Source organism: Amycolatopsis sp. NPDC031561 (assembly GCF_055580625.1).
This window is the reverse complement of record NZ_JBVILA010000039.1, coordinates 1-56,372: the sequence shown is the minus strand read 5'-3', so window position 1 is coordinate 56,372 and position 56,372 is coordinate 1. Positions and strand designations below refer to the sequence as shown.

At 64.9% G+C, this 56,372-nt stretch carries 55 protein-coding genes and 4 pseudogenes (1 of these 59 running past the window's edge); 35 read left to right on the top strand and 24 right to left on the bottom strand.

Translation table 11 applies throughout. The features are described 5' to 3' along the window. Positions 1–573: the final stretch of a GmrSD restriction endonuclease domain-containing protein gene (locus tag ACZ5IK_RS42375; RefSeq protein WP_465492879.1), read on the top strand. 1,173 nt of this gene lie to the left of the window's left edge; 573 of the gene's 1,746 nt are visible here — the last part of the coding sequence; the start codon falls outside the window, past its left edge; it ends in the stop codon at positions 571–573. Between the two features lie 36 nt (positions 574–609). Here the strand turns inward: ACZ5IK_RS42375 and ACZ5IK_RS42370 are convergent, their stop codons facing one another. Beyond that, positions 610–1,311, bottom strand: a complete 702-nt coding sequence (locus ACZ5IK_RS42370) for an AfsR/SARP family transcriptional regulator (RefSeq protein WP_465492878.1) — start codon at positions 1,309–1,311, stop codon at positions 610–612. A 198-nt stretch (positions 1,312–1,509) separates the two neighbouring features. Here ACZ5IK_RS42370 and ACZ5IK_RS42365 point away from each other — a divergent pair, with 198 nt between their 5' ends. The 3 genes and pseudogenes from ACZ5IK_RS42365 (at position 1,510) to ACZ5IK_RS42355 (ending at position 4,342) form a co-directional block, all read left to right on the top strand. Then, complete coding sequence (locus tag ACZ5IK_RS42365) at positions 1,510–1,863, top strand: hypothetical protein (protein WP_465492877.1); 354 nt, start codon at positions 1,510–1,512, stop codon at positions 1,861–1,863. Between the two features lie 209 nt (positions 1,864–2,072). Next, on the top strand, positions 2,073–2,708 hold the full coding sequence (locus tag ACZ5IK_RS42360) for a hypothetical protein (protein ID WP_465492876.1): 636 nt from the start codon (positions 2,073–2,075) through the stop codon (positions 2,706–2,708). A 340-nt stretch (positions 2,709–3,048) separates the two neighbouring features. Beyond that, positions 3,049–4,342 (top strand): annotated as a pseudogene (locus ACZ5IK_RS42355) (IS256 family transposase). A 66-nt stretch (positions 4,343–4,408) separates the two neighbouring features. Here the strand turns inward: ACZ5IK_RS42355 and ACZ5IK_RS42350 are convergent. Beyond that, positions 4,409–5,029 carry a site-specific integrase gene (locus ACZ5IK_RS42350; RefSeq protein ID WP_465492883.1) on the bottom strand — a complete coding sequence of 207 codons (621 nt, stop codon included), beginning with the start codon at positions 5,027–5,029 and terminating at the stop codon, positions 4,409–4,411. A gap of 125 nt (positions 5,030–5,154) precedes the next feature. Between ACZ5IK_RS42350 and ACZ5IK_RS42345 the strand changes: the two genes are divergently transcribed. Together ACZ5IK_RS42345 and ACZ5IK_RS42340 are read left to right on the top strand one after the other, a co-directional pair. Beyond that, on the top strand, positions 5,155–5,313 hold the full coding sequence (locus tag ACZ5IK_RS42345; RefSeq protein ID WP_465492875.1) for a hypothetical protein: 159 nt from the start codon (positions 5,155–5,157) through the stop codon (positions 5,311–5,313). 400 nt (positions 5,314–5,713) lie between these two features. Further along, positions 5,714–5,917 (top strand): hypothetical protein, encoded by a 204-nt coding sequence (locus ACZ5IK_RS42340; protein WP_465492874.1) that lies wholly within the window; start codon positions 5,714–5,716, stop codon positions 5,915–5,917. On the opposite strand, the gene ACZ5IK_RS42335 is transcribed toward ACZ5IK_RS42340, so the two are convergent. After that, on the bottom strand, positions 5,889–7,169 hold the full coding sequence (locus ACZ5IK_RS42335) for a TNT domain-containing protein (protein ID WP_465492873.1): 1,281 nt from the start codon (positions 7,167–7,169) through the stop codon (positions 5,889–5,891). The genes ACZ5IK_RS42340 and ACZ5IK_RS42335 overlap by 29 nt on opposite strands. A 253-nt stretch (positions 7,170–7,422) precedes the next feature. On the opposite strand from ACZ5IK_RS42335, the gene ACZ5IK_RS42330 reads away from it, so the two are divergent. Continuing rightward, a complete protein-coding gene (locus ACZ5IK_RS42330) occupies positions 7,423–7,626 on the top strand; it encodes a hypothetical protein (RefSeq protein ID WP_465492872.1) in 204 nt (67 codons plus the stop codon). A 56-nt stretch (positions 7,627–7,682) separates the two neighbouring features. Here the strand turns inward: ACZ5IK_RS42330 and ACZ5IK_RS42325 are convergent, their stop codons facing one another. Beyond that, complete coding sequence (locus tag ACZ5IK_RS42325; RefSeq protein WP_465492871.1) at positions 7,683–7,847, bottom strand: hypothetical protein; 165 nt, start codon at positions 7,845–7,847, stop codon at positions 7,683–7,685. A gap of 268 nt (positions 7,848–8,115) precedes the next feature. On the opposite strand from ACZ5IK_RS42325, the gene ACZ5IK_RS42320 reads away from it, so the two are divergent. The 5 genes from ACZ5IK_RS42320 to ACZ5IK_RS42300 all read left to right on the top strand — a co-directional run bounded on the left by ACZ5IK_RS42320 (position 8,116) and on the right by ACZ5IK_RS42300 (position 11,203). After that, positions 8,116–8,421, top strand: coding sequence for a hypothetical protein (locus tag ACZ5IK_RS42320; RefSeq protein WP_465492870.1), 306 nt, complete (start codon positions 8,116–8,118; stop codon positions 8,419–8,421). Beyond that, positions 8,422–8,880, top strand: a complete 459-nt coding sequence (locus ACZ5IK_RS42315) for a hypothetical protein (RefSeq protein ID WP_465492869.1) — start codon at positions 8,422–8,424, stop codon at positions 8,878–8,880. It abuts the gene before it with no gap. Positions 8,881–8,964: 84 nt separating this feature from the next. Next, the gene (locus ACZ5IK_RS42310) at positions 8,965–9,891 is read left to right on the top strand and encodes an NYN domain-containing protein (RefSeq protein WP_465492868.1); all 927 of its coding nucleotides are present in this window, start codon (positions 8,965–8,967) and stop codon (positions 9,889–9,891) included. Between the two features lie 97 nt (positions 9,892–9,988). Further along, positions 9,989–10,525, top strand: coding sequence for a hypothetical protein (locus ACZ5IK_RS42305; protein ID WP_465492867.1), 537 nt, complete (start codon positions 9,989–9,991; stop codon positions 10,523–10,525). 21 nt (positions 10,526–10,546) lie between these two features. Next, positions 10,547–11,203: a hypothetical protein gene (locus ACZ5IK_RS42300; protein WP_465492866.1), complete on the top strand. Its 657-nt coding sequence runs from the start codon at positions 10,547–10,549 to the stop codon at positions 11,201–11,203. Positions 11,204–11,426: 223 nt separating this feature from the next. On the opposite strand, the gene ACZ5IK_RS42295 is transcribed toward ACZ5IK_RS42300, so the two are convergent. Next, entirely contained in the window at positions 11,427–12,551 is a 1,125-nt protein-coding gene (locus tag ACZ5IK_RS42295; RefSeq protein WP_465492865.1) for an ImmA/IrrE family metallo-endopeptidase, read from the bottom strand. A 22-nt stretch (positions 12,552–12,573) separates the two neighbouring features. After that, complete coding sequence (locus tag ACZ5IK_RS42290; protein WP_465492864.1) at positions 12,574–13,242, bottom strand: hypothetical protein; 669 nt, start codon at positions 13,240–13,242, stop codon at positions 12,574–12,576. A 174-nt stretch (positions 13,243–13,416) separates the two neighbouring features. Here ACZ5IK_RS42290 and ACZ5IK_RS42285 point away from each other — a divergent pair, with 174 nt between their 5' ends. From ACZ5IK_RS42285 to ACZ5IK_RS42275, 3 genes are all read left to right on the top strand, one after another. Next, entirely contained in the window at positions 13,417–14,403 is a 987-nt protein-coding gene (locus ACZ5IK_RS42285; protein WP_465492863.1) for an SRA domain-containing endonuclease, read from the top strand. After that, a complete protein-coding gene (locus ACZ5IK_RS42280; RefSeq protein ID WP_465492862.1) occupies positions 14,394–14,786 on the top strand; it encodes a hypothetical protein in 393 nt (130 codons plus the stop codon). Before ACZ5IK_RS42285 ends, ACZ5IK_RS42280 begins: the two co-directional genes overlap by 10 nt. A gap of 182 nt (positions 14,787–14,968) precedes the next feature. Further along, positions 14,969–15,532: a hypothetical protein gene (locus ACZ5IK_RS42275; RefSeq protein ID WP_465492861.1), complete on the top strand. Its 564-nt coding sequence runs from the start codon at positions 14,969–14,971 to the stop codon at positions 15,530–15,532. 93 nt (positions 15,533–15,625) lie between these two features. Here ACZ5IK_RS42275 and ACZ5IK_RS42270 read toward each other — a convergent pair whose 3' ends face one another. Both ACZ5IK_RS42270 and ACZ5IK_RS42265 read right to left on the bottom strand, forming a co-directional pair. Next, positions 15,626–15,808, bottom strand: a complete 183-nt coding sequence (locus ACZ5IK_RS42270) for a hypothetical protein (RefSeq protein ID WP_465492860.1) — start codon at positions 15,806–15,808, stop codon at positions 15,626–15,628. Between the two features lie 89 nt (positions 15,809–15,897). Beyond that, on the bottom strand, positions 15,898–16,137 hold the full coding sequence (locus tag ACZ5IK_RS42265) for a hypothetical protein (protein WP_465492859.1): 240 nt from the start codon (positions 16,135–16,137) through the stop codon (positions 15,898–15,900). Between the two features lie 77 nt (positions 16,138–16,214). On the opposite strand from ACZ5IK_RS42265, the gene ACZ5IK_RS42260 reads away from it, so the two are divergent. After that, positions 16,215–16,355: a DUF5131 family protein gene (locus ACZ5IK_RS42260; protein WP_465492858.1), complete on the top strand. Its 141-nt coding sequence runs from the start codon at positions 16,215–16,217 to the stop codon at positions 16,353–16,355. Between the two features lie 383 nt (positions 16,356–16,738). Here ACZ5IK_RS42260 and ACZ5IK_RS42255 read toward each other — a convergent pair whose 3' ends face one another. Genes ACZ5IK_RS42255 through ACZ5IK_RS42245 form a run of 3 tightly spaced genes read right to left on the bottom strand, consistent with a single transcriptional unit; the run spans position 16,739 to position 22,370 of the window. After that, a complete protein-coding gene (locus ACZ5IK_RS42255) occupies positions 16,739–17,248 on the bottom strand; it encodes a DUF2247 family protein (RefSeq protein ID WP_465492857.1) in 510 nt (169 codons plus the stop codon). After that, positions 17,245–21,243, bottom strand: a complete 3,999-nt coding sequence (locus tag ACZ5IK_RS42250) for a Hint domain-containing protein (RefSeq protein WP_465492856.1) — start codon at positions 21,241–21,243, stop codon at positions 17,245–17,247. The genes ACZ5IK_RS42255 and ACZ5IK_RS42250 overlap by 4 nt, the downstream gene beginning before the upstream one ends. Positions 21,244–21,293: 50 nt before the next feature. Beyond that, positions 21,294–22,370, bottom strand: a complete 1,077-nt coding sequence (locus ACZ5IK_RS42245; RefSeq protein WP_465492855.1) for a hypothetical protein — start codon at positions 22,368–22,370, stop codon at positions 21,294–21,296. Positions 22,371–22,739: 369 nt separating this feature from the next. On the opposite strand from ACZ5IK_RS42245, the gene ACZ5IK_RS42240 reads away from it, so the two are divergent. Beyond that, entirely contained in the window at positions 22,740–24,689 is a 1,950-nt protein-coding gene (locus ACZ5IK_RS42240) for an RICIN domain-containing protein (RefSeq protein WP_465492854.1), read from the top strand. Positions 24,690–25,814: 1,125 nt separating this feature from the next. After that, positions 25,815–26,072 (top strand): annotated as a pseudogene (locus ACZ5IK_RS42235) (ArsR/SmtB family transcription factor); the annotation flags it as partial. A gap of 64 nt (positions 26,073–26,136) precedes the next feature. Here the strand turns inward: ACZ5IK_RS42235 and ACZ5IK_RS42230 are convergent. The 3 genes from ACZ5IK_RS42230 to ACZ5IK_RS42220 all read right to left on the bottom strand — a co-directional run bounded on the left by ACZ5IK_RS42230 (position 26,137) and on the right by ACZ5IK_RS42220 (position 29,675). After that, the gene (locus ACZ5IK_RS42230; protein WP_465492853.1) at positions 26,137–27,402 is read right to left on the bottom strand and encodes a hypothetical protein; all 1,266 of its coding nucleotides are present in this window, start codon (positions 27,400–27,402) and stop codon (positions 26,137–26,139) included. Positions 27,403–27,612: 210 nt separating this feature from the next. Continuing rightward, positions 27,613–29,046 carry a pentapeptide repeat-containing protein gene (locus tag ACZ5IK_RS42225; RefSeq protein ID WP_465492852.1) on the bottom strand — a complete coding sequence of 478 codons (1,434 nt, stop codon included), beginning with the start codon at positions 29,044–29,046 and terminating at the stop codon, positions 27,613–27,615. 5 nt (positions 29,047–29,051) lie between these two features. Then, a complete protein-coding gene (locus ACZ5IK_RS42220; RefSeq protein WP_465492851.1) occupies positions 29,052–29,675 on the bottom strand; it encodes a pentapeptide repeat-containing protein in 624 nt (207 codons plus the stop codon). On the opposite strand from ACZ5IK_RS42220, the gene ACZ5IK_RS42215 reads away from it, so the two are divergent. From ACZ5IK_RS42215 to ACZ5IK_RS42205, 3 genes are all read left to right on the top strand, one after another. Further along, the gene (locus ACZ5IK_RS42215; protein ID WP_465492886.1) at positions 29,578–30,033 is read left to right on the top strand and encodes a hypothetical protein; all 456 of its coding nucleotides are present in this window, start codon (positions 29,578–29,580) and stop codon (positions 30,031–30,033) included. The two genes, ACZ5IK_RS42220 and ACZ5IK_RS42215, sit on opposite strands and share 98 nt — an antisense overlap. A 228-nt stretch (positions 30,034–30,261) precedes the next feature. Beyond that, positions 30,262–30,585, top strand: coding sequence for a hypothetical protein (locus tag ACZ5IK_RS42210; RefSeq protein WP_465492850.1), 324 nt, complete (start codon positions 30,262–30,264; stop codon positions 30,583–30,585). A gap of 478 nt (positions 30,586–31,063) precedes the next feature. Then, entirely contained in the window at positions 31,064–31,468 is a 405-nt protein-coding gene (locus ACZ5IK_RS42205; RefSeq protein WP_465492849.1) for a (d)CMP kinase, read from the top strand. Here the strand turns inward: ACZ5IK_RS42205 and ACZ5IK_RS42200 are convergent. After that, positions 31,427–34,357: an nSTAND1 domain-containing NTPase gene (locus ACZ5IK_RS42200; RefSeq protein ID WP_465492848.1), complete on the bottom strand. Its 2,931-nt coding sequence runs from the start codon at positions 34,355–34,357 to the stop codon at positions 31,427–31,429. The genes ACZ5IK_RS42205 and ACZ5IK_RS42200 overlap by 42 nt on opposite strands. Before the next feature lie 306 nt (positions 34,358–34,663). On the opposite strand from ACZ5IK_RS42200, the gene ACZ5IK_RS42195 reads away from it, so the two are divergent. Both ACZ5IK_RS42195 and ACZ5IK_RS42190 read left to right on the top strand, forming a co-directional pair. Continuing rightward, a complete protein-coding gene (locus tag ACZ5IK_RS42195; RefSeq protein WP_465492847.1) occupies positions 34,664–34,903 on the top strand; it encodes a DUF6355 family natural product biosynthesis protein in 240 nt (79 codons plus the stop codon). Positions 34,904–34,967: 64 nt separating this feature from the next. Continuing rightward, positions 34,968–35,147: pseudogene (locus ACZ5IK_RS42190) on the top strand (IS256 family transposase); the annotation flags it as partial. A 604-nt stretch (positions 35,148–35,751) separates the two neighbouring features. Here the strand turns inward: ACZ5IK_RS42190 and ACZ5IK_RS42185 are convergent. From ACZ5IK_RS42185 to ACZ5IK_RS42175, 3 genes are all read right to left on the bottom strand, one after another. Then, positions 35,752–36,960 (bottom strand): pentapeptide repeat-containing protein, encoded by a 1,209-nt coding sequence (locus ACZ5IK_RS42185; RefSeq protein WP_465492846.1) that lies wholly within the window; start codon positions 36,958–36,960, stop codon positions 35,752–35,754. A 125-nt stretch (positions 36,961–37,085) separates the two neighbouring features. Beyond that, positions 37,086–38,930, bottom strand: coding sequence for a pentapeptide repeat-containing protein (locus tag ACZ5IK_RS42180; RefSeq protein ID WP_465492845.1), 1,845 nt, complete (start codon positions 38,928–38,930; stop codon positions 37,086–37,088). A 252-nt stretch (positions 38,931–39,182) separates the two neighbouring features. Continuing rightward, the gene (locus ACZ5IK_RS42175) at positions 39,183–40,625 is read right to left on the bottom strand and encodes a helix-turn-helix domain-containing protein (RefSeq protein ID WP_465492844.1); all 1,443 of its coding nucleotides are present in this window, start codon (positions 40,623–40,625) and stop codon (positions 39,183–39,185) included. A 259-nt stretch (positions 40,626–40,884) separates the two neighbouring features. Here ACZ5IK_RS42175 and ACZ5IK_RS42170 point away from each other — a divergent pair, with 259 nt between their 5' ends. The 4 genes from ACZ5IK_RS42170 to ACZ5IK_RS42155 all read left to right on the top strand — a co-directional run bounded on the left by ACZ5IK_RS42170 (position 40,885) and on the right by ACZ5IK_RS42155 (position 43,875). Beyond that, positions 40,885–41,922: a hypothetical protein gene (locus ACZ5IK_RS42170; RefSeq protein WP_465492843.1), complete on the top strand. Its 1,038-nt coding sequence runs from the start codon at positions 40,885–40,887 to the stop codon at positions 41,920–41,922. Positions 41,923–42,460: 538 nt separating this feature from the next. Further along, on the top strand, positions 42,461–42,850 hold the full coding sequence (locus ACZ5IK_RS42165; RefSeq protein ID WP_465492842.1) for a peptidase inhibitor family I36 protein: 390 nt from the start codon (positions 42,461–42,463) through the stop codon (positions 42,848–42,850). Positions 42,851–42,866: 16 nt separating this feature from the next. Beyond that, the gene (locus tag ACZ5IK_RS42160; protein WP_465492841.1) at positions 42,867–43,238 is read left to right on the top strand and encodes a peptidase inhibitor family I36 protein; all 372 of its coding nucleotides are present in this window, start codon (positions 42,867–42,869) and stop codon (positions 43,236–43,238) included. A 238-nt stretch (positions 43,239–43,476) separates the two neighbouring features. Next, entirely contained in the window at positions 43,477–43,875 is a 399-nt protein-coding gene (locus tag ACZ5IK_RS42155) for a peptidase inhibitor family I36 protein (RefSeq protein ID WP_465492840.1), read from the top strand. Between the two features lie 802 nt (positions 43,876–44,677). Here ACZ5IK_RS42155 and ACZ5IK_RS42150 read toward each other — a convergent pair. Next, entirely contained in the window at positions 44,678–44,959 is a 282-nt protein-coding gene (locus ACZ5IK_RS42150; RefSeq protein ID WP_465492839.1) for a helix-turn-helix transcriptional regulator, read from the bottom strand. 209 nt (positions 44,960–45,168) lie between these two features. Here ACZ5IK_RS42150 and ACZ5IK_RS42145 point away from each other — a divergent pair, with 209 nt between their 5' ends. Both ACZ5IK_RS42145 and ACZ5IK_RS42140 read left to right on the top strand, forming a co-directional pair. Next, positions 45,169–46,113 carry a hypothetical protein gene (locus ACZ5IK_RS42145; RefSeq protein ID WP_465492838.1) on the top strand — a complete coding sequence of 315 codons (945 nt, stop codon included), beginning with the start codon at positions 45,169–45,171 and terminating at the stop codon, positions 46,111–46,113. 54 nt (positions 46,114–46,167) lie between these two features. Then, positions 46,168–46,578, top strand: coding sequence for a hypothetical protein (locus ACZ5IK_RS42140; RefSeq protein WP_465492837.1), 411 nt, complete (start codon positions 46,168–46,170; stop codon positions 46,576–46,578). A 117-nt stretch (positions 46,579–46,695) separates the two neighbouring features. Here the strand turns inward: ACZ5IK_RS42140 and ACZ5IK_RS42135 are convergent, their stop codons facing one another. Together ACZ5IK_RS42135 and ACZ5IK_RS42130 are read right to left on the bottom strand one after the other, a co-directional pair. After that, positions 46,696–48,144 carry a pentapeptide repeat-containing protein gene (locus ACZ5IK_RS42135; RefSeq protein ID WP_465492836.1) on the bottom strand — a complete coding sequence of 483 codons (1,449 nt, stop codon included), beginning with the start codon at positions 48,142–48,144 and terminating at the stop codon, positions 46,696–46,698. A gap of 316 nt (positions 48,145–48,460) precedes the next feature. After that, a complete protein-coding gene (locus ACZ5IK_RS42130) occupies positions 48,461–48,844 on the bottom strand; it encodes a hypothetical protein (RefSeq protein WP_465492835.1) in 384 nt (127 codons plus the stop codon). 607 nt (positions 48,845–49,451) lie between these two features. Here ACZ5IK_RS42130 and ACZ5IK_RS42125 point away from each other — a divergent pair. The 3 genes from ACZ5IK_RS42125 to ACZ5IK_RS42115 all read left to right on the top strand — a co-directional run bounded on the left by ACZ5IK_RS42125 (position 49,452) and on the right by ACZ5IK_RS42115 (position 52,592). Then, entirely contained in the window at positions 49,452–49,706 is a 255-nt protein-coding gene (locus tag ACZ5IK_RS42125; RefSeq protein ID WP_465492834.1) for a hypothetical protein, read from the top strand. Continuing rightward, positions 49,703–50,005, top strand: a complete 303-nt coding sequence (locus tag ACZ5IK_RS42120; protein WP_465492833.1) for a hypothetical protein — start codon at positions 49,703–49,705, stop codon at positions 50,003–50,005. The genes ACZ5IK_RS42125 and ACZ5IK_RS42120 overlap by 4 nt, the downstream gene beginning before the upstream one ends. 361 nt (positions 50,006–50,366) lie before the next feature. Then, entirely contained in the window at positions 50,367–52,592 is a 2,226-nt protein-coding gene (locus ACZ5IK_RS42115) for a hypothetical protein (protein ID WP_465492832.1), read from the top strand. Here ACZ5IK_RS42115 and ACZ5IK_RS42110 read toward each other — a convergent pair. Continuing rightward, positions 52,589–52,915 (bottom strand): annotated as a pseudogene (locus tag ACZ5IK_RS42110) (transposase); the annotation flags it as partial. The gene ACZ5IK_RS42115 and the pseudogene ACZ5IK_RS42110 sit on opposite strands and share 4 nt — an antisense overlap. Between ACZ5IK_RS42110 and ACZ5IK_RS42105 the strand changes: the two are divergent. Further along, positions 52,907–54,031 (top strand): hypothetical protein, encoded by a 1,125-nt coding sequence (locus ACZ5IK_RS42105; RefSeq protein ID WP_465492885.1) that lies wholly within the window; start codon positions 52,907–52,909, stop codon positions 54,029–54,031. The pseudogene ACZ5IK_RS42110 and the gene ACZ5IK_RS42105 overlap by 9 nt on opposite strands. A 103-nt stretch (positions 54,032–54,134) precedes the next feature. On the opposite strand, the gene ACZ5IK_RS42100 is transcribed toward ACZ5IK_RS42105, so the two are convergent. Together ACZ5IK_RS42100 and ACZ5IK_RS42095 are read right to left on the bottom strand one after the other, a co-directional pair. Then, positions 54,135–54,602: a hypothetical protein gene (locus tag ACZ5IK_RS42100; RefSeq protein ID WP_465492831.1), complete on the bottom strand. Its 468-nt coding sequence runs from the start codon at positions 54,600–54,602 to the stop codon at positions 54,135–54,137. Further along, a complete protein-coding gene (locus tag ACZ5IK_RS42095) occupies positions 54,599–55,402 on the bottom strand; it encodes an RHS repeat-associated core domain-containing protein (RefSeq protein ID WP_465492830.1) in 804 nt (267 codons plus the stop codon). Before ACZ5IK_RS42095 ends, ACZ5IK_RS42100 begins: the two co-directional genes overlap by 4 nt. 253 nt (positions 55,403–55,655) lie before the next feature. Between ACZ5IK_RS42095 and ACZ5IK_RS42090 the strand changes: the two genes are divergently transcribed. After that, positions 55,656–55,937: a hypothetical protein gene (locus tag ACZ5IK_RS42090; RefSeq protein WP_465492829.1), complete on the top strand. Its 282-nt coding sequence runs from the start codon at positions 55,656–55,658 to the stop codon at positions 55,935–55,937. Further along, entirely contained in the window at positions 55,934–56,188 is a 255-nt protein-coding gene (locus ACZ5IK_RS42085; protein WP_465492828.1) for a helix-turn-helix transcriptional regulator, read from the top strand. The genes ACZ5IK_RS42090 and ACZ5IK_RS42085 overlap by 4 nt, the downstream gene beginning before the upstream one ends. Positions 56,189–56,372 lie beyond the last annotated feature (184 nt).

Genomic DNA, 56,372 nt, shown 5'->3' with positions numbered 1-56,372 from the left:
ACGGTGGCTCGCGCCGGATTCCGGGAAAGTCGCCTGCTGTCCCTGAAGACCAGGAACAGTTCCGCCTACAAGGGCCTCTACGCGCTGATGATGCGCGGCGGCGCGACCGACTGGAAGTACCGGAAGGTCATCGGACATGCCACCTTCGTGCCCCTCAAGATCGATGTCCACCACATCTTCCCGAAAGCGTGGTGTTCGAAGAACGGCGTCGACGACGCACATCGCGAAAGCATCGTCAACAAGACACCCATCTCGTATGAGACCAACCGGTCGATCGGCGGACGATCCCCCCGCGACTACCTCGCCAAACTGGAGAGGGACACCGGCCTGAGCGCGGAGGCGCTGGACACGATCGTGGCCACCCACCACATCGATCCCGCGCTCCTCCGAGCCGCTGACTTCGACAAGTTCTTCGAAGTCCGCACCGCCGCCCTGGTCAAGGTCGCGGCCGAGGCGATGGGCAAGCCAGTCGTGCTGGACCTCAGCGACCAGGCCGTCGCACAGTACGGCGACGACGAACGACCCGAGGAGTTCGAACCCGAACCGGACGACCAGGAAGCCGACGACGTCTGATCTGGTGTCACGCCACCCAGGCTCAAAGGATTGCCCCTAAAGGTTGTCGCGCAGTTCCGACCCCGGATCGGCGCCCACCTCGTCGGCCAGCCGTGCACGGATGCTGTCGAACCGCAGGAGTGCCTCCGCCTGGCGGCCGTTGCGGTACAAAGCGAGCATCAGCTGCCCGACGACCCGTTCGTCCAGTGGATGCGCATTCGCTCGCTCGGCCAGCTCGGCGCACAACTCCGCGTGCCTGCCGTGCGCGAGCGCCAGGTCAGTGCGATCGACGTCGACGGCGAACCGCTCTTGTGCCAGGCCTTCACGGACAGCGGCGATCCACGGAGTGTCGAGCCCCTCGAACGCCTCGCCACGCCACAGCCCTGCCGCCTCCTCCAGCAGCGTCAGCGCCCGCGCGTCGACTGCACTGCGAGCCTGTTGTACGAGGTGGCGAAATCGGAGCAGGTCCACCGCTTCCGGATCCACCTCCAGCACGTACCCGCCGCCCCGCCGCACGACCGCGATCTCACCCGCCAGCACCCGTCGTAGCCGCGACACGTAATTGCTGGCCACCGCGCGGGCCTTATAGGGCAACCGGTCCGCCCACACGCGCTCCAGCAGCTGCTCCATCGTGACGACCCGGTTCGCCTCCACCAGCAGAACCGCCAACACACACCGCTGCCGCGCGTGACCAACCTCCACCAACCGGCCATCAACCCGCAGCTCGACCTGCCCGAGCACACGCAGTTCTGTCGCCACGACGCCCTCCTCCCCAGGCCCCTTCCTACTCTGTCCGCACACCGTCGTACGACCGCTGACCAGGCGATTGCCAAAACGTGGTGAGGTCACGGCGAATCGGGAGTCCACCATCTTCACGAGTTCAGGCCGGTCGCGGCGCACGCCGCACGCGAGGGATACAGAACCACCGGACCGGCCCGACACAACCGAGGAGGACCGATGAGGAAATCGATCAAGGCAGCGGTGACCGGTACGGTGGCCGCAGGCGCGATGCTGGTAGCCACGCCGGGGCCGGCGCTCGCGGCGGACGATCACTACTGCACTGTGCCGGCCAAGACCTGCACCGCCGGTAGCACGCCAGCCAATGCGCAGCACCAGGTGTTCGTCTCCACCGGCAACATCAGGACGAACTACCGGATCAACGTCCGCGACGTGAACAACGGCAAGATCGTCTACAGCGGCTACTTCAATTCGGCGCTGTGGAAGGGCCTGTCCAACGTGTACTCCACGTACGACGCGACGATCATTTGCGACACAGGCTGCGCCGGCGCCACGGTACACATTTGGAAGTGACGCGAACCGGCCGGGTGCTGAAACACCGCAGTAAGGACGCATCGGGGCGGCTCGAGAAAGACGTTAGACGCAGGCCGCCTCGCCAATTGGCCTAGGCGTTGCCGACGCACCTGCAGGTCGGCAGAGTTGCAGGTGATGCGGTGATCAGTTCACTACTGGCGCCTAGGTGAGAAACCCGACCCGCTCGCTAATTCTGGAATCGAGGAAATATGCGTTCATTACCTTCCATCTTCACGACACTATCTGCATTGTTGCTTCTGGCGATGTCTCCCCTTTCAGCGGATGCAGAGCCGCCAGCAGCCGCCACCGGCGATCTCCAGGATGGCCTATGGGCAGTCGGCTTTGACCGAGCAGTTGCCGAGGCCAACGGTTACGAGGTGATCACTCGTCCAGGCGGCTATCAAGACTCTGTGCCGAAGTCACAGGCCGATGCGGCACGCGCAGGCTTGGGCGAGCCCTCCGGCGCGCTAGTGACGACCGATTCCGGCGAGGTGAGCACGAACGCGACGAACTACAAGTACGGCAACTGCGGATGGTCCATGGTGAGCATGTCCGCTCTCGGCAACTCTCGAGCCACCATGGACACCGGCGCCCACGTGCGCACCGACTGGTCTGGGATATGGGACGTGAACTGGCGTGTCATCATCACGGACAACGGCGGAACATCCACGCAGGGCGGCTATTCGGCTGCCCGAGGGAGCCACGACTTCAACCCGCCTGCTCGTACGCTCACACTGACCCGCGGCCCCGCCGCAGCCGGCGTGCCGGTCCACTCCTACGTCTTGCTCCTCGATGGAACGCTCTGCGTCTCCTTCGCCCCATCGGTCACGATCACCGTCACCTGATATACCCCCGTGTGATCAGCTCGCGATCACATCGCGAGTGATCGACGCCATCAGGGTCGAGGCCCGTGTCGGAGTTATGCCCGACGGGCCTCGCCTCTCTTGTTGTCGGCCAGCACCGCTGTACGCCGGTCTACCGAGCACGAGTGCGACGTTCTGGGCGGATACTCGATGACGCGGCTTCGCGTCTACAACGATCGGCGCATCCGAAGCCGGTCACGGTCTGAAAGTCACCGGGCTCCGCCGGCGCCAAGGCCGGGTGTTCGCGTTGGGACTGTTCCAAGATCGGTGTTTTCGGCCCGACACGCTGGGCTGAGGTCCGGCGGGATGGGCACTGTGAGTGATGACATCGGACCTTGTGAGTCCACGCAAGAGTGAGTCCAAGGCTGCGCGGGAGCTGTCGCTGGAGCAGGCCGCTGCGGCGGCGATGGTGGCCGAGGCGAAGGCGCGGGGGTTGGCCTTGACCGGCCCGGATGGCCTGCTGAAGCTGTTCACCAAGAATGTGCTGGAAACCGCATTGAACGAGGAGATGACCGAGCACCTCGGGCATGAGAAGAACCAGGCCGAGCCGGACCGCGAGTCGACGAATGTCCGGAACGGCACTCGGTCTAAAACGGTGGTTTCGGATGCTGCGGGCGAGGTCGGCATCGATGTGCCACCGGATCGGGAAACACGTTCGAGCCGCAGATCGTGAAGAAGCGGCAGCGCCGCCTTACCGAGGTGGATGAGATCGTGTTGTCGTTGTATGCGAAGGGAATGACGACGGGGGATATTTCGGCACATTTTGCCGAGATCTACGGGACTTCGGTCAGCAAGGAAACGATCTCACGGATCACCGATAAGGTCGTCGCCGAGATGCAAGACTGGGCCAGCCGACCGCTCGACGCGGTATACGTGACCGTGTTCATCGACGCGATCCACGTCAAGGTCCGCGACGGGCAGGTCGCCAACCGGCCTGTCTACGCCGCTATCGGCGTCACCGTGGACGGGCGGAAGGACGTGTTCGGGCTGTGGATGGGCACCGGCGGTGAAGGTGCGAAGTTCTGGATGAGCGTGCTGATCGATCTGAAGAACCGCGGCGTCCGGGACGTGTTCTTCCTCGTCTGCGACGGCCTCAAAGGCCTTCCGGAGGCCGTGACAAACGTGTGGCCGCACACCGTCGTCCAAACGTGCATCGTCCATTTGATCCGCAACACCTTCCGGCTCGCTTCTCGCCGGGACTGGGACACGGTGAAACGAGACATCAAACCCATCTACACCGCACCCAACCCCGACGCCGCGATGGCCGCACTGGACGAACTCGACGAGAAATGGGGAGCGAAATACCGGGCGATGAACCGGCTGTGGCGTAACGCCTGGAACGAGTTCGTGCCGTTCCTCGACTATGACATCGAGATCCGGACGATGATCTGCTCCACCAACGCGATCGAATCACTGAACGCCCGTTACCGGCGGGCGATCCGCGCACGCGGGCATTTCCCGACCGAGCAGGCCGCGATGAAGTGCCTGTACCTTGTGACCCGCAGCCTGGACCCGACCGGAGCAGGCCGCCCCGATGGACGATGCGCTGGAAGCCCGTACTCAACGCCTTCGCCATCACATTCGGTGACCGCTGGCCGGGAGCCGAAACCTACTGATCAACAACGCCGGAAACACCGATCACGGGACAGACCCCCTCATGGCCGGTCGGATGGACCGTCGAACTACCGGACGACGCGGAGCAAGAGTGGACGCGACTGGTTGCTGTACCGGTCGTCCTTGCCTCGACAGAGGAAGCCTCTAGTACCCGAGTCGCAGGGCGCATCGCTGCCACATGACAGGCTACTTCGCTCGCCTGGCATGGCGGGCGCGAGCTTCTTCGGTGGTGCGCTGGGCAGCGTCGGCGGGGGGCAAGTGTCGCGGATGTCCTGGTGGCCAGATTTGACCATGAGGTGGGTGACGTCCTGGCCGTCTTCGGCGTTGTGCGTCAAACCGGAATGCCGCAAATCGTGCGGCGTCCAGCCGCCGGTGGCCTTCTTCAGCGCTTTGAGGGCGGCGTCGTAGCCGTACCGGCCGCGGCCGGTGTCCGGGTCGAGGTCGCCCGGGCGGACGGTGCCCTTCGCGGAGCCTTTCGCCGCGCGGACGGTGAGGAACAGCGGGCCCCGGGCGCGAGCGCCGAGGTAGCGGGCGAGCAGCCGAGCGGCCAGGCCGCCGCGGTCCCAGGTGACGATGTCCGGCGCGCTGCCCTTGCGGGCGACGGCGGCGCGGGAGTTGCGCAGGTCGAGGTCCTCGACGTCGAGGGCGAGGATCTCTTCGGCGCGCGCGGTGGTCTCGTACAGCAGCACCCACAGCACCCGGTCGCGCAGCGGGTGGCTGGTGTCGCGCAGGAGCCGGTCGACCTCGGCGCGCGGCCGGGCGCGCGGGAGCGGTTTCGGCTGCAGGGCGCGAGCGAGCGGCAAGCGGGTTAGCGGTGGTCCAGCCGCGATCGCGGCAGAACGCGGTGGAGACGGCGATCGCGGCGCGCTTGGCGTTGAAAGTCGCCGGCGCCGCGCTCCCCCACCGGCCGGTGACCGCGGTCCGGAGCGCGGCGGCGGCCGGGTCGATGACGGCGTCGGCGGCGGACAGGTAGGCGCGGGTCGTGTCCGGCGCGGTGAGGTAACCGGAGCGGCCGCGCACGGTCGGCAGGTGCGCGGCCCACACGGCGATCGCGGTAGCCCGTCCGGCGCGGTCCGGATCGCGGCCACGGCCCCATCGCACTCCGTGTTCCGGATAACACGTCGGTTCACCGCGCGCGGCGCGCGGCGTCCGCCCAGGTCGGTTTCCTGCCAGGGATGGCTTGTTCCGAATAATAGGGCATTATCCGGAACAGGTCTAAGACATCTCCTTTGCCGCCCCAAGCTCGGCGACCCCGCGAGGGGGAGCAATTTCCGGCGCACCCAGGACGCAGCTTGCACTTGTCGTTTCGCGCGAATATAAAGCGAAGCGGGCCCCGAAGGTTCTCTCCCGATCTTTAAGGAGAGGACTACGCGATGTGGCTCTGGGTCTTCGTCGGCGGCTACGCCGTCTTCGTCGCCGCACTGGCCGCCTGCTGCCTTCGCGTCGCACTGAGCAGGCACTCGACCAAACCCCGGCGGGACATGGCCTACAAGATGTTCCGGCTCATCTGGGGCGTCAACCTGCTCGGCGGGCTGGCCACCGCGGTCGTCAAGCTCCACCAGGCCGGCCTGATGTGAGGTCACCCAGGGCGCTGGCCCGGCGGTCGCGTAGCGGTGAGTGGAAGGCGTCGTCGACGGAGCGGATCTCGCTGAGGCGTCCAGAGTTGAGCAGGGTGTTGATCGTGCGCGGGAGCAAGTACATCCGTCCGCCGCCGGGCTGACTGGCCCAGGGGGAGGCGCGGCCGGTGAGGACATCGATCGGTTCTTCGACCCGGTAGAGGTGGTAGTCGCGTTCCCGCCAGTGAGGTGGGAGGGAACGCTCGGGAAACGGTGTCCCGGCGGCGTAGGTCAGGTTTCCCCGCCCAAGTCCGAAGCGGTCGATCTCGGAGCCGGGTTCGAGCAGGTGCATCTTCTTGTCAATGAACAGGGTCAGCGGCGGCTCGCCGGCGGCGGGCTGGATGAGCCCTGATGCGGTCTCGACGGCAGGCATGCCAGTGATCTGGATCTGTTCCCGGTTGATCTTGCCGATCAGCTCTCCTACGGTCATCACCTCACCCGGTCCCGTATGCGGTTTCCAAAGCACGGGCTGGGTATAAGGGCGTGCTCGCGGTGCCTCCCCCGGGAGCGGCCAGTTCACACCCTGCCGGGCTTCGTTTAGTACCCGAGTCAGTTCGTCCCATTCGAGCTGTTGCGAGTCCTGGTCGCCGGGCACCACATGATCCTGCAGCACCACCAGTGAGACCGGCTCGATGGGCTCGGCCTGCGGCCACAGCCTCTCTTCAGCAGCCTCGTCCGGGGCCTCACGCTGGTCCTTGCGCCGCCCCTGCGTCGCCATCGCGTGAGGCGAGACTGCGGGCGAGGAGTCGTATTTCCGTTCCCAGCTCTTTGGGATCACTCCTAGCGGAGCGGGCATCGGCCGTCCGCTCCGGCGGCGCCGGGCCTGGACGGGAGGTGTCGCGGCCGGCGGTGCGAGGGCGGGGCCGGCCGTAGGGTGCTGGACGGTGTCGAAGGCCGCGGACCAGAGTTCTTCTACACGGTCGAGGACGGTGCGGCCGTCGGGCAGTTTGCCCAGGGCGATGAGCGCCTCGACGACGTCGATCGTGATCGCACGGTTCGGCAGCACCGGGCGGATCAGGACCTTGTGCACCGAGGTGTGCGATGGGCTCTTCCAGCTGTCGAGGATGTCAGGATCGCGCTCCGCGCGCGCGGCCAGCCATGCGGCGATCTGGTAACTGCTGCGATATCCGGAGCGGGCGTGCAGCCGGTGCAGTTCACAGTTCAGGTCCCGCAGCGGCCCCTCGGGCAGTTTCGGTTGGCTCCAAGCCCCCACGACGTCCTCCCCAGGCGTAGTGCAGTTCACAACAAGGTGGCACGAACTATAAACCGCTGTAAAAACACGGTCCACGAGAGAGCGAATCGGGCAGGCTCTACATCGTGGAAAACGGGCAAAAGATCCTTAACCGGGCGCAAACTCGTATAAATGATCGTCACAAGGACGTTCTGAGCTGCGTAAACGTTGTGGCACAGCTCGTGCCGTTCTGGCCGGGGCTGCCCAACACTCAGTACGTCGGAGGACCACCGTCATGTGGAGTTGGCTGCTGGCCAGCCCTGTCGCCGCCACCGGGATCACCCGCTGTGTCCTGGCCAAGATCCGCGCCGAAAGCCGCCGGCGTGAACTGGAGATCGTCCTGAACAACGCCACCCCCGCTGAGCGCGTCGCGATCCTCCGGGCGCTTCGCGATCAACCCGGAGCCGCTGTCCGCCGCCGAAGCGAGGCCGACTCATGAGCCTGGCACGGCAGGTACGTCGACGAACGCATTGCCGCACACCATCGTCTGGGGAATCACGAGCCATCGTCGGGAAGCGGCGAGGGCCGCGAGGCGAACTCGATCTCGTCGACCTTCACGCCGGCCTTGACCCGCCGGACGGCATCAGCCAGGACCGGCTGGACCTCGTCGCGCATGAGCGCCGCGACCTGATCGGACGTCAGGCCCTTGCCCGCGAGCATCGCGCCGAGCCGGGCCGTCTCGGCGGGCCATGTCGGCGCGGCTGCTCTTCCCCGTGGTCATCTCGGCCTCGATTCGTTTGAAAAACGCGTTCGTGAACCTGGATCGAGCCTGCCAGTAAACGTGCGGGTTTCCGAACACTGCGACCCTGGCGGAACGCCTCCAGCTCCCCGGCGAGGTCCTCGTTCGGGAGGGGATCCCGCCGAGGGGCTTGGCAGCGCGCACCAGAACAGCTCTCCAGCGTAGGCGTAGCAGTGCCGGTAGGAGGACGTGGACCTTTCTCCTCAGATTCTGCAGTTCTCCTCCAGGCCGCGGTCGACCTGGCTGTGGGCGCCTGACGAGAACAGCGCCCGCCGGGTACGCGGCTTCGGCCGTCCCGCTTACAGCAAAGGCGAGGAGCTGCTGCTGGTGACCGACATCGACATCGGCGTGACGGCCTGGGACAGCTGCCGCATGCTCGCCGAGATGGGGTTCACTTTCACCTGGCACGAATCCGAGCCCCCGTCCAACCGCAGTGGCTGGCCCGCTGACCTGCCCGGAATGCCCGCGGCCCTCAAACCCGAACCGAGGAGCTGAATGTCCGCTACGGCCGAAACCATGACCGGCTGTCCTGAGCAGATCTACGAAATGGAGGGCGACTTCAGCTCGTGCCGGGGCACCACCGGGCACGAGGGCCCGCACTGGTCGGGCACCTGGCGCTGGACCCAGCCCGACAGCTCTATCGGCGATGGTCATGTCCACTACGAGCCCTACGATCAGCCTGAAGAATGGCACCTTGACTCCGAACAGCCGGCCACCATGGCCGCCCTGCGCGGACTGCGCCACCAGCTGACGCCGATCGGGCTGAACGTCAGCACCACCGGCCGCGACCTGCACGAGTTCCAGCGCAATGTGTACCGGCCGATCATCGGACTTGGGATCGGCATCAATCGCCTTCTCGAACACCTTGGCGCTGCCCCGGTCACCGACGACGACATCGACGCCGCTCTCGGCATCACCCCCGACGTCGAGAACGAAGACGAGGAACCGTTCTAACGCCATGAAGATCACGACCGACAAAGCGCCGCCCCCGCCCTGACGACCTGCCCGCCGACGAGGCTGTGGATGAGGAGTGACCCGTTGCCGGAAAGTCCCGTCGACTCCGAGGCGGTGCGTCTGGTCCGCGATGCCGAAGCCGCCCACAAACGCCATAACCCGTACCTGCCCGAGGCTCGCGACCGCGGAGGGCAGCTGGCGCTGCTCATCGACTTCGAGAACTTGGTGCTTGGCGCGATCGCCAGCCTGCCCGGCCTGGCGGACCCGGTCCCGGCGACAGCGCTGACCTGGCTGTGCCGGGCCTACGGCTCGACCACGATCCGCCGCGCCTACGGCGACTGGGCCAACCCCCGCTTCGGCCGGTACCAGCCCGCTCTGGAACGCAACGGGATCGACCTCGTGCAGCTGGGGCACGGTCCCGGCCGCAAGAAGGGCGCCGACATCCGCATGGCCGTCGACGCGATGGAAACCCTGCTCATCCACCCCGGCGTCGACGCGTTCGTCCTCGTCTCCGGCGACAGCGACTTCTCGCCTCTCGTGGCGAAGCTGCGCGAGCACGGCAAGCACGTCATCGGTGTTGGCGCCGAGAGCGCAGCTAGCGCCCGGCTCGTGTCGGTGTGCTCGGAATACAAGCTGTTCGGCTCCATCGTCACCCGCGTCGACCCGCAACCCAACACCACCTGCGAGGCCGGGCCGCCAGTGCCGGCGGCCGCGCACACGCTCGCCGACGCCGAAGCGCTACTGGTTACGGCGATGGAGCAGATCACCGCCGCCACCCCCACCGCGGCGCAGGTCAAGGCGAAAATGGTCGCCCTCGACACGTCGTTCGACACCATCCATTACGGCTTCCGCAGCTTCCGCGACTTCCTTGCCCGTCTCGGGCATCGCGTATGCACCGTCGGCCACTCCGGACACGACATCACCCTCGCGCTCGTCTCGTCAGCTGATGAAGGCGCCACGAGCCCGGCTTCGGCAGGCGCCTCGGTGCGAACACCACCGACCGGCGGGTGAGAAGTCCCGGGAAGTCGGTGAGTGAGTGTCGGCAGGCGGTTCTGTCGGTGCCTGGGCGTAGCGTTTCCGGAATATGGATCGCGAGTAAGGAGCCGGCATGAGCGGGAGCGGGATCAACAAGCGCGGAATCGCGAAGCTCACGAAGGACCTGCAGCGTGAGTTCGACAAGCAGGGGCCGATCCGGATTCCGGTGAAGGTCGAGACGCCGGCGCTGCCACCCCTGGGGCAGGGATCGACCGTGCACAACTACCACGGGCCGGTGTTCAACGGCGATGCCAACGGAGCCCAGATCGCGTGGAACAACGACACCGTCACGCAGAACCAGCAGAACATCGCGAGTATCGAGGTGGCCCCGGGGTTCGAAGAACACGCCAAGCTGGTCACCGACCTGCTGCGGCAGCTGCCTCAGCTCGGCCTCGCCGAGCAGGAACATCGTGATGCCGAGAACGCGGCCAACGACGTCCTCAAGGAGATCACCGGCACCGAGACTCCCGAGCCGGGCAGGCTGCGCAAGGCGATCAACGCATTGCGCGGAGAGCTGTCCCCGATCGGCAACGGACTGATCAACGGCCTGGCCGATGGCGCCCAGGAGTGGGCGAAGGCCGCGATCGCCGCTCTCACCACCCTTCTCTGACCAACGCGAGCGGAGACACCAGTGGCGACCATCGATGAACACTGCGACGCCCTGCTCCTGCACCTCCATGAGACCGGAACAGGCGACGTCGACGAATTCCTCGCCAGCCGCGGCCTCGGCAACGACGAGCCCTTCCGCCTGGTGAAGTACCTGGAGGAGAGCGGTCTGGTCGACGCCACCTACGACGGCGGCGGCTCGATCCAGTGCGCTCTGAGCGGAGCCGGAGCACACCGCGCCGAAGAGCTGATCAAGACACGGCCGCGACGTCGTAAAGCGATGCTGAGGCGCCGCATGCTCGAGTGGCTGGACGAACACCCCGACGCCCAGGGATGGGACGACTTCCTAGCCAGCGGCCAGGCCCACTATGACGGAACGACCTTCACCGAAGACCAGCTCGCCCACGAGGCCAGATACCTCTACGACAGCGGCTACATCGACGCAGAAACGATCGACGAGGCAGAGGACGGCACGGTGCTCCCCCGCCTCACCGCAGTCGGCCAGGACTACCTCGACAACCTCACCAAACCCGACAGCGGGGGAAACGCCGCGGCCAACAACTACTTCGGGCCAGTGTTCAACGCACCCGTCACCAATCCCCAGATCGCATGGAACAACACCACCGCTCACCAAGCTCAGCAGGCCGCGAGCGACGAGCCCAATAAGACCCACGAGCGCTGACTCCGTCTCGACGACTTCGTCCGCGGCGTTCGGAAAGCGGTCCCCGACGTCGAGGGGCCCTGGCAGCGCACCGGCCACACCAGCGGGTGACACCGCCACCTGCAGGTGGTCAGCGGATCTCTTTGTGGAGGAAGACGATCGCACCTCCGGCCGCGGTGAGTCCGGCGACGACCAGGACCGACAGGTTACGCAGTGACACACCCTTAAGTTTTGAGACCAGGTGTTAGCCCGGAGAAACGAGATGGAGGTGGCTGCGCTTCGGTCGCGTAGGCACTTCCGGCACCGCTGGGCGTCCCAGGGTGACCGTTTTCGCCAGTCCGAAGACGTGGCGGTTGAACTCTTCGGAGGTGAGTTTGGTGCTGTCGATGATCACCTTGACGCCCGAGCCGTTCGCGCGCAGGTGCGCGAAGACCTTCTCAAGAACCTGTGATGACTCAGGGATGAGCTGGCTGCCGGGTTCGCTGCGGCGGTAGCCGCGTTTGGCCAGTTCGACACAGGCGCTGCGGTAACCCCATTCGGTGAGCTGGCCGAGTTCACCGAGTCGGTGGGTCAGCGCCATGGCCGACACACGCCATCGACGGCTGGCGTCGATGAGCTGGTCGGGGCTGGCGTTGCGGAGGTTGTGCGCGAGCACGTCCGCTCGGGGCATCAGAAAGGCGGCGGCGAAGCGGTCGGCCTGGCGTTCGGCTTCCCGACTCTGCACGCGTTCGGGTCCTTGGTGCATGACGAGGTGACCGAGTTCGTGGGCCGCGTCGAACCGCTGCCGTTCGGCGGTTTTGCCGGTGTCGATGAAGACGAACGGCTCGTTCTCCATGTAGAAGGAGAAGGCGTCGACGTCGCGGACCTCCTGGACCAGGGAGAACACGCGGACACCGCGGGCTTCGAGCAGGTGCACCATGTTCGGGATCGGCCGCTGGTCGAGGTCCCACTGGCCACGGACGCGCAGGGCGATCGTTTCGACATCGTGCAGCGATGCGTCCGGCGGCAGGTTGAGCGAGGGGACGTCGGCGGCGGGCAGCCGGAAGCGCTCGGAGATCCAGGTCGCGATCTCGCGGGCGATGGCGCCGGCCGCGAGCACGGCGTCGCGCCGGAACGCCGGGGTCTTGGTGACGGCGCGGAAGCTCACGGCGTCGACCGGGACCGGTTCGATCTCGGGTTGTGTGAAGAACTCGACAGGCAACCTCACGGCCTCGGCCAACCGGTCGAGGTACTCAGGGGTCGGCTCCTGGTGCCCCTTCTCCCAGCGGTTGATCGTCTGAGGGCTCAGCCCGGTCTGACGTCCCAGCTCGGCCAGCGTCTGTCCGCGCAGGGCGCGCGCCAACGTGAGACGTGACGGTGAGACGGACACGCGAGAACTCCGCTTCTGAGCACTAGATCGGCTGGACGTCGATGTCTGGCCCGGTGTCCAGATCGTCGTCCAGGGTAACGATCACACTAGTGTCCGTACGGTTGTACGGCAGCGGCGGAAGCGGGATCCGCTGGTGGTACCCGGTGATCTTGTCCTCGATGCGTTCCGCGGGCCGGGACAGCTCCGCGTACAGCATGCCGTCGCGGTAGGAGAACAGGAACAGCCACAGCTGCGGCCGCTCCTCCGGCAACAACTTGGACTTGCCGTCCCCAGTGACGTCGAACAGCGGCGCCGTGTACGGCATCTCGTCGATCAGGTCCCGCAGAACCGTGCGCAACCGCGTCTTCGGACTCGGCGTCCGCGAGGGGTTGAACAGGCCGGTGCTGTCGTTGCCCGGACGCACTACGACGTAGAAGGTTCGCGAAGGGTGCCAGGTCCGGGAGAGGCCTCCGTCCTCGTCCAGTCCCCAGCCTGTCTGTTCCCGGAAGCTGATGACCGCCTCGCTCCACCCGTCCTGACCAGGCGTCTGCAATGGAGCCAGCCGGCTGGCCGCGTCCTTCTTGCGCTGACTGCTCTCGACGACGCGATGCAGGAGGTCGACCGTGAGGTCGAGAGGGGCGAGCTGACTGTTGGACCAGGCCCGCCACGCGTCGAGGTCGTGCGGGTCCGGCAGGGCATGCGCGTGGGTCAAACTGCCTCCTCAGGGTCGAGACGACTATAGACCCCCCCTCAAATGAGGCCCTGTTTATTGCTCCTTGAGCGTGTCGCGACCTCGCCGAACAGTCGCTTTCCCGATTCGTCTACGGCACGGCCGTTGAGGTGGTACATTTACCCTCCAATCGAGGGGTTAAAAAGGAGGGTCACTTTGCTTGATGGATTGACTCCCGGCGCGCAGCTGCCGCGCCGGGAGATTCACCAGCGTTTTGGTGGCAGGCCGCAGAGCGGGATCAGCCCGTCCAGTCGCACCAACGTGGTCATGTTCTTCGCCGCGACCGACGCGCCGTCAGGCACTGGCTTCTCCGGCGGCGTGGGCGATGACGGGTACCTGCACTACGTCGGCGAAGGGCAGAGCGGCGACCAGCAGTTCTCCCAGGGAAACAAGGCCATCCTGAACCACCAGCACGATGGCCGGACCCTGGAAGGGTTCGTCGTCGACCCGAAGGGCGCCACCTACCTGGGCGAGTACGTGCTTGTCGACCACTACCAGATGGACGCGCCGGACCAGACGAATCCGCACCTGCTCCGCCAGATCATCGTGTTCCGCTTGAAACCGCTCGGCGATCTACCGACCTCCCTCCCCAAAGCGCCTCACGCTCCCGCCCGAGTACCTCGCATCCAAGCTGCCCCCCTCATGCTCTCCACTGAGCGGCGCCAGACTCTGCGTCGCAGCTCGCGCGCCGAGAGGAACGAACTGGCCGATCGGTACACACAGCACCTCGAGCGGATCGGCCACGAAACCCGGTTACTGCGCATCCTTCCCCCGGAGGAAGCACAACCGTTCAGCCCGAGCCTATGGGACGACACGGCACGTGAACTGGTCGAGATCAAGGCACAGGTCACCCGGGATCAAATCCGCAGCGCCATCGGATCACTGCTGGACTCCGCTCGATTCGTCGACGCGGCAGCCCTCGTGCTCCTCGTACCCACACGACCTCGACCAGACCTACTGGACTTGCTCAAGCACGCCGGCATCACCGTCGTCTACGAGGACGACACCGGCTGGATCCGCGAGGAGCCCGCCACCGACAACACCAGCCCGGCCGCTGGAACGAGCGCAGGGGCGACGTCGCCAGCGGTTCCTGCCCTGGATGCTGGCAACGGCCCCGACGAGGGGATCACCTCATGGCCGTAGCCGCGTTGGTGATCTGCGGCGCACTGGCCCTCGCGGCCCTGGGCGCCGTGGTCGTGCTGCGTCTCGACAGCAACGCGACCCTGCGCTCCGTGAAAGTGAAAGCACAGGCATGGAAGACCATCAACATCGACTTCCACCTTGAGCGTGACGCCGACAAGACCGACACACCCACCGCCGACGTACCAAGTATCACCGCCACCAAGGAAGCCATCCCCACAGCGGTCAGCTCGAAAGCAACCGCGCCCCCAGCCAACGACGAGTCCACACGACCTACACCGCGGTCTCAGCACCGTTCTACGCGCAGCCGTTCAGCTCAATCGACAACGACGCAAGACGCTGCCCCCACTGACCAATCGGTGCCTCCAAGCGGAGGCGCGCAATAGAGTTCAGCGTTCCACCGAGGACATCGTCGTCCACCAAGCACTCCCGAGGCAACGACCACCAGCTCGACAACCACCCCACTCACACGAGTTCCACCCCCTGCAGCTCCCGCTCCGCTGTAACACGCTCAGGGGCGCACCCGAGTTCTCCTCATGTTCAGATAGCAACGAGAACGGGGCTGGGCATGACAGGAAATGACGCGAAGCACACGGAACCAGCGCTGATCGCCGAAGCTGACAACGATCCTGGTTTGGCCACCGAGCTGCTTCTCGCGGAATACAAGGCACTACGCGATGAGATCGTGAAGAAAATGGACCATCGGACGGCCCTGGTGGCGTGCTCGGTGACGGTCAGCTCAGCCGTGCTCGGCTTCGGGATCGACCGCAAGAGCGCACCGCTGCTGCTGGTGTCACCGCTGGTGTCGCTGCTGCTAGGCATCCTCATCCTGTTCACCAACTCGCAGATCGGCATGGCCTCGGACTACCTGCGTACGCGGTTCGACGACCCACTCCTCTCCCCGCGGCACAAGCAGGTCGGGTGGCACGCCTCGAACATGCGCATCGCCTATAGGTTCGGCCTCCAGACGCTCAACTTTCGGATCCCGCTGGCTCTGATCGCGGGCTCCCCAGTCGTAGTGTCGGTGCCCATCGCACTGTCAAACGTCGACAGCTGGGTCGCTACGGCACCGATCTTGATCGTCGTTCTGATACTGCTGATCGTGTATACGATTCAGACGTTCACTCTCTGAGTCGGGTGCAGGCTGGGTGGCCTTGTCGGTCTGGCCGGTGTCGGCGTCGGGGGGTGCAGCAGGTGGCCGGGGTGGTGACCAGGCCACTGGGGCTCACCGGTACGCAGCGACCGCCGCGAAGTACACGGCGAGGGCCGTCATGGCGACCCCGCCTCCCACGAGCGCAGCGGCCGCGGCCGAGTTTCCCGACAATTTGGCGAGGATCGCCGCAACCAGCGCGAGCAGGAAGGCGAGGGGCAGGGCAAGCAGCAGCGCGAGGATCTCGATGTTCGTCATGCCTCGGACGCTGCCCGTACACCGGTGCGGCCAGCGAGCATCCTGTGAACACGCTGGCAGTGCTCGGTGTCCACCCCGGGTGAGCACTTCTAGCCCCACAGCTTCAAGACCAGATCACCGAAGTGGTCAGCTTCCGTGTCGGCGATGGAATCCGCGAGCTCGTTGTAGTGCGCGCCGAACTGGTTGCGGAGTGAGGCAATCCCTCCAGCCTTCTCGAACTGAGGTCCGAGCTCAGAGCTGTTCTTGACCTTGCTCGTGACCGAGTCCCAGAGCGTCTGCAGCGTGTAGCCGTCGTCCCTAGCCCCGCGGCACAGAGGCGGGATGTCCACGACAGCGTGTTGCACAGGGTCTAGAGCAGCAGACCGGCGGCACCTGCGACGGTTCGCGGGGCGGCCTTGCGAACCTGGTGAAGGGCATCCGCGACCGCTGCCAGGAGGCCAACGTTGCCTTCTTTCACAAGCAGTGGGGTGGGCGTACACCGAAGGCTGGCGGTTGCGAACTCGACGGCCGACTCTGGGACGAGGTGCCTCAGCTGCTCGCACGCTGAGCCGCAAGCCATTCGACCGCTCTGGGGGAGGCGGCCGAGTACCTCGTCCCGGACCTGCTTGGGCACGCCTTCGATGCGGATCGTGCCGGTCCTGTTCGGCCCACGGGCCAGCTTTACGCACGAGCACGCCACACGCGATGTCGAAGGCCTCTCCGAATACTGTTGGCGGGTGGTACGCCAGCTTGAAACTGCCATCTCGGCCTGCGAGCTTGACTGAGTTGCACTCAACTCGTCAATGGCACGCTGATTTTCTTCTTCCTGCTGGAACTTGACGAAGTTGAACAGCGTCTACTCCGGTTACTGCTCCCGACCCGTGCGTCGGACAGTGTCCGACGCACGGGTCAGGCCGTATTGACGAAAGCCGATCTCGTCACCCTACCCGGTCAGTTACCGATAGTACGCTTGGAAAGGTCCGCTTTTGTACGCTGAATGTACTCCAGCCACCTCTCGTACATTGACTCCGTACCGGCCGGCCTGCCATCGTCGACTGGCGTAAATCGAAGGAGGGCGCGACCATCCTCCGGGTATCCGAAATCAGCGGAGATCATCTCGACTGTTTCAAGCGGGTCCACATGGGAGTCCTTGTGGTCATACACCCAGGCCAGAGCGAGAAAGAACCAGACGCGAGCCTCTTCTTTCTCTTCGCGAAGAGGCAGCGCGCTCAGCAAGTCGGGAACACGATAATAGTCATCGGACAGGAGTAACGCGAGTTCCTCGAATGCGTCAGGGATAGCAGTAAAAGTTTCGTACGCCGCGAGAGCCACCTTGACTACATCGTCCGGAGTGAGCCACCCGTGCTCGAATCCATACGCCGCCTCGGCAGGGGTTAGCACCACCTTATCAGTCACAAACGAGGCTGGAATGCGAAACTTTACTAGGTCACTATCACTCATGGCTTGATCGCTATCCCATTAATTGTTCCACCGCGAATGAACATCTGATGGCTCATGATACCATCTCGAACTATCCACTCGTATCTGCCCGGCTTACCATTGAGTTCTCCTGGCATCTGGATCAGAGTGGCATCTCCTCTGCCATCCTTGCTGCTGATCTTGAACACGGTGCCCTTCTTGCTGATGTCGTCTACGACAAACGAGCCGGCCCTGTGCCAAGTATCAGCCTTGAGAGCCGATCCGGTGGGGGTTGCTTTCTTGACCAATTCGGCCGCTTCGGCCGCCGTGGGGATGCCGCACGGCCCCGTATTGTGCACCAGCACAGCAGTCGTATTGGCCAGCACATAGTAGGCATGAATGCCGTCAATGGACAGGTTGTAGACCGTGCGGCTCTCCGTGCGAGGAGTCACGGAAACCACCGTCACCGGATTTCCGCTGACGGCGTGCAACTGATTTCCTGGTTTGAGTTGCCCGGCATCGAGCCAACGACCTTGATCTTCAATCCAGAACGGATGACCGTCGGTCGCCTCGATGAGCCCCGTGGCGCTTCCAGCATCGCCGTCGAGATCGACAATGATCGATACGAGATGTTTCTGTCCGTCACCTACGATCACATCCGCGACGGCGCGGGTAGTCGTCTCGGCGGTGGTGACGTCGGTCGTAGTGACCATGTCGCCGACGCGTACATCTTTGATGGGCCTGCCGGTGCCGTCGGCCAAGAGGACTCGGGTGTCCGCGGTGAAGCTGTTCGTTCCACAGGGAAGACCGCCTCGCACGCCTGGCTTGAGGCTCCATCGGCCTCCCTGCCCAGCGAGCCCCTCCGCGAGCATGGTCGCGAAGAGGAATCCCATCGGATTGTTGTTTCCTGCGGGATCGGCGGCGCCAGCGCCCATCCCCATGACTTTCAGCTGGAACGACTTGCTGCAGAGATCGGAATTGTCGATGCAAGCGTTAAGGAGAAGGAGGTACACGCTGTACCGAGGGTCCCCGTAGGGATGCTCCTTCGGAAAGATCGTGTTTTCTTTTTCTCGCGCGATCTTCAGCAGAATCGGTATCAGCTTGTCGAGTCCGGGGGCGTCCATGCTCAGGCCGACACCGTTGAGGTACACGACACCCGTTTTTGGGTCGACCCAGGTAACGAGGCCGTCACCGTGGTCGGTGAGCCCGGCGCCTATGGCATCGATGTCGTTGCTGACGCCTTCGTCACGCTTCTGCTCATCGGTGCGTTGAGCGGTTTTGAGTGCTTCTACAGCGTGGGCTTGTGCGTTGCGCGCATGCTCCTCGGCCTTGGTGGCGGCGGCCTCGGCTCTGTCGGCCCAGCCACGGGCGACGGCGGCGTCGGATTCGGCCTTGCTGGCTGCCCTTCGTGCGATGGCGGCGTCGGCCTCGGCGTTGGCTGCCGAGCGTCCGGCGATCGCGGCATCCGAGCTGGCCGCGTTGGCTGCGCGGCGCGCCGCTTTAGCATCTCCTTGGGCTTGGGTGTCGGCCTGCGAGGCTCGTGCCCCGGCGGCGCGTGCGGCGGCGGCGTCTTCCGCAGCGGCCGCGGCGGAGCGTTGGGCGTCTGCGGCGGAACGTGACGCGGCGGACGCGGATTCGGCGGCCGCCGCCGCCGCCGTGTAGGCCGGTGCCACCTCGGCACTGGCTCGCTTGGCTGCCTCGGCGGCGCGGCTGGCGGCTGCGGTGGCTTCGGCGGCCCGGTCCTGGGCGGCTTTGGCCTGGTCGGTGCCGATGATCTTCGCTTGCTCGGCTACCTGCTTCGCAAGCTCAGCCGCTAGATCATTGCCGGTCACGGGAGCGCCCGGCGCGATTCCGGCGGGGTCGGCTATACCGGCTGCGGACGAGCCCGCCGCCTGTGCCGCGCGCACAGCGATCCCTGCCTGAACACCCGCGGCAATGGCTTCTGCCAGTGCCGCGTCTGCTTCGGCCTTGGTGCGATCAGCCGCGGCCATTGCCTGGATGGCTTCGCTCGCCGCTTGCTCAGCCAGTTGCATGGCAGCACGAGCGTGGTCGGCGGCCAGGGCTTCCTCGGCTGTGGCGGTCGCGGCGGCGGCGTTGGCCGCGACTGCGAACGCGTGTGTCGCGGCGGCTTCGGCCTCGGCCTTGTTCGCGGCGGCGTTGGCGCGTGCCGCCGCGCCTGCGGCCTCGATCGCCGCGGCGCGCGCCCGCACGGCGGCTCCGGTCGCTCCGTTGGCTGCTGCTCTGGCCTCGCCTGCGGCCGCGGTGGCGGTGTTCGCCTCGCTCCGCGCCCCGGTGGCGGCCTTCCGTGCAGTGTCGCCTGCTTCACCGGCAGCGACCCCCGCTGCGTATGCCTCCGCTGACGCGGCCCATGCGGCCTTGGCGTCGCGAGCTTGTTCCGCTTGGACGGCTCGGCGACTAGCGTCGGCTGCTTTGTCGTCCTCTCCCTTGGCTACGCCTTCGGCTGTTTCGGCAGCTTTGCCGAGGCGGGTGGCGTTGACGCGGGCGTCGGCGGCGATGGTGGCGTTGGCTTGCGCCTTGGCGCGGGCTCCGGCGGCGTTGCGGGCTTCCTGTTCCGCCCGTGCTCGCGCGGTGGCCGCGTTGCGCTGCTCCTGTTCGGCGACGAGGCGGGCGTCGCGGGTGCGTTTCGCCGCGGCCCACGCCTGCTGTTCGGCGCGTTCGGCCTCGGCTCGTGCCTGTTTGGTCCGCGACGCGGCGTCGGCTGCGGCCTGTGCTTGCTGGCGGGCGGCTTCGGCGAGGGTGGCTGCCGACTTGGCGTGGTCTTCGGCGGCTTGGCGCCATTGCGCGGCGTTGTCGGCGTGGACCTGAGCGTTGGCGTCGGCGTCGAGGGCCTTGCTGGCGGCTTCGGTGGCTTCGGCCGCGTGGAACGCCGTCTCTGCCGCTTTCGCTGCGGACTGGGCCGCAGCGGCGACGGACTTGGTGGTCTTGCCCCAGTCGATGCCATGGGTCAGGCCGGTCTCGGCGAGCTGCCGTGTCGCGGTCTCGGACATCGCCGTAGCGGTGGTGGCCTCGTGGGCTGCGGCGGCCGCGTTGTCCCATTCCCGTTTGGCGTCGCGGGTCTGCTGCGCCAGTTCGGGTGCGCGGCCGCGGTGTCCGGAGACACGGCCGGGTTTGTCTTCTTCGAAGATCTTTCCGGCCTTCTTGGCGGCTTGGTTGGCCAAGCCCATCGCGTTCGAGGTGTCGGTGAGGAACCGCACCGCCTGCACGCTCGAGTTGAGGATCTCCGTCCGTGCGTTCGCGGCCCGGGTGGAGCGGTCGGCCAGGTCCTTGAGTTCGGCCAGTGCTTTGTTCCGCGCGGCCATGGCCGCCTCGATGGCGGCGCGGGCATCGGCGTCGCGTTGGTTGGCGACGGCATAGCCGTGGTTGAAGAACTCGGCGATCACCACCGGGTCGTGCGTGTCCAGGGCGGCCTGGCCGACGGCCTTCACTTCGGGGCCGCCGTTCGCGACCATGGACACGACGCGGACCTCGATCTCCTTGGCCCGTTTCACCGCGTCGTCGGTGGCCTGGCGGTCCTCGTCGTCAGCGATCCGTTTACCGAAGGCGACGAAATCAGCGATCCGCGCGTCGTCGCTCGTCGCCAGCAACTCGGCCGCGCGGGTGCGTGCTGTCGGGCCAGCGGTACGGGCCCACTCGGCCACCTGCGCACGATTCTCCGCAGCGACCCGCTTCTTCCGCTCAGCGGCGGCCTTGCGTGCTTCGGCGGCGCCGACGTCCAGGAATTCCTTGATCTTCACCGGGTCGTTGGTCGCCAACGCTGCCAGCGCCGCGTCGCGCTCCTCGACCTCGCTGGAGAACTCGGCGATGTCCTGGACCAGCTGCCTGTTGAACGCCGCCTCTTCCTCGGAGATCGGCGATGGGGCCTGCTGGGCGGGCGCGGTGGTGGTCGGTGGCGGGGCATCGACGGCCTGGGCAGGTGCTGCCAGGCCGAGGAAAACGGCGAAGGCCAGCAACGCGACCAGCGCACGGGGGATCCCGCGACTGTGTCTGCGCACAGCCTTGGTCAGGTTGGTGTGCATGAAGAAGCTACTCCAAGAAAGGTCAGAGTGGTGTCTCGTGTGGACGGTTCTCACCGGGTGGTGACACGGGATTCGCCGACCCGTGCGGTTTCGGCGATTTGCCGCCATTGCGTAGCTTGGGTCTGGGCCCAGGTTTGTTCCTCGGTCCACGTGCCGCCGTTCTCGCCGGCGCGGTCGGAGATCGTCTTCCAGTCCTGAGTGGTGGTGGCCGCTCTGGCGAACTCCGCGACGGTGGCCCAGGTCTTGACCTGCTCCGCCGTCCTCGTCCGCTCCGTGTCCCAGGACTGGGCCACGGTGCCAGCGTGGTCGGCGACAGTCCGCCACGCCTGGGCCGCGGCAGCACGCGCTTTCTCCACGACGGCCGCCTCGGCACGCGCCACCGCGGCTTCTGCTTCCTCCGCGAACGCAATGACCTGGTTCAGCCGAGAGCGCCACAGCAGATCCTGATCGGCCATCCGCACGCGGTAGGCCTGGGCGTCGCACCGCGCCGCGCTCGCCCACTCATAGCCGAAGAACTCGACAAGGTCGGCGTCGCTCCCGGTGCGTACCGCGCGCCCGGCGGCGGCCCGCACCCACGGACCGGGGTCGTGCTCGGCCAGCCCGGCGACGAAGTCGCGGTCCGCCTGCGCCTGGCGGGCGACCTCCTTGTCCTTCTGGTTGTCCCCGCGCTCATCCTGTGCCCTCGCCTGGTCCAAGCCGGCGCGGACGAACTCATCCTGCTCGTCGAAAGTCCCGCGCGACGCACGAGTGGCCGCGGCGTAGACAGCGGGCGAGGTGAGCGGCGAGGTCGTCGCCAGCACCCGGCGAATGACGTCCGCGTTACGCGCGACGTTCTGCGCCGAGCGCGCCTTCGAGGTTTCGTAACCGCCACCCGGCGCCAGGAACCGCGCGACCGCAGCGTCGACGTCCTTGCTCAGCAACGCGTTCCACGCGGCTAGCCGCACATCGGAACGGGCGTCCTTCTCGGCGAGCCTCCGCACCATCGTCAGCTGCCAGGAAGACTCGCCAACGGCGACACCCGCCTCAGCTGACGTCCACTCGGTCGCCGCGGCCACGGATGGCGCGGCCGACGCGGCGAAACCCAAGGAAGCCAGCAGGGCGACCGCGGCCAACGATCGCTTTTCCATAACAATTCCCCCTCAACAATTAAAACTCTTCGCGTGATATGCCACATGGTCTACCCCGAGGGAGCTGACAAAATATCGTCGGCGCGGCCAAGGCGGTCACTCTCCTCGTATCAAACAACACCGACGATCGTCGTGCAAGCAAACTACATTTTCGCCAGTGATCAACAACACAAACCTTGGGATCGGCCCCAGCGAACGTAACGCCGGGCGGCGTCCGATCGATGCGCATGCGGGTGGAACGGTTTCACCACGTTTCGAGGGGATGCATGCATGCGTATTAAACGCGCGCGGGGAATGACGTTTTCCAGTGTCGGTCGTCACTTCGCCACGGGTTCACTGGCGATGGCGATAGTCGCGACGACGCTCGGCGTGCCCGCCGCCGTGGCTGCGCCCTCGCCCGCGCCGACTCCCGCGGCGGCGTCGGCACCGACGTTGCTCGAAGAGTCTACGACGGACGAGAAATTCAAGGCCGCCGCGGTTTTGGGGATCAACGCCCGGGAGGACATGCTGGTCCTCAACGACAAGAACTTCACGCTCGCACTGTGGCGCAAGGCCAAGGAAGGCAGCGAGGTGAAGTCCGCCGCGCTGCTGGCGTTCACCAGTTCTGACGAGTACGCGTGTACCCGGTTCATCAAGACCGGGATCTACGCCGCGAAACAGATCGACGACGACAACGAGATCGCCGACTACCTCGCTAAGCAAAAGGCACGCACCGCCAAGCGCAACGCCGTGGCTCAGGTACCTGGCATGGAGGCCACCGACGAGGTCATTAACCTGTCCGATAAGGAATTCGTCTTCCGAGTCTGGCAGAAGGCCAAAGACGGATCCGCGGTGAAGAACGCCGCCGCCGACGCGCTACGCCCGGAGAGCACGCCCGAGGAATACCAGAAGTTCATCAACAAAGGTATTTACGACGCGCGGGAGATCGACAGGCAGAAAGAGATCGCGGACGCGAAGGAAGCCGAGCGAAAAGCCAAAGAACTGAAAGAATCCCAGGAGGCCAAGGCCCTGGCCGTCTCCGCGGCGCTCGGCATCGTGGCCGACGACACCATGAAGAATCTGCCCGACCGGGACTTCGTGGACATGATCTGGATCAAGACCACCGGCACTGAGGTCAAGATCGCGGCACGCGCGGCGCTGGACGCCGGCACCCCCGCCTCGTTGAAGGGGTTCATCGCCACCGGCGTGCACGCGGCTCACCAGCGTGACATCGAGGCCCGCGATGCCAAGGACGTCGAGCTGAAGACACGTCAGATCAAGGATATTCTCGACGCCTCTGTGCGGGACGGGTTCCAGCCCAATCTGGTCGCCGCGGCCCGGGAAGCTCTCAAGACCCCGACGCTGGCTGTGCTGACCGCGTTCCTGAACAAGGGCCAGCACGACGCCGCCAAGCTCGACCTCGCCAAACCCGCCGAGGGCCTGGTCATCGAGCTCAAGGGCCTGCAGTCCGGCCGTTGCCTGCAGGTCGCGGGATTGTGGGGGCAGGGCGCGGAGAACAACGGCGCCGGCACCGAACTGTGGGACTGTGTGAACGGCAACAAGCAGCGCTGGGTGCTGCGCGCCAAGGGCAACGACAGGTACGCACTCCAGAACGTCAACTCCCTCAAGTGCCTTACGGTCGCGGGCGGTGGCGTGAACAACAACGACTCCCTGGTGCAGAGCGACTGCGTCGGCACGGCTCCCGAGCAGCTGTGGGAGTTCGTCCCGGTCGGTGACGACGGCATGATGGAGCTGCGCAACGTCAAGAGCGGCAAGGCCGCCACCGCCGCGGGCGGCGGCACCGACAACGCCACGCTGGTCGTGCAGTACACCAACACCCACGCCAGCAATCAAGCCTGGCGCTTGATCGACGTCAACCACACCGGTCAGACCATCGCCATGCAGCCCGGTGTCATCGAGCTCAAGGGAGTTCAGTCCCAGCGGTGCCTGCAGGTCTCCGGCGGTGTCGAGGACGCGCTCGCCGAGGGCCGTGGGACCGAGCTGTGGGACTGCGTGAACGGCGGTAAACAGCGCTGGGAACTCGTCGACCTCGGAGACCACAAATACGCGCTGAAAAACGTTAACTCGAAAAAGTGCCTTGACGTCACCGGCTTCCAGGCCCGCAACGGCGTGGCGCTCACGCAGTACAACTGCCACCTCGACGTCAACCAGCAATGGACCTTCGTCACCGGCAAGAACGGCGCAGCGAAACTGCAGAGCGTGTTCAGCGGCGGCGTCGCCTCCGTCCTCAACTCCGGGACGCACAACGGCGCGCAGGTGCAGCAGTTCGCCGACAGCAACGGCGACGACCAGCAATGGCTCGTCACCGCTCAAGGCTGACCTCACACGTGGCCTGTGGGTGTGCCCCATCCGATGGAGCACACCCACCGGCCACACCGTTACGTGTCCGACGAGCGCCGGCCGAGCGGACAAGGATCGCCAGGTCGACCGCGGGTGCGGCCCAAGGCGCGACCCACACCGGGACGCCAAGCCAACTGTCCGGAAGAGGCGGGGCAGCTTAGAGAGCATGGGCAAGGACATTGCCGAACCCGAAGAGAAACGTCAGCCCAACCACGCTCCCCACCATCATGCTCACCACGGCACGGCACGGCACGGCACGGCCGGATCGCGTCGCTCCTCCACCGTCTGCGTCCGAACAACCTGACGAGGAAGCCTTCCAAAGTCGGCGGACCAAGCGACAGAACCCGGTATCCGCGAGCCCGAGAGGTCCGAAACAGTCCGACACACCCCGACACCGGGGACATGCCGCGACCAGACGAAAGGTCTTGTCCGGCATCACTCGACACCGTCCGACACGCCCAGGTGCCGACTCTTAACCAGCTGGTTGCCGACTGCCGTTTCTCAGACTGGGGACTGTTCCAACTCGAAGATCATGGCCGCCCAACCTGTTGTCATTCAGCCACCCTAAACTCTCACACCAAATTTCCTGGAGCAGATCTGGAGCACAGCGTCGATCGCAACGGCACCTAACGACGCCGAAGCACACCGAACAGAGCTCAACTGCGCCAGCCGACCAGCGGGTTCTCGATAACCGCAGGTCAGCACCCTGTCCGGACCTGATTGGCAGTGAGGAGGTCAGGGGGTCGAGTCCCCTTAGCTCCACAGTGACGAAACACCGCCCACTTGGTAAACAAGTTGAGGTAGGGCAGTTTTTTCCTTCCACCTCACTTTGAGAAACGTGACACCGAACTTCAGCTACCGTTCAGTAACTGGGGCAAAACCGGGGCACGCCCATGACCCCGTTTGAAACGGGGTCACCAAAACTGCCCCAGGCCAGTGCCCAACCGGGTGATCCTGCAGAGATTTCTCTGGCGACCTCGGGTTTTGTGCGCCCCAGTAGGCAGCTATGTTCTGCCGGGATCAGTGGGCTGACAAAATCTCGATGCACCATCTGCAGCTCGAGCGCCAGAACGTCTAGAAGCCGTGTCGGCCTCAGAGTCCGTGATGACGGCGGCGGGCTCGCCCAGTAGGAGGGTCACCCCTACCGGCTTCGAGCAGGCGGTCGACCTGGCCAAGGCGTTGGGTGACCCGGTGCCCCTGCGGTTGCTGTAGCTGATCACCTCGGCCGAGGGCGAGAGCTGCGTCTGCGACCTGACCGCGGCGTTCGACCTCACCGGGCCGACCATCTCCCACCACCTGAAGGTGCTGCGCGAAGCCGGCCTGGTCGACAGCGAGCGCCGCGGGACCTGGGTGTACTACCAGCCCCGCGTGAAAGACCTTGGCAGCTCAGTGTCCTGCTGGCGGCTCCTGGGCTCGCGCCGGCGCCCTAGTTCGCGGACGCCGGCGGGAGGGCGGCCTGCGCGACCAACGCACGCATCTGCTCCACCAGCTCGGGCGAATGTCCAAGGTCGCCCCACAGTGCCGACGTACTGGTATCCCACAGCCGTCCGGACACGGTGCTGGGCGTGAGCATCACGCTGACAGTGCAGTGCTCCCACTCGCCGACGGCTGCGCTGAAGTCGCAGTGCAACAGGTTGGTGCGGATGGTCAACGCTTCCCTGGCCAGGTCGGACAGGTCAGAGGCGACCAGGAACACCAGCGGCGTGAACTCGCCGGGATTGGGGATCACCGTCCGGCTGTGAGTCAGCGTTCCGGCGCCGGTGTGCCGGGCGGCAGAGGCCATGAAGCGAATGAGGTTTGCGCCGAGCTCGGTCCGCTGCTCAACCGGCAGCCCGTCGATCGCGGCCAGCATGAGCAGCCGGTCCGGCTCCTGCTCGGCGGACATCGTTGTGTTCGCGATGTCCTCCATGATCATGCGCAGCATGACGTGCGCCGGCCGATCGTCGTCTCCGGCCGGTGTCAAGGGCGCGCGGGAACTGGAGATGATCGACGTCTCCTTTGCGCCCACCAGCGCCGTGACCGAGGGGTGCACCGGATCAGGCTCGGCGGCGATGTCGGCGAGGGCGTACTCGTGGTAGCGGCGCGGTTCGTCGCCCAGCTCAACAACGTCGCCGGCGCATGCCGCGCGCAGGAGGTAGGCGAGCACGTGCCGCGTCGAGCGCAAGTGGTCGAACAGGAACTCCCAGTCCCGACGAAGCAGGACGATCGCGGGAACGTCAGTCGGGGCAGGCGGTGGCACGAAACCGCGCGGCGGGTCGGCATGATCGACGACGACCACTGTCAGCCAGGTGTAGTCCTTGCCGTCCACCGGCACCGTACGGCCGCGGGCGTTGGTCATGCTCGCGCTCGCGAGCTTCAGGAGACGGACCGTTCCACTACCCTGCTTCAGCGCCTTCGTGACGTTCTTGCCCAGCCAGGACAGCTCGCGCTCGACATTGTCTGTGGGATCGGTGCGGCTCTTGGACTGGATCACGGCCGCCTGGTCGCCGACGAGCAAGAGCCCGTCGCCGAGTTCACGCACTCCGGACCCGACCCGCTGCTGCTCAGGCAGGAACACGAAGTCCGGCAGGCCCCAGGTTGCTGCCGCGCCGCGGATGGCGTCCTCGGCCGCATAGCCCTGGGTTTCGCCATCCGACAACGGCGAGACGTCCGGGACGCGACGAATCGCGGTGCCGGCATCTGTCTCGATCACCAGTGTGAGTGACTCAGCCACAATGCCTCTTCCGCCGTTCGGGCATGCACCGCACCACAAGCTCGCCGAGTCCGCTACCGAATTCCTACTGAGCACGGGCGGGCTGGCAGCACCTCGCACGCTCGGCACCGCGGCTGATCGGCAGGCACTTGACGACGCACTCGGCATCCCTGCCAACGCCGCGTCGGGTCGCCGAGGCGAAGCTTGTTCTCAGTCCGGCGGGCTAGGTTTCGAGTTGTCGGTGGTGGCAGTTTCCGTGGCTTCGTGGGGGTTTCCGGCGAGTGTTGCGTCAGTGAACGTGGGTTGGTGATCGAAGGTCGCGCCGCTGAAGCTGGGGGCGTTGCGGAAGTTCGCGGCGGTGAATACTGCGTCTCCGGTGAAGACCACTTTGCTGAAGACGGCGTTGCTTGCGAAGGTTGCGCCGTTGAAACGGGCTCCTTCGGCGAAGGCCGCTTTGCTGAAGGAGGTGGTGCCGGTGAAGGTCGCGTCGTAGAAGTGGGCGTTGTTGTCGAATGCGGCGGCTACGAACACGGCGTTGCTGGAGAAGGTGGTTCTGGTGAAGTCGGCTTGGTCGTGGAAGACGGTTGCGCTGAAGATGGCTTCATGGTCGAAGGTCGCCTCGTTGAACCGTGCGTGGTGGGCAAAGACGGCGGTTGCGAAGAATGCCTCTCGTTTGAAGGTGGTTTTGCCGAACACGGCAAGGCCGTTGAAGGTCGCGTCGGCGAATGCGGCACCGCGGTTGAAGGTGGCGGCGTCGAACTCGACGTTATTGGCGAAAGCCGCTCCGGTGAAGGTGGCCTGATCAGTGAAGGCTGTGTCGTTGAAGATGGTCTCACCGGTGAAGGTGGCGTGTTGGAAGGTGCTGGTTCCGATGTGTGCTTTGGTCAGGGCGAAGTTGATGAGTTTGGCGCCGGTGAGGTCGAGGTCGAGGGGCCCCCAGTAGGCGGTTTCGCGGTCGGGTTTGAGGTGGTCGTCGAGGAGGCGTTGGGCGGTGAGCCGGACTTCGCGTTCTTGAACGAGGGCCCGGTGGTACTCCAGTTGTTCGATGTCGGCGTCGTCCGGCGGGAATTCGTAGGGCATGCGGAGGTAGGCGCAGAGGACGTTGGCGATGGTCTGCCGCTGGGTTTCGTTGTCCTGGGCGAGGCGTTCGAGGGCGTAGAGCCCGCTGAGGCGGACCGGGGCTTTGTCCGAGCCGAGCAGTTCCGCGGCTTTGAGGTAGAGCTCGGTGATCCGGCGTGCCGCGGCGTCAGCGCGGGCGTCGTCGGCGACCCGTTCTTGGTGGGCGTGGGTGATGGCGGCGACGTCCTGCTGGTGGACGAGGGCGCGTTCGCGGTTATCGAGGTCGGCTTCGGTGGAGTGCTGGCGGCGCCACGCGAGGTAGAGCGCGACCACACCGCCGCTGCCCACGCCGATGCTCAGCCCGATCTTCAGTGCGTCGAAGCGTACTTTGACGAGGTCGGGGCCGGTGAGTCCGGCGGTAGCCGGCCACCACAAGGCGACGACCGCCGCCGCGGTTGGTACGGCGATCAAGGCCGCGGTGGTCCACATGGTTGTCCGGGTCAGCTCCGGTAGCCGCCGCACCGTCGTCGATGGCTTCGGCGGCGGGCTGGAGGCGGCTGGTCGCCGCGGGTCGTCGTCGGTCATGACTTTCATCGTCGCGTAAACCGGTTGCGGTGTTTCGGCAGGGATCTCGGCGATGATCGCTCAGCCATGGGTCGGTGCGTTGCCTGGGCTTCGTTCTGGGTCGGACGGGCCGGGTTTCGGGTTGTCGGCGGTGTCTTCCTGTGGCTCGTAGGGTTTTCCGGCGAGTGTTGCGGTGGTGAAGGCTGACGGCTGGGCGAAGGTTGCGTCGCGGAAGGCGGGTTCCTTGGTGAAGGTGGCGGCAGCGAATGTGCCCGGGGCAGAGAAGTTCGTCTTGTTGAATTTGGCTTGATCGGCGAATGTCGTATTGCCGAATAGTGCGTGGTGGAAAAGTGTGTTTCCGCGCAGGTAACGCTTTCGGAGAAGGTCGCCTGATTGAATGTAACTTGACTGAAGTCGCATTCGTTGAAATAGGCGCTAGCCCTGAAGGACGCGCCCTCAAAGTTGACACTATGGAAGGACGCATGTCGGAACCATGCAGTTGCATTAAAAGATGATTTTCGAAAGTGGGCGTAGTCTGCGAATTTTGTCCCTTTGAACCAGGCGATCTCGGTGAAGGTTGCGTCGTTGAAAAAAAGCGCTTTTGGCGAAAGTGGCGCGGGTGATCGTGGTGATTCCAGCGAAGATGGCATGCCCGAAGTGCGCGATCCCGACGTTTGCGTCTTTCAGGTCAAAGTCGATGAGGTAGGCGCCGACGAGGTCGAGATCGAGGGAGCCCCAGTAGGCGGTGCCGAGGTCGGGTTGAAGGTGGTCGCCAAGGATGCGCTGGGCCGTGAGCCGGACTTCGCGTTCCTGAATGAGGGCGCGGTACTGCTCGTATCGTTCGCTGCTGGCGTGGCCCGATGGTGGCTCGGTGAGTTCGTAAAGCATGCGGAGATAGGCGCACAGGACGTTGACGATGGTCTGCCGCTGGGTCTCATTGTCCCGGGCGAGCCGTTCGAGGGCGTAGAGGCCGCCGGGCCGGACGGGGGCCTTGTCGGAGCCGAGTAGTTCGACGGCTTTGGTGTAGAGCTCGGGTGATCCGGCGGGCCGCGGCGTCGGCGCGGGCGTCGGCGGGGACCTGTTCCTGGTGCGCCTGGGTGGCGGTGGCGACGGCCTGCTGATGGGCGAGGGTGTTCGCGGCGGTGCGTTCAGCCAGCTCGTGTGCCTCGTACTTGGCCAGCAGGTCGCGTTCGGTGGAGCGCTGGCGCCGGATGGCCAACACCGAGAGTGCCGCCGGTGCGGATCACCTCGAGCTTCACGCTGTCCACGCCGATGCCGAGCATCAACCACACCGCACCGACCGCGACCAGCAACATCACCGGGATCCCGACCGCGATCACCCAGCCCGGGATCGGCCGCAGCACCGGCCGCGCCTCCCCCGACGACATCGACGCCGCCTGGGCCGGCACCGGCAGCCGCCGCGCTGAGGACGACGTCGTCGTGTTCGATGGTGGGCTGGTGGCGGCCGGTGGCCGCAGGCCGGTCATGACCTTTATCGTCGCGGAACGCGGCGGGAACGTTTCGGCCACACGGCCCTGTTCACATCGCAGCCGAGGGTAGATAGCCGATGACGAGCAGCTCCTCGATAGACGCTGGAGCACTCACCTCTCCTTGCCCGGAGCCATCCTCGCCGGGCCCTACCGGGTCGCGCCCCTGGTAGCACCCGCCGACGAATGATCATGCCGGCCGTGATGCGCCAGCGCGCCCGCCGGAACACCGCGCGGTGTTGCCACACCGGATCGTCAGCAACCGCCCTGATGCCCGGCCTCCCCCTCCGGCTCTGCCTCGCTCCGGCTGTGACGGCGCCCAGCATCACAACCCACGGCGGGGAAACGGCCGCTCGATCGATGCCCGAACCACCCGGTCGCGATCCCAGTGGCCCCGCGACAGCCTCACCGGCTCCACCTACGGAAAGTCGGGGTCCGCCACCTGCGAGAGAGTCAACCCACGTTGACAAATACAGGAGGGCTAAACCCGGCCCTCATCAGCGGGCGTCGACCCGCGCGAGCACTACAAAAACCACGAGCGAAGGAGAACCATGCCTGACACCACAACGAAAACGGTCGTGGCCGTGGACGGCCCGGCCGCGGCGGGGAAGACCTCCGTGAGCATGTCCATGATGGCGTTCTTCGGTCTGCTCTACCTCGAAAGCGGCCGGTTCTACCGGATCATCGCGGCCGAAGCGCTGCACCGCCCTGTTCCCTGCAGCGCGGGTCAAGGTCTACCTCACCGCGACCCCCGCCGTCCGCGACGCCATCGAGATCGACCCCAACCACCTGTTCAGGCACCAGGTCATCAGCCGCATGGCGAGCGCATACCGCGACCGGCGCAGCGAAGCGGCCTCGATCGCGTAGTCTCCGACGTCTCATCTGATGCGCGCCGCAGACGGTCGGATGCGCGTTTATGGACAGGGATGTTTGTAGCTGATACCTGGAAAATATGAATCCCACTGGGCCGCGGCGATGGGCGCATTGGGACGCGCGCAGACTGCTTTAGCCGCGGCTTCCGGGTCGAGATACCAACGCCATGCGACCGAGACGGCACTGATGCTGGTGCCGATCAGGGTTTTGCCATCAGGTCCGAATGCGAGAGAGTGTACGGAGCCGGTCCGCCCTGGCAGCGCGATCGTGTACAGCACACTTCCGAGTTCTTGCAAGTTTCTGACAGTGATACTGCCGTCGTCGTCCGCTAACGCGACGAGGTTCGCGGTAGATGAGATCGCGCCCGCATGCAAGACCTCCTTGAGCTCGATCGTCGTCACGGCTTCCTGTGGTTGATTGAGATTCTCCATATTCCACTTGGTCAGGCCGCGCGCTTCTCTGGTCAGGCCAACTCTATTGTCGACGATCACATTGCTGCCCCATGGGTCGGGCCTGGCCACTCCCAACTGTCCCGCTCGTGTGGGCTTGCTCAGTTTGCTGATAGTCCACAGGCGCACTGATCTCCCTGGGGGTGTGGAACTGCCCGGATCGATGAGACAGTGGAGCAGGATCGCCTCCTTTGCCACGAATCTGGTGCCGAAAATGAAGCTTTGCCCCAGGTCCGGTCGTTCGTCACAGGAGAGCGGTCCCAGCAAGCGGGGCTGGCGCGGCTCGTCCAGGTTCCAGAGTTTGGCCGACGCGGTTCTCCCCACACCGTCTGGACCTGAGGGGACGTCGAGGGTCACGAGGAACCGCCCGTCGGCACTTAGTGCGCCGACCCGGGCTGGGACCGGGATAGCAGCGGATTCCTCCGGCATCTGTGGCCGATCGACGTTCCAGACCCTGACTGTGGGGGTTTTGGTCGGCTCGTTGTCGCTGGTTGCCGCTACCTTGCCGCCGACGCTTGCGCTCCATCCGCCGCGAAAAGTCCCGTACCTTGTCCACTGATGGTTCGAGACCCGGTAGAGCTGCGTCATGTTGTCATCGGTGGAGGACCTCAGGACGGTTTGCCCGTCAGCGGCCGCTTGTGCGGTCAGTGGGTTGCCGTCGTCGTTGTCCAGGACTGCTTGGTCTGCCGCAGTGGCAATGAGACTGTCTCGCGTCGATGTCGACGGGGCCAATCGGTAGGCAGCGAGGCTGAGAAGCGCAGCGCCGCCGGGGTCGCTTCTGGCCAAACTATTGATGTCGTCGAGCGCTTTGAGAGCTATCGCGGTGTTGCGTTCGCGCGCGACTTGATCCTGGGCATGCACCGCGTACACGGTGACGGAGACCGCGAGCAGCAACAAAACGGTGAGCAGCGCGAGAAGTCTGCGCTGCCGTCGAATCACTCGCCTTTTCCCGTCGCGCTCCCGGGCATCCGCAGCGATGCCCGCGTCGAGGAATTCTTGCTCTTTTTTGCTTGGCCGTCCTCCGTGGTCGACCCAGTCACCCACTACGGCGAGCCGGGTGCCGCGCAGCAGCACACTGGGATCGTGGCCGTGCCGGCGCCACGCCGCGGCGGCATCGGTGAGTTCGCGGTGCACGCGCTGTCCCTCGCGATCATCGGCCAACCACGCGGCCAGGCGTGGCCAGGCCTTGATCAGCGCTTCGTGGGCAAGCTCGACCGTGTCCTCACCGCACGTGAGCAGCCGGGCTTGGGTGAACCTGTCGACGACATGCGCCAGGGTGGGGTCGTCGTCGAGTTCGCCGGTGCCGATTCTGCGTCTGGTGTGCTCGGTTCCTCCGCTGAGCGCGGTCAGCCGCCGGAACAGGTCACGGGCCAGGGCCTGCTGGCGGTCGTCGAAAAAGGCGAATACGGCCTCCGCGGTCTTCGCCAGAGCGCCGTCGAATTCTCCCGACGCCTGAAACCCGGCCAAAGTGAGTGTGTTGCCTTTTCGACGTCGCCACGTCTCCAGCAAGGCATGGGACAGCAGTGGCAGCACACCGGTCCGGCCGTGTGTCTGCGCGACGAGGGTGGTCAGCAGAGCGCTCTCCACCGCGCACTGAGCCCGACGGGCCGGCTCAGTGATGGCGCGGCGCAACTCGTCCGCAGTCATCGGGCCCACGGTCACCTGGGCGTCCTGCAGCGCCTCGGCGAGTTTAGGGTGCAGGGCGCACTGCGGGTAGAAGTCAGCGCGCACACCAATCACGACCCGGCAGCGACTGCCCTGCACGGTCGCCGCAGTGAGCAGCAGGCTGATGAACGCTGATCGTTCGTTCTCATCCTGACACAGCGTGAACACCTCTTCGAACTGGTCCACGACCATCACGATCTCCGCGCCGGACGGCTCCGCCAGGAGAGCCCGACGCACCAGCCTGTGCAGGCCGCGTGGCTCGCTCGCCAGCTCGTCGCGCACAGCTCGCGGCCCGCTGTCGGTCACAGCTGCGAGCTGGATCGCGCACTCCTCCAGCGGATGGCCCCCCGGGGTGAACACGACGACGGTGGACACCAACCGTGGCACCAAGCCCGCATGAAGCAGGGACGACTTCCCGGATCCCGACGGGCCGAACACAGCGACGAATCGCTGGACCGCGGTCCGGCCGAGGAGATCGTCGGTGAGCCGCTCCCGTCCGAAGAAACGACCAGCATCGCCGCCACCGTAGGGACGCAGGCCCACATACGGCGCTGACTCGTCATCTGCTGCCGGTGGCCCGGTCGGCGGCGCCGTCAGCTCCGCGGTGACCGAACGCCATCGCCGCTCCCACTGCTCCACGTCGCCGTCACACGCCCGTACATACGCCAGCGTGACCTCAAGACCCGGCAGCCGACGCCCACCGGCCGCGTCCGACAGCGTCGTCGATGAGTAATGCGCCCGACGAGCCAGCTCCCGATACGACGGACCACCCGCCTTCTCCCGCACTTTCCGCAGGTCAGCGGCGAACTCGGCGAGGACTGAACCATCACGTTCCAGTGGTCGCTCCGCACGCGGCACGTTCCACCACCCCCTCCCCCAGGCTGGTGACCGATTGTCCGGACGTTGTTGTCCGGCGTCCAGCCCTCGGCACCGGACAACCCATACGCACTACAACCAGTAGCCGTGCCTCGCTCGCGAGAGACGAAGCACAGCCGGCCCGTCCGGCACCTACGAACCGGAGAAAGGACGAGACACATGCGTTGGTTCACGAACCCGTTCGCAACATCAGGACTCGACACAGCCCGTCCCGCCGCGAGGCACGCTCGAACGAATCGCCTGCCCCTGTCCCTGGCCGCTGCCGCCACGGCTGTGGCCAGTGCGATCATGGCCCCTGCCCCAGCCCAAGCAACCTCGGAACAGGTCTGCGGCTTCTGGGAGAACCACGTGGGCGCCTACTACGAACACTGCAACGCCCCCACGACCATTCTCATCCGCGTGGACCGCGCGGGCGGAGGCACCGAGAACGACTACTGCCGGCTGGTGAACCGCAGGCGCACCCCGCTGGGCCCACCCGCCCAGATCGACCACGCCTACTACATCCGCTCGGGAGTCTGCCCGGTCTAACCGGGACCGAGGGGTGCCTCACGCGCCGCACGCTGCACGGGCACCCCTCACGCCTCCAGCGAGGTTGATCCACAACGCCAAGCCGCGCGAAACATCGTGGCCTCAAACCTCGCCGCGACCGCTCCACCGCACTGTTAGCTCTCGTCACCGCGGGCTGGCGCTGACCAGTCCGGGCGGGTTGCTGAAGCTGTTCACCAAGAACGTTCTGAAGACCGCACTCAACGAGGAAGTCACCGAACAACTTGCTGCCAGGGCGGCGCACTCCACCGCGGCCGCCTAAACAACCGCCGTCGTTGCCTGCGACCTGTGGCAACCCGGACCCTCGTTCGGCTACTCATCGAAGTGGCCCACCGGACGGCATACCGTCGCTCTGCGTCCCTGACCACCGCCGGAAATGGCGACTGTCGCCTCGAAACGCATCAAGTCTCGCGTGCACCTACCCGGTCAGCAGTCTAAACCAGCCAGCACAGCCAACCCGGTCTCGCGAGCAGTGAGATAGGGCCTCACGTCGTGAGCCCTGGTTCCGTTGTGAATGGAGACGTCGACTACGTTCCGCCCGAAGAACGGGGCCAATTTCTGCGGGTTCGCCACTACGTCACCGAGGTCGGCGATGTTCGTCCAGTTCCGTACACTGCCAGGCCAGGAACCAGATTCAGCAACCGGGGCGGGAGCGAGCCGGTGGAAGATCAGGTTTGGCCAGCCCAGAGGTGAGCCGAGGGTGATCAACGTCGTCACCGGACGCGCCTGTGCTACGCACATCGTCTCGTATGCGACTACCGATCCAAGCGAGTGAGCGACGATCACAGAGGTGCGGTCAGTGATCACGTTGAGGAGTCGTTGTTCAGAGCCTAATCGTCCAGTGCCGGCGAGGGCGCGGGGTACATGGAGCCGGAGTCTGTCTGGTCTGCTGCCAGATTGGCGGCTGCTTCCGCGTCTAATTTCGCCTCATCTTGGCTCCCTAGTGACAGATTCGCCTCGGCTAGATTCACGCAGCGCAGTGTCGCGCCGCTTAGGTCCGCCGAGCGTAGATCAGCCCTACTCAGGTTGGCGTCGTGCAGGTACGCCCCGCTCAGGTCCGCCTCGCGTAGATCCGCTCCGCGTAGGTCTGTCTCACGCAGGTATGTTCCGCGTAGATCAGCCCCACGTAGGTCGGCTGCACGCAGGTCCGCTAAGCCCAAGGCCGCGCTGCGGAGATCAGCTCCGATCAAGTCCGCCTCGATCAGGTTCGCTTTGAGGAGATCGACACCTCGCAGGTCCGCGCCACCAAGATTCGCCGTCTTCAGGTTCACGCCGCGCAGTTTCACCCCGACCAGGTTCGCCCGTCGTAGGTTGATCGTGATTTCGGGCCAGCGGGACGGCCCGGTTGCAGAGGTGTGGCGTGTGAGGATGTCCAGGGCGGTTTGGCGGATGGCCTGTTCCTGGGTGCAGGCGTCGTGGCGGTCACGGGCGTCCTGGTCTGCGTCGTCCGGGAGGTCAGCTGGGAGCTGAAATGGCATGCGGAGGTAGGAGCACAGGACGTTGCCGATGGTTTCGCGTTGTTCGGGGGTGTTCTGGGCGAGGCGTTCCAGTGCGTACAGTCCGGCCAGCCGGACTGCGGCCTTGTCCGAGCCGAGCTGGTCCGCCGCCTTGGTGTAGAGATCGGTTATGCGACGCTCAGCTGCGTCGAATCGGCTCTCCTCCGCGGTCTTTTGTTGCTGCGCGAGTGTTTTCGCGGCGACGTCTTGCTGATGGGCGAGGGTGCGTTCGCGGTTGTCGAGGTCGGCTTCGGCAGAGTGCTGCCGCCGCCAGGCGAGGTAGAGCGCGACCACTCCCCCGCTGCCCACACCGATACTCAAACCGATCTTCAACGCGTCGAAGCGCGCTTTCACGAGGTCAGGGCCGGTGAGTCCGGCGGTGGCCGGCCACCACAACGCCACCACCGCCGCCGCCGTCACCACCGCGATGATCAGCGCGGTGGCCCACATCGCCGTCCGGGTCAACTCCGGCAACCGCCGCACCGACGACATCGGACTCGGCGAAGGTGTGCTGGCGGCCGCGGGCCGTGGGTCGTCGGTCATGACCATCATCGTCGCAGAATGTGGCGGGAACGTTTCGGTCGCCGATCTGGATCGTCAGCGATGTTTTGGTCGCAGGTGATGCTGGAGCAAGGTCTCGGCGAGCCGCGTCGGCGTTCTCTGCATCTTCAGTTGTCGCTGTCAGCGACGGCTGTCCTTTCGTTCAACTTCGCCTCGTCTAGGGCTCCTTTGTCCAGGTGTGCCTTGCGCAGGTCCGCTCCGCGCAGATCCGCCCCACGCAAGTTCGCCCCGCGCAGGTCCGCCCCGTTCAGGTGCGCTTCACGCAAATCCGCTTTGTACAGATCCGTCTCGCTCAGGTTCGCCCCAGTCAGGTTTGCCTCATATAGATGTGCCCCTTGTAGTGTCGCCTCGCGCAGATTGGCCCACTGCAGTCTCGCCCGGTTCAGCGTCGCCGCGCGCAGGACCGCATTAACTAGGGTTGCCCCGCTTAGATTCGCCTCGTGCAGGTCCGCGCTGTAAAGGTCTGCCCCATTTAGGTTCGCCTCGTGCAGGTTTGCCTCGTGCAGGTCCGCACCGTACAGATCTACCCTGCATAGGTTCGCCCGCTTCAGGCGAATGGCTAGTTCTGGCCAGTGCTGCACCTGCTGGGATGGGGTGTTGTGGCGGATGAGGATGTCCAATGCGGCCTGGCGAATTTCTCGTTCCCGGACTCGAGCGTCGTAGCGATCACGGGTGCCCTGGTCTGCGTCTGCTGGTAGCTCGCCTGGAAGCTCGAACGGCATGCGCAGGTAAGCGCACAAAACGTTTCCGATCGCGTCCCGTTGTGCGGGTGTGTTCTGAGCGAGACGCTCCAATGCATACAGCCCGGCCAGCCGGACCGCGGCCTTGTCCGAGCCGAGTTGGTCGGCAGCCTTGGTGTACAGCTCGGTGATCCGACGCTCAGTCGCGTCGTGGCGAGTGTCACCCGCCGCTTCGTTCTTGGCCAGCAGGTCGAGTTCGGTGGAGCGCTGCCTCCGGATGCCCAGCCAGAGGATGAGCACGCCGCCAAGGCCAACACCGAGGGTGCCGCCGGTGCGGATCACCTCGAGTTTCGCGCTGTCGACGCCGATGCCGAGCATCAGCCACACCGCACCGACCGCGACCAACAGCATCACCGGAATCCCTACGGCGATCACCCAACCGGGGATCGGCCGCAACACCGGCCGCACCGCACCCGACGACGTCGTCTCCGGGCCCGCCGTCCGGGTCAGCTCCGGCAGCCGCCGGACCGACGAGGTCGGGCTCGGCGGCGGACTGGTGGCAGCCGGAGGCCGCGGGTCGTCGGTCATGACCATCATCGTCGCGGAACATGGCAGGAACGTTTCAATCCTTGTCCAAGATGCGACCGGGCGGTGGTGGTCAGGGTTCTTCTGGGGGTTGAAAGGTTTTGCCGTCAAGCGTTGCTTCGGTGAAAGTGTGTCGTCGGCGAAGGAGGTCGTGTTGAACGCGACGTAGTGCGCGAAGACCGCATCGGCGAATAGGGCGCCGCCTTCGAATGTGGCTTCGTTGAATAAGGCGTCGTCGGTGAAGGATGCCTTACGAAAGTGCGCTGTCTTAGCGAAGGTTGTCTCGTCGAATATGACGGCGCGGGTGAAGATGGCGGCGTCGAACTGGGCGCTGCGACTGAAGGATGCGTTGAAGAACGTGGTGTTGCCAGTGAAGGTCGCCATGCCGAAGTTGGCGTGACCGGTGAAGGCCGTCTGGTAGACCACGGCGTTTCCGGTGAAGGTGGCGTGGCGAAAGGTGCTGCTTCCGATACGAGCCTTGCCCAGGTCGAAGTCGACTAGTTGTGCGCCGGTGAGGTCGAGGTCGCGCTCGCCCCAGTAGGTTTCGCCGGAATCGGTTCTGAGGTGGACGGTTATGAGGCGTTGGGCGGCGAGCCGGACTTCGCGTTCCTGGATGAGGGCGCGATGCTCCTCGATCTGGGCGATGTCGGCGCCGGCGATCGAGGGTTCATGGAGCTGGAAGGGCATGCGGAGGTAGGCGCAGAAGACGTTGACGATGGTCTGCCGCTGAGACTCGTTGTCCTGCGCGAGCCGCTCAAGGGCGTAGAGGCCGGTGCAGGCGCCTCCGCGTGCAGCGGTGCCCGGACGATGATGTGCTCGGCGTCGGACAGGTAGGTCTCCAGGTGGCAGGGCCGCTGTAGTTGTAGGACACCGTCACCGGGAGCGCCGTCGCGAGCTGTTGCCAGGCCTTCGCCGCGTCCCGGTCCGCCGATGACCTGTTCAGCCCTTGTGGGGGATCATGAAGATGTGGCTCGTGTTGGCGTTGTGCGTTGAGGTGGATCCGTGTAAGTCGGTCAGGTCTTCGACGGTGCCCTGTACTGCGCCGTCCATCCCGTCTACCCACTTCACCATGACGTAGGCGCTGAACCGGGGGTCACAGTCGGCGCGGATGGTGAAGTTGGGTAGGTGCAGTGGTACGTGATGGTGGTGCACCGCGTGGGACATCTCGCGGAGTTCTCCGGTAGCCCGGTTCTTGTGGCAGACCTCGTTGCCCTTCCACTGGGCGACGTACAGAGTGAAGGTGGCCGTCGATGTGGTCGGGGCGGGTGTGTCGCAGTGCTTGTCCTTCTGCGGGTAGCAGGTCTGGTATTGGGTGTTGGCGACGACGCTGAGGTGGGTGAAGCCAGGTGCGAAGGTGAAGGATCTGAGTACCGGCTCCCGGGCGATCATGCGGGGGTCCGGTCCCACGTGCAGGAGGCCACGCGGCACCACACCCGCCTGGGCGGGCGCGCCTGTTGTCATGTTGTCCACGGACGTGTCGGCTACCTCGATCCGCCCGCTGTCCAGCCGGAACTGCGCGTCGAGGTCTTCCCTGAGCGTGGCGGCGCGGGCGTAGGCGGTGCAGGCGACTGTGGTGGCGACACCGGGATGCAGCAGGAAGCGTGTGGTCAGCTGGACCTCTTCCTTCTCCCGCTCCGATGACGCGCCTTCCTGCAGGATGTTCTGTCCGGTCACGAAGTTCTGCTCACCGCCGGGCCACCGGCACCGGACCTCGTTGTCGAACAGCGAGCGGTGGGTCGCCGAGCTCGCGCGCATCACCGACACCACGTACGCGGTCTGCGTCGTCGACATCTCGAGCTCGACGCTGCCCAGCGCCACCACCTCATGATCGGCCTTCCAGGATCCGCCAGGCGCTGCCTTGGGCGTCCGCGGCGCGAGTATGCGACGTGGCGCGAAGTCGTATCGGATGGCGGCGTCGGCGGGCGCGGCGGCGGGCGCGGGTGTGGAGGGATCTGCGTCATTGAATGCCGTGCTCGACGGGATCACGATCGCCACGAGGACCGCAGCGGCGGCCGCGAGTGATCGTGGGCGCCGCCGGCCAGAGCCGGAGGCCGGGTCCGGAGTTTCGACTGCGGAAACCGGTGTCTCCACGGTGAGCTGGCCGTTTGTCACCTGCCAGTGCCGTAGCAGCTCGGCGAGGTCGTGGTCAGTCGCCCCACACGCGGTGGCGATTGCGGCAATCGTCCGATAATCGGGTGGAACCGTTACTCCAGAACAGTATCGATGCAGAGTGGAACTGCTTATATGCGCTTTTCGGCCAAGATCTGAATAGCTCAGCCCGCTGCGCTCCTTGAGCGCAGCGAGAAGTCGCGCAAGCTCGCTGCGCGTGCTCGACACATCCATCGACCCTCCCAAATCTCCGGTGCCGAGCCAGTATGACACCATCCCACCCCCTCCGAGAATCCCCTGATCAGGACCGTTTCACGCATCCCGGGACAACACACGTTCCGGTAACCCTTGCCGCCACAGCCCTTCACCCGACATGGTTGTTCCGCACCCCTCGCGGACCGTCATCAAATTCACCACCCGGGCCATCCGTATCCACAGAAACTCGACACCTCGATCCCCCTCATGAAGGGTTATGTGTCATCGCCGGAATAGTTCGTCACGCTAATTTCTCACTGGTGAAAGGAGACCGTGCGTGAGGAGAATCCTGTCGTTCATTCTCGGTGCCGTGGTGCTGGTCGTGCTCGCCCCGGCGGCGACCGCGAGCACTGTCATCCATGTCAAGTTCAGGCCGCAACAGGTGCTCGCGCCGAAGGTGCCCGAGGCAGAGCCGGGTGAGCCGGTGAAGTTCGACCAGGAGGTCAAGGCGCTGGGCAGTGTGGAGCTGGAGATGTCGGCGACGCAGACCGCCTACGTCAGATCGGTGATGCGCGCGAACTCGGCCACCTACCGCTCGCTGCTCGACAACGAGGTGCGGTGTACCTGGCCTGGTGGCGAGCAGAGCTTCGTGACGGGACAGAACATCCTGCAGAAGGGCGCGTCCCTGGAGCCGGAGAAGGAGGATGTCCAGCTCACCACCCGCTTTCTGGTTCACCCGGGTGTCGCCACGAAGGTCACCTGCACCGCGTACGTCCGTGCCGCCACGATGCGGAAGAAACTCGACGCCCGGTTCCAGTTGTATGACGGATTCCTCGAGTTCGCGGACACGTCCGTGGACAACACCACGGCCGGTCTGCCCGCCCAGCGCGCCACGCCTCGTGGCCTCGTGCGTGTCGGGCCGGGCCCCGAGGTTGTGGCGCGCGAGCCCGCGTTGCCGTACTTCACCCTCGCGCCAGGCTTCACGAAACTCAGTGTCTTCGCCGACACCGAGTACAAGACGTGCTATCCGCAGAAGGACAAGGACTGCAGCAAACCACCGGCCTCGACAGCCACGTTCACCCTCTACGTCAACCAGTGGAACGGCGACAAACTCTGCCAGACCAACAACGCCACCACGACCACCCGCGAGATGTCCTACTCGGTACACCACCACTACGTGCCGCTGCACCTGCCCGACTTCACCGTCCGGGCCGACTGCGAACAGCGGTTCAACGCCTACGTCCTGGTGAAGTGGCAGGACGGTATGGACGGCGGCGTGCAGGGCACCGCGATGAGCCTGACCGATTCACGCGGGTCGACCACGACCCACAACGCCGACATGAGCCACGTCTTCGTCGTCCCCCTCAAGAGCTGACGACAACGAGGCGAACTCCGCATCCTCGATCTCGACGACGTCGACTCCTGTATCGCCGGAGCATCCGTGCAGCGGCGAATAGACGGCGATCCATCCTCAACACCCAACCAGGAGGTTTTCACCCGAAACTTTCAATTCGCGCTGACGCTCTCGCCTTCACGTGCGATCCGATCAAATCGACAAGAAGCCAAGCGGCGCCAAAAATATGAAAATACCGTGAATTCGAGGAACCCCTACTGGGGCCCCCAGAAAGTTCTGCAGGTGATCAACCGCAGCATCCGACAACGTCGTGGACGAGTAGCGCGCTCACCGCGACAACTCCCGATACGGCGGACTACCCGCCTCTGCCCGCAGTTTCCTCAGGTCAGCGGCGAACTCTAAGAGCGGAGACCTGTCCAGCTCCAACGGTCGTTCCGCCGTCCAGTCCCCGACACCGGACAACCCATCCGCGCTACACAAGGCGGTGGATCGCTTCCTTCGAGTCACCACATCGCCCGGAACTGCCGGGCCACGAAATACATCACGAAAGGTGAAATTCATGCGTTTGTTCAAGGCACTGCCCGCAACACTCGGGCTCGTCGCTCTGGCGACAGTCGCCCCGGCAACCGTGGCGCAAGCCGCCCTGGCGTCACAGGACGGCGATGTGTCGATCACCGCCTACTCGGACTGTCCCTCCGGCTGGTTCTGCGCGTGGGAGCACGCAGGCGGCCAGGGCCGGATGGTGCGCTTCCAGACCGGCTCCGCCGACCTCCGTGGGCAGAACTTCAACGACCAGATCTCCTCCGTCTGGAACCGCACCAACAGCATCTGGTGCACCTACCTCGACATCAACTACCGCGGCGAGGGCTGGCGCGTCTCCTCCGGCTGGCAGGGAAACACCAGCGGGTACAACCGCAACGACAACATCAGCTCTCTGCGCGACTGCTGAGAACGGAGGCGACTCCATGCGTTCAGCCAACGTCCTCAGCACAGCCGTCGCAATCGCGGCTCTGGTAGCCAGCCAACCGGCCGCAATAGCCCACGCGGACACCGTGTCGGCCGGGGCCTATGACGATTGCCCAGCCGGCTGGTTCTGTGCCTGGGACGGGCCAAACGGCACCGGCAGGGTCCTTATGACCCAGGTCAGCATCCCCGACCTCAGTACCGTCGGCATGGACAACCAGATCTCATCGCTCTGGGATCGAACCGGCGTCATGTGGTGCGCCTACGATGAACCGTATTATCGCGGCATCACGTTGCGGGCAGGGAACAACTGGAGAGGCTCGCTCTTCGGGAGATCCGACAACATGAGCAGCTCGCTCGTCAGAGGCTGCTAGCCGAACACATACGGACACTGCTGGTCTCGAGCGCGGTAGCCACTCGAGGCCAGCACTGTCGGCCCGCAGCTCTCCCTGACCTCCTATCTCAACTCTTCTCAACACGGCACCCAACGCCAGCTCCGGTCACAAGGAGAGTGGTTCCGTGCTCGCTTCGCCTGGACTCTCCGGCCGACGTCCTCGCTCCGTTCCTCCGGCAGACAACGCCCACAGCACCGACACGAAAGGTGGAACACCCATGCGTTCGAGATTGAGCGTTGTCCTCGGGCTCGCCATACTGGTCGCCACCGCCTCGGTGACACCAGCGCAGGCGTCAGCTCCAGCTCCGGCGACGCGAGCTGGGGACGCGTTGATCACAGCCTGGGCGGACTGCCCGCCCGGCTGGCTCTGCGTGTGGGAACACACCAGGGCACAAGGCCGGATGGCCCGCCTCCAGACCAGCCTGTCCGATCTCGGGAACTTCGGCTTCAACGACCGGATCTCGTCGCTCTGGAACAGAACCACAGACTCATGGTGCGCCTATTCCGGAATCGGCTACGGCGGCGACCGCTTGCCCATCGAACCAGGCCAGAAAATAGACTTTAGTGACAAAGGCTGGGACAACACGATCAGCGCGCTACGCCGAGGAATTTGCTAGCGGTGCTACCAGCGAAAACAACTCCCGCACGCGCCGAGTGGGCAACCGGTGCTATTCGACCCCACTCGGCGTCCGCACACGCCAGAGCGTTCACCAGCACACCACCTGTGAATAGTCCGAGACCTTCGCTGACAACGCGACCCGATTCCGGTTCGGTCGCGAACCCGGCGGAACGCCCACTGATCCGTGGACGTGGGAAGACCTGCCTTAACCGGCAACGTCCATGCGTCCCACTGGTCGCCCGGCGTCATCAGGCCCCGCAGGAGCCGACGACTGCACTCCAGGCAGCCCGCTGAGCGCATATCCGGGTCTGTAACGACGGACGAGGCGATCGCGACTGCTACCCGACGGATGACGATACGGGTTCTGCATTGCAGCGCTGAGGGGGCAGACCGTGACTACTGCACGAATGAGGTTCAGCGCCATCTTCTTTGGCTTCGGCGTAGTTTTACCAGGTGCGAACCAGCGGCCCTGCGTCTTCATCCCACAGCCGGTCCCGCGCTCGGGCAGCTCGCGCCGCGCCTTCTCCGCCGGGTCGTCCGGCTCGTCGTCCCTCTTGCCTGGAGGCCAGCCTGGTTGCGCTGCTGGTCTGCCTCGTACCCATCGTCCTGCTGCTGCGCAGGGCTGCTCGCACCGGTCAGATCCGCCCCCGACCGCGCACGTAACAGGTCGGCCGCACCACTTGCACCGCTGGGCAGTGCGCCCACGCAGAACGTCGGCAGAACCACGAGGATGGTCTGCGCAGCGACCGAGGACTCGACACTCGCGCTCGGCTGGTGGATCGCTGGGTGGCCCCAGGGGCTCAAGGGCTGCCGTTCGAGCAGTCAGCCGCCCGCATCCGGTACTCGTGCGGTGGCATGCCGTACGCGCTGCGGAAGCGGCGGGTGAGGTGGCTGGCGTCGACGAATCCCCAGCGGCGTGCCAGGGCATCGAGCGGCAGTAGTCCGGTGATCAGGTCCTCGCGGACCCGGGCTAGCCGCTTGGCGCGCAGCACCCCGGAGAAGGTGTCCCCGGACTCGTGGAACAGCCGGGCGAGGCTGCGAGTCGACAGTCCGTGGGCAGTGGCGACGTCATCGACGCTCAACTGCGGGTCGTCCAGCCGGGCGTCGACGAACCGCTCGACCGCAGCCCGTCTACTGATCCTCAGCGCCTGAGGGTCGAGCGGGGGGCCGGCCGGAGTACCCCCCCCCCCCCCCGAGGACGGGTTGACACTCCACACGACGCCAAGCTGCCACTTCCTGCGGGAACGCAACTCGTTCAAGTATCTGAAACGACTAGCCCCAGAGAGTTCTCATGTCGAAACCTCTGCCCTACGGTCCAGCCGATGACGAAGCCGCCCGGGGCTACGTCCGCGAAGCGTTAAGCCTTTCCCAACGAGGTAATTGGGAAGCTCTACTGGCCGACGATCGCGTCCTGCAGACCTATCGCGTGCTCAAGAGCCTCGATGCCAGGGCGGCCGAGAGGTCCGTCCGTGAACGCGACGCGATCAAGCTCACCGAAAACCGGCGTGACGCCGGGCTGATCACCGCTGCCGAGTATGCCGACCACTATCGCCAGTTCACGACCTGGCGTAAACGAGCGAGTCGGTTCAACACCGTCTTGCACCAATACCTTGACCTGACCGCCGACCGCGTCCGCAAGGTCCACCACGACAGTGTCGCTGAATCGCTGCGGTCCACGCTGCTGGCCCTGGCGGCCGCGGTCGACGACCACCGCCAAGCACACGCCGGAGAGGAGTCCCTCTCCGACACCGCCCTCTGGGCTCGCCTGCGGCTACTCCCCTGGCCCACTGCCGACGACGCCGGTCACCGGCTCGTAGACGCGGTGGCCGCCGAACGAAGCCGCCGAACAGCCGCTCGGCACCACAAGAACAGCTCCATCCAGTACCAAGGCTCACACGTCACCGGTGAGAACGTCGACGTCGCCGACCTGCTTCTCGAAATCACTGACAACGCCGAACCGACCTGCGACCGCAGCCAGCTTGTCGAACTGTGGAAACAACGAACCCCGGACCTACTAGAATCAGACGCCGCGAAGGTCGCAGCGAGCACGAAGAAGGGCTCCTATGCTACTTATAGACTCCGCAGATCACTTACTTTCCTGGAATCAAATGGAATGATCGAGCGGAATGCAGAAGGCGACACCGCCAAAGTCACGGTGATCAACCGGAACGCCCTGCTATCACTGCGCCGACAGTGGGACATAGCGCATTTCCCGCTCGACGACTCCGAGCTTTAAGGCCGCCCCCTCCACCTGATTCGAGTGAACCCGTCGGCTTTGGTATAGAGCTCGGTGATCCGCCGCGAGGTCGCGTCGACGCGGGTGTCGTCGGCGACCCGCTCCTGGTGCGCTTGGGTGGTCGCGGCAACCGGAGTATTGACGGCCGGCCGCGAAACCGAGCCCAGTGAAATTGTTTCCGTCGAGGTGCTCAACCAGCGAGGAACACACTGGAATGTGCCTTGCTGGACCTGGGCGGCAGCGAACGAATTGCGGAGTGAGGTCGAGCAGGCCGCGCAGTGGTTGCTCGCCAACGCGAAAACGTCTAACGAGGCGACACAGATGGTCATGACTTTCGAGTCCGGAGCATACGCATCGCTAGTTAACAAAAGCTATCTGACCGAGTGCCGCGAGGAGAAGGTCCGTACGAGCTGGAAGCGATCGCCAAAGCAGCCCCGAACTGGGAAGATGAGCGCAACGTGGTGATCGCTCATATCAAGAAGTTCGGCGACGGTGACCGCCGGATCGGCAGCAGAGCAGGGCAGTCCCCATCAGCCAAGATTCGCCAGTCGAAGGCACGGACCCTCGATACAACAGGCACTCTCAGGAGTTGGCCATCCCTTCATCGAGATTCGCCTCTTTAAGATTCGCCTCTTCCAGGTCCGCTCCAGCTAGATTCGCCCCTTTCAAGTTCGCTCCCCCCAGGTCTGCCCTTTTCAGGTTCACCCCCGTCAGGTCGGCCTCTTTCAGGTTCGCTAAAAACAGCTTCGACCCTTCCAAATTTGCTTTAGCCAGGTTCGCCAAATGCAATTCTGCGCCCCCCAGGTCCGCACCCTCCAAGTTCGCCCCAGCCAGGTTCGCCCCACTCAGATTCGCCCCACCCAAGTCCGCCATGCGCAACTTTGCCCCCTGCAAATCCGCCCCGGCCAGTTGGACTCTGTCCAGCTTTGCCCCACCCAGGTCCGCCCAGCGCAACCTCGCCCCCTGTAGATTCGCCCCAATCAGGTTTGTCCCGACCAGCTTCACTCTGTCCAAAACTGCTAACTGCAGATCTGTCCCACCCAGGTCTGCCCCGGCTAGTTTCGCCGCGCTTAGTTTCGCGTTGCGAAGCACCGCCCCGCCCAACTTCGCTCCGGCCAGGACAGCACCACTAAGGTCCGCATTGTGCAGACTCGCCAGACGCAGGTCCGCTCCACCGAGGTTTGCCCCAATAAGATCGGCCTCACACAGGTCCGCCTTACTCAGCTTGACCATGGCCAGGTTCGCTCCGCTCAGGCGTGCCCCGCGCAGCTTTGCACCCCGCAGGTCCGCCCCGGCCAGGTCCGCCTCGCTCAGGTCCGCCCTGGTCAGGTCCGCCCTGGAGAGGTCCGCCCAAGTTAGATCGGCTCCGATCAGCTTCGCCCGCTGCAGCCGGATGATGATCTCAGGCCAGTGCTGCGCTGTCTGGGCTTGGGAGGTGTGACGGGTGAGGATGTCCAGCGCGGTCTGGCGTGTTTCTCGCTCCTGGACTCCGACGTCGTGGCGATCGCGGGTCTCCTGATCGGCATCCGAAGGCAGGTCTTCTGGGGGTTGAGCCGGCATCCGCAGATACGCGCAGAGAACGTTTCCGATTGCCTCACGTTGCTCGGGAGTGTTCTGGGCAAGGCGCTCCAGCGCGTACAGCCCGGCCAAGCGGACTGCTGCTTTGTCCGAGCCGAGTTGGTCGGCGGCCTTGGTATACAACTCGGTGATCCGGCGCTCGGCCGCGTCGTGCCTGGTGTCAGCCGCGGCTTGGTGCTGATAGGCGAGTGTGTTAGCGGCGGTGCGCTCGGCCAACTCGTGCGCCTCGTACTTGGCCAGCAGGTCCAGCTCGGTCGAGCGCTGGCGGCGGATGGCCAGCCAGAGCACCAGCACACCGCCCAGGCCGACACCGAGGGTGCCACCGGTGCGGATTACCTCGAGCTTCGCGCTGTCCACGCCGATGCCGAGCATCAGCCACACCGAGCTGACCGCGACCATCAACATCACCGGAATCCCAACGGCGATCACCCAGCCCGGGATCGGCCGCAGCACCGGCCGCACCTCGCCCGGCGACGTCGGCATCACCGGGCCCGCAACCGGAGCAGGAGCAGACAAGCTGGCGGCGGTCACATGCGGTTCAGGTTGGGTCATGTGGTGGGAGTCGCCGAGGAGGGCCCGGTTGGTACGCACGATCCACCCGAACGACCGTTTCTCGAACACTTGGTACCAGCCGGGTTTACTGAGTCATCGCTGTTGCCGGCTACGGATCCGAGGCGACAAGGCTCGCCATCCAGCGTTGCAGCGTCGAACGATTTTGCCTCCGAAGGTCGCCCTGTCGAATGCGGTGCTGCCGAACGTCGTTGGAGGCCTAGAGCACCGCCGAGTTCAACTGGTGCCGCCCCGACCTGCACAGCCGCCACCGCAGCCTGGACAACATCGTCCTGCTACCCGAGCACCAGGACACCGGCCCCTTCGCCGACATCATCGCCAAGTCCCCGGTCGCGACCGCCGCCCTCCTGTTCGGCCAGATGGACCGCAGAGTCTCCACCGCCCGACTCCCCGACCTCCCATCGGCGAAATGCGCCGCGATCCTCAGCCAGGTGTGGACACTGTCCAGCTGCGGCGACCTCGACACCGTCAACCTCGGATCAGCGCGGCGCTCTTGGTCGGGCCGGGACAGCACGACGTGGGCGGCGTAGCTCATCAGCACGGCGAAAAACACGGCGTATCCGCTGAAGAACCAGAGCCACATGGCGGCGGGTATCCGGACCGCTCAGACGGCAAGGAGAGCGCCGGGGTGCCATGGGCCCGGTGCAGCTAGCTGGACATAAACTTCGGCACAGCAGAGCGAACGGAGACGAAACGGAGCCCAATCGTGGTCAACGCCGAGGTGAACAAGCCACAGATTGACCAACATCCCCGCTGGTCAGCGGGGATGTTGGTGTGGTGGGCCGCCTGGGGCTCGAACCCAGAATCTACGGATTAAAAGGGCTCAGCCATGCCGCCTGGTGACGTTAAGTGTCAAATACTGCCAGTTTGCGCAGGTCAACAACAGTCTTAGCCGGGAACGAGTGCCGTCCTGCGCCGCCCCGTGTCGGGTTCTACGTCGGCAACGGAGCCCAATCGGAGACGGGATAGACCCAGCAACCTATGCCGTGAGAGCAAGCTTCTGCCACAGGCGACTGCCATGGTCACCCGGTTCGGCCGCGACGCAGTCCCGGCTGTCCGAGCCGCGTTTAGGCTGAAGCACCTGTGGACGGTTGTGCGTCGTAGGTTGACGCGGTGACATCAGCGACTCTCACAGGAGATCTCTGCCTCGGGCACATCGTCGCGGCGGCCGGGCTCAGGTGGGCGACATCGTGCTCCTTCGGCACACCTACACCGATGATGGGCTTCAGTCGCCGACGGATCTGACCACCGCTCCCTTGCTCACCTACACCCGCAAACAGGGGATCAACAACAAACTCCGCCGGATCCCTGTGCCAGTTTGGCTGATCTTCATGGCCGACGGCGGCCGGCGCTCTCGGTTCCTCACCGCCTACGAGAACCACGGCAAACTCCCCTCCGCGCCGAGGCCGAGGCCGAGACCACGACCGGACGGCCGCCGACCGTGACCGCCCTCGCCCGGCGCGTCGGGTTGGCGTACACCACCTTCCGCCGCAACTACCCGGACATCGTCCACCGCCCCGACGCCGGCAGGAAGCCCGGCACCAGTCCGGGAAGCAGCACGACACTGCAACGGCTCACCGAACAGAACACCCGGCTACGGCGCACAAATCGCGAACTCTCCGCGGACCTGGCGCTGGCGATGGCCACCGTCCAACGGCTCAGTCTCGACAACCATCACCTTCGTGCCGAGCTCGAAGCGCTCTGTAGCGTCAGTCGCATCAGCACCAGACCACCCAGCAGGTGATACGGCCGAGTAACCCGCCATCGGCCTGTCAGGGCTGGTGCTGGTCGCCACGTGGCGGTGGCTCCAGGCTTGTCGTTCGCCTGACCACGGTGCGATTTCTCAAGCGCTACCCCGGATCCGCTGCCGGGCGGCTGGCGCCCGCGCTGCCTGATGCTGCAGATCGCGCCTATCAGGCCGACTATTGGTCGTTGCCATACCTCCGCCGACAGGTCGCCGCAACGAGGTTGCAACACGCTCATCCAACTGCCGTCAAATCACTACGCCATTTGCCCCAGGCGGGCGCCAAGCAGGTGGTACATAGATCAACTCGTAACGCCCCGCGACCCCTGAGCGACCTCGAGAATAAGGCGGAGGAGGTCCAATGACTGAGGAAAATCCAAGCTGCCAGCAGATAGCCGATCAAATCGCTTCACTCAACGACGAAGTCAAAACGCTTCAACATATTCTGGACACTGAGCCGGATCTCTCAGCAGGGACACGTCAGTTTGTCCACCAGCGAATTCATGAGGATCAGGCGAGGATTAACCGTCTTGCTCACGAGTTGATTCTTTGCCGATCAGATCTCACCGTCGTCGGAGTTGAAGTGACTCAAGGCATCCAGTTCTTTTCCATCAATGGTCAAGGGAGCGGCTACGCGCCAGACAACAGTGTCCCCCTGATTGCGCAGCGTTCTACCGTCTTAAGGGTGTACACCGACCGCAAACGGCTCGCTTCGCAAGCCTCCGGGCCAATATTTCCCATCCGCATATCCGGCCGAGTCATTGTCGACCGCATCGAACAAGACGGTTCGCTCCGCCGACTATCCACGGCCCGGTCACTGAACGGATCAATCGCAGCGCGAGCGGCCGCATCGATCGATCGCGGCGACCCCAATCACACGCTGAACTTCCGCATTCCGGCGAACGACTGTCAGGGGCACCTCCAGTTCACAATCGAGGTCTTCGACCAAAGCCAGGTAGTGACTCAGCTGACCGCCGAGTCCGGTCCAGCAAGTTTTTCGACGCGGGTATTTGCCCGCTTTGAGCCTGTCCCTACCTTCCGGATCCATGGCGTGCTTGTCCATTACACTGGGGACGACATGAACCTCCCTGCACCCAGCGGACTCGATCTTGCCGCCACACTCGAGTACGTGATGCGCACTTATCCGATCGGCCGGATCGAGTTCGACGACTGCACCGAAATCGAGTTTGATAAGAGTCTCCGGACCCCTGGCGGTGGATGCGGGCCCGGTTTCGAAGGAGCGGGCGGTTTGATGCAACTACTCGCAGACTTCGATGAGCATAGTGACAGAACCTCCATCCACGTTGCGCTGATTCCGAGGGATGCGCGCATGTCAGTAGGTGGCTGCGGAAACCGAAACATCGCCGCAGCCAAGGACGGTGCCGGAGCCATCCTGGCTCAGGAGATGGGGCATGCATTGGATCGAAAGCACGCCCCCTATGCACCTGGATTCGACACCAACTTCCCTCACTACGACGACTATCCATGGGGCAGTATTGGCGAGTATGGATTCGACGTGGTCACATCCGAAGTGCACGATCCGACGTACGTGACCGACTTCATGAGTTATGACTCGGACACATGGATATCCCCATACACTTATATGGGGATCCGCGAGGCGATGAACAACCGGTTCCGGATTGACTCCCGCGCTCATTCTTCAGAAGCGACAGATGATACTCGACAAGAGATGCTATTCCTCTCATTCCGCGTGAATCGCGATGGCGCCGTCGAAGTACGACCCAGCTTTCATTTGCCTGCCCGCTCGAAGCCGATCGATCGCAACCCCCTGGCGGACGTGTCTTGCGAACTGCTCGACAGTGCCGGCGAAGTGCTAGTCTTTCACCGGTGCCGACGTCGAGGACCTCACTTCGATGTGAATGCTCCACACGTCGACTTTCGAGAGATTCTACCCTGGGCAGACGAGGCTGCCGCGATCCGCTTCGTGCGCGGCAAAGAGGTACTGCACGTTCATCCGATTGAACAGTCTCCACCCGAAGTAAAACTGGCAAAAGAAGCCGTGCAATATTCGAAATCGCCCATGAAGCTGACTTGGGCGGGCAGTCATCCTGAGCAGGTGTTGACATACTTGGTTCGTTACAGCAGCGATGCGGGGCAGACGTGGCGGGTCGCGGCAGCCAACCTCGGCCAAGCGGAGTGTTGGCTACACCCGCGTTCACTACCCGGGGGCGAACAATGCATACTGCAAGTAGTAGCCTCTTCCGGCATCCGCACGACAGTCACCCACAGTCGGCCTTTCGAATTGCCTGTGAGGCCGCGCGAGGCCATCATCCTTTCAGTGGACGGGTCCGATAGTGGTCAAGTGGTCCTTCGTGGTGGCGCCTTCTCGTCGAAATTCGGGCTCGGCCTCCCTCAGGACGTGACCTGGAGCTCAAACCTGGACGGGCTCCTTGGACATGGTTTCGAGCTCGTCGCCGATCAGCTAAAGACTGAGGGACTCCACGAGATCACAATGACAGCGCCAGACGGGCTAGGCGGCATGGTCACGGCATCCACATCGACTAGGGTGACTTTTCCATTGGTTGCTTCTGCTGCCCCGATACCGCGTCAGCCTGGCGAGAGCTAGTGTCGTGAGTCGTTGATTCGGCCGCAGTAGGCGACGAGGGTGTTGAGGATGTCGTCGGCGGTCTTGGTCCAGGCGAACGGCTTGGGGTTGGCGTTCCACTCGTTGGTCCACTGTCGCACGTCTTTTTCCAGTGCGGTGACGCTGCAGTGGGCTGAGCGGCGAAGTTTCCGGTTGGTCAACTCGGCGAACCAGCGTTCGACGAGATTCAGCCATGAACTGCTGGTCGGAGTGAAATGCAGGTGGAATCGGGGATGACGCAGCAGCCAGTTCTTGATCTGCGGGGTTTTGTGGATGGCGTAGTTGTCCAGCACCAGATGCAGATCCGGGCATTGGCCCGGATCAGCCCCGAGGGCGCAAAGCGCATCGCCGCCCTGGGCACGATGGCACCCGCCGAACTCCGCGTGTTCCTGGCCGAGGTCGCCGCGACGCGGCGGACAAGCCGCGACACTCCCACACCGTCGGTCATGAATGTCCTGCTCGGGTTGAAGCGCACCGAACAACCCAGCGGGGTACCGGACACGCTGTGGAAAGAGAGTCTCACAGCCTGCCTCCGCCGCAGCGGGGTATTCCGGCAGCAGGGCACCGAACTGGAATTCGAGCACATCACTTACGAGGAATTCCTGGCCGCCTGCCACATCAGCAGACCACCAGAACGTGGTCACGAGGAACTCGAGCGCATCCTCACCGGCCAGCGCTACCGATCCGGAGGTCGGAAGATGTGGACAATCCCCGACGACGAGACCATGTCCTACCTCGGTTTCCTGATCGACCGCCTCCGTGACAACGCCGAGCCGGAACTCCTCAAGCTGACCGCGACGAAGAATCCCAGTGGCTGCTGGCTTCTCGCCGCGCTGAAGCGGCTCGGCACCTATCTCCCCGTCGATGTCGAGCTACAGGCGGTCAACAAACTCACACAACACACCAAGATCGGGCGTGCAGCCCGGTTCGCCGCCGCGATCGACCTCGAGAAGGTGAACGAGGTGGACCCCGAGTCCGTGGCGCTCGCCGAAGCAATCTCCGCCTTCGCGATCGAAGTTTCCCGGGTGGCATCCGCCGAAGGACTGCTCGCCTTCGCCCACAGGCGCACCGACGGCCTGGCCACACTATGGAGACTGATCCGCTCACCACAGATGGTCAGCAACAAAACCGTGCCTGGACCTCCTGACCGCCTGGATCGCCGACAGCCGCGCCGACGCTACGACGCGGGTCATCGCGGCCTGGGCCGCCGCGCACCACAACGACCCCACAGGGACAGAACATCTCCTGCGTTTCGCACGCGACCCCGGACTGAGCAGCGACACGCGAGGAGAGGCCGTCTACCGCTTGATAGACCTACGCCACCCGGCGGCAACGACAGTCTGCGACGAGTTCCTGCAGGAGCCGCACATGACACGCCGCGACCGCAAAGCCCTCCTCCGACTGGCACCCGCCAGCCGTGATCGGAAGGCCGACCGTCAACGGGTCTCGCCTGGTGGGGCACCACGCGCACGCGGCGGCCCCACCAGGGGATTTCTTAAGCAGAGCCAGGCCGGGCCAGATCGGTCACTGAACTGTGAGCTGCCAGTCGAGGACGATGGCAATCTCATGGATTGCCGGGATAACGGTGAAGTCCAACAGGCTCGCTGCCGCCCCGATGTACAGGAACACGCCGTCGCTGCCGGGAAACCAGATCATCTCGGTCGAGTCCCCTGCGTCGAATTTGAGGGCCACGTCCCCGAGCCACCACGAATCGCCATCGACCGCTCTTAAGAACGACGTCAGCCCGTCAGCTTCGCCTTCCGCATCGAGCTTCCCCAGGGGCCTGGCCACCCGCGACCGGCCTTCGCCGGTCGCGGTGGCCACGAACCTCAGCAGCCTTCGCTTCTCCTCGATGCCAGCGGCTTCCGGCCACTGCAACGTCAGCGACTCGAAAGTCGGAGGCACACCGACCTGGGCGACGAAATCTGGTGCGATGTCAGCGAACTCGCCGGGCTCGTCGCGGAAGACGATCACCTCGACCGGGTCACTCATATTTTCCTCCAGACCCGGAACACCCGCCTGGCCGTCCGCTTCTTACCTGTGTGGATGTGCCATCGTCCCACATGTGGCTTTGTGCGCTTGGAATATCGCCTGCTCACGTCGTGTGGAGCGTGTAGAGCGATCCGATGTCTCTTGTACCCGATGCCTTGCCCACCGACCTTCACCTTGCGGAGGATCTTGTTCGCCCGGCTCGCCGCGCTCGCTGACCGAGTCGTCGCGGTGAACCACCGCCCTGCCTTCGACGCCACCCGGCCGACGGCCTTCACCGCTCCGACGGCGGCGCCGATCCACTTGGACGCGCCACCGGTGAGGGCCCCGAACGCATACTGGGCGGCCGCTCCCCAGTTACCCTGGATCGCGTTGCCCACCGCGGCGACACCGCTCGCGATCGAGCCGATCGGTCCCGGCACCCACGAGACCACCTGGGCCACCCGCGTCACCGCGCCGACGAGCGAACTGAACCAGCCGTGACCGTCGAGGTCGAGACTGTTGACGGGATCACCGGCGACGTAGTCGTAATCGTTCGCGGAGCCCCCCTCTTCGGGATCCACCGAAAGGAACCGTCCGAGCACCGGGCTGTAGGGCCGCGCGCCCATCTGAACCAGTGCGATCCCGCCCGCGTGTTCGTAGGCACGCTGGTGTTCGCCCAGCCAGCCGTAGTCCATCGAGCCGGGCGAGTTGTCGGGCACCCCCTGGGGGTCGACCGCTCCGGTACTGCTCAACGGCTGACCATACGGGTCGAAGGTGCGCAGTGTGCCGACCTGGTGGCCGGCCACGTCAGTCGTCAGCACCAAGTCACATCGCCGCCTGGTTCGTCGACAGACTGCGAACCGTCGAGCAAACGGAGACGCTGCAGTCCCAACACGACCAGCACGTCGACGCAACCCTCACCGAAGTGCTGGAAAAACTCGCCATCCTGGTTCGACGCCATTTGAACTGCACTCCACCAGCAAGAGCGGGATCTTCTCAGGAGTAGGGTTCGAAGTATCCAAGACACTGTTGCCCTTGCCCCGCCACGGAGTCGACTCGCTAATGGGACGACGCATGTCGGGCAGGGAAGGCATTGGCGCGCTGCTGGCTCAGTTCCTCACCCGCCTGGCGGCCGACTCCGGTTCCCTGGGGCCAGATGACGGGCCCCGGCTCGGCAGGGTTGCACTCGACCTGGTTGTCGCACTGCTGGCTCACGAACTCGAGGCCACGGACAAAATCACCCCTGAGACCCACCGGCGGATTCTCATCCTCCGCATCAAGGCCTTCGTTCACCGTCACCTCGACGACCCGGGCCTGACCCGACTGCGATCGCCGCCGCCCACCACATCTCCGTGAGCTATCTTCACCGCCTGTTCCACGCCGAAGACGCCACGGTCGCGGCCTGGATTCGCCGCCAACGCTTGGAAAACGCTCGCCGCGATCTGGCTGACCCCGCGGTGCGTTCCACCGCTGTCAACACAATCGCGGCACGCTGGGGCTTCTCAGGTGCCGCAGACTTCAGCCGGGCCTTCCGCACTGCCTACGGCATCCCACCTACGGCCTATCGGCATCAAGCCTTCCGCTGCTCAGAGTCCACCCAGTGCTAAGAGCTGTGGACCCACTGTCAACGACACCTGTGCGACACGTTGACATGCTTAAGAGGCGGGGACTGTTCCAAGATCGGTGTTTCCGGCCCGACACGCCGGGCTGAGGTCCGGCGGGATGGGCGCTGTGAGTGATGACATCTGAGGTTGTGAGTCCACGCAAGAGTGAGTCCAAGCCGGCGCGGGA

Coding starts and splice junctions, on each gene's coding strand:
- ACZ5IK_RS42360 (WP_465492876.1), top strand. CDS start 2,073: ATGCGTTCATTACCTTCCATCTTCACGACACTATCTGCATTGTTGCTT.
- ACZ5IK_RS42180 (WP_465492845.1), bottom strand. CDS start 38,930: ATGCCCTTCCAGCTCCATGAACCCTCGATCGCCGGCGCCGACATCGCC.
- ACZ5IK_RS42305 (WP_465492867.1), top strand. CDS start 9,989: ATGAGCGGGAGCGGGATCAACAAGCGCGGAATCGCGAAGCTCACGAAG.
- ACZ5IK_RS42250 (WP_465492856.1), bottom strand. CDS start 21,243: ATGCACACCAACCTGACCAAGGCTGTGCGCAGACACAGTCGCGGGATC.
- ACZ5IK_RS42090 (WP_465492829.1), top strand. CDS start 55,656: ATGTCGGGCAGGGAAGGCATTGGCGCGCTGCTGGCTCAGTTCCTCACC.
- ACZ5IK_RS42165 (WP_465492842.1), top strand. CDS start 42,461: ATGCGTTTGTTCAAGGCACTGCCCGCAACACTCGGGCTCGTCGCTCTG.
- ACZ5IK_RS42325 (WP_465492871.1), bottom strand. CDS start 7,847: ATGCTCGCGGGCAAGGGCCTGACGTCCGATCAGGTCGCGGCGCTCATG.
- ACZ5IK_RS42155 (WP_465492840.1), top strand. CDS start 43,477: ATGCGTTCGAGATTGAGCGTTGTCCTCGGGCTCGCCATACTGGTCGCC.
- ACZ5IK_RS42275 (WP_465492861.1), top strand. CDS start 14,969: ATGACAGGAAATGACGCGAAGCACACGGAACCAGCGCTGATCGCCGAA.
- ACZ5IK_RS42340 (WP_465492874.1), top strand. CDS start 5,714: ATGTGGCTCTGGGTCTTCGTCGGCGGCTACGCCGTCTTCGTCGCCGCA.
- ACZ5IK_RS42330 (WP_465492872.1), top strand. CDS start 7,423: ATGTGGAGTTGGCTGCTGGCCAGCCCTGTCGCCGCCACCGGGATCACC.
- ACZ5IK_RS42195 (WP_465492847.1), top strand. CDS start 34,664: ATGGCCCCTGCCCCAGCCCAAGCAACCTCGGAACAGGTCTGCGGCTTC.
- ACZ5IK_RS42220 (WP_465492851.1), bottom strand. CDS start 29,675: ATGCCATCTTCGCTGGAATCACCACGATCACCCGCGCCACTTTCGCCA.
- ACZ5IK_RS42145 (WP_465492838.1), top strand. CDS start 45,169: ATGTCGAAACCTCTGCCCTACGGTCCAGCCGATGACGAAGCCGCCCGG.
- ACZ5IK_RS42280 (WP_465492862.1), top strand. CDS start 14,394: ATGGCCGTAGCCGCGTTGGTGATCTGCGGCGCACTGGCCCTCGCGGCC.
- ACZ5IK_RS42245 (WP_465492855.1), bottom strand. CDS start 22,370: ATGGAAAAGCGATCGTTGGCCGCGGTCGCCCTGCTGGCTTCCTTGGGT.
- ACZ5IK_RS42185 (WP_465492846.1), bottom strand. CDS start 36,960: ATGACCGACGACCCACGGCCCGCGGCCGCCAGCACACCTTCGCCGAGT.
- ACZ5IK_RS42225 (WP_465492852.1), bottom strand. CDS start 29,046: ATGACCGACGACGACCCGCGGCGACCAGCCGCCTCCAGCCCGCCGCCG.
- ACZ5IK_RS42365 (WP_465492877.1), top strand. CDS start 1,510: ATGAGGAAATCGATCAAGGCAGCGGTGACCGGTACGGTGGCCGCAGGC.
- ACZ5IK_RS42255 (WP_465492857.1), bottom strand. CDS start 17,248: ATGAGTGATAGTGACCTAGTAAAGTTTCGCATTCCAGCCTCGTTTGTG.
- ACZ5IK_RS42205 (WP_465492849.1), top strand. CDS start 31,064: ATGCCTGACACCACAACGAAAACGGTCGTGGCCGTGGACGGCCCGGCC.
- ACZ5IK_RS42115 (WP_465492832.1), top strand. CDS start 50,367: ATGACTGAGGAAAATCCAAGCTGCCAGCAGATAGCCGATCAAATCGCT.
- ACZ5IK_RS42160 (WP_465492841.1), top strand. CDS start 42,867: ATGCGTTCAGCCAACGTCCTCAGCACAGCCGTCGCAATCGCGGCTCTG.
- ACZ5IK_RS42315 (WP_465492869.1), top strand. CDS start 8,422: ATGTCCGCTACGGCCGAAACCATGACCGGCTGTCCTGAGCAGATCTAC.
- ACZ5IK_RS42105 (WP_465492885.1), top strand. CDS start 52,907: ATGCAGATCCGGGCATTGGCCCGGATCAGCCCCGAGGGCGCAAAGCGC.
- ACZ5IK_RS42130 (WP_465492835.1), bottom strand. CDS start 48,844: ATGTGGCTCTGGTTCTTCAGCGGATACGCCGTGTTTTTCGCCGTGCTG.
- ACZ5IK_RS42270 (WP_465492860.1), bottom strand. CDS start 15,808: ATGACGAACATCGAGATCCTCGCGCTGCTGCTTGCCCTGCCCCTCGCC.
- ACZ5IK_RS42100 (WP_465492831.1), bottom strand. CDS start 54,602: ATGAGTGACCCGGTCGAGGTGATCGTCTTCCGCGACGAGCCCGGCGAG.